Raw genomic sequence first — 56,891 nt, 5'->3', positions numbered from 1 at the left:
ATCAGATCCAGAAGAGTTCCAATACTCTGATGAATTTTAGCATACAGATTGAAGAAGCGGTCCAAGAGCAGAAAAATGCGACGAATGAGATCACTAAGACAATCATCAGTATCTCGGAAGGAACCCAAGAGATCGCAAGTGGAGCCGATGATTTGACTTCGTTCTCGGAAGAAGTGAAATCGCAGGCGGAACAATTAGGGAAATTGATCGAGAGATTTCAAGTAGAAGGATAGGCGAGAACGCAGATTCGGGCGGCCCCCACCCTCATCGGGTGGTGGAGGTGGGTCCCCAGTGGGAGAAACCTGCGTTTCCTCTATCATAAAATCCTGATCTTTGCAATCGAAAAAAAATCCTCATTTTTATGTGGGAACTGTTTGCAAATCTAGAATTTAGATTTTCTATTCCGTTTGAGCTAAGTCCAAGATCTCAGAATCCAAAAAAAGCACTGCGTCTTTTTTCCATTGGAAAATATTTCCTTCGAGTTCGCATTTTCCTTCGGAAGATTTAATTTTAAGTTTTTCTAATAGATCTTCTCGATAGTTCGGGATCAGATCTAAGAAGCCGCTCAGATCGATCGGCAAGAAGATTCTGAATAAGGAAATTAAAAGCTCTTCGAAAACCTCAGGTGTCTCGTAGGAATCATATTGCATTTTCTTTAAATACGCATTCGTGTTGCGTGGATTAGAATATCTACCGCTCGGCAAGAATCCGTGAGCGCCTGGACCAATTCCCAAATAATGTTCGTAAGTCCAATACTTCATATTATGGCGAGAATAGAGACCTGGCTTCGAATAATTGGAGACCTCGTATTGCGAAAAACCCATCTCTTCTAAAAAAATAGGAAGATGCTTTAAAATATTCTCTTGTACTTCTTCGGTAGGAGGAGGCGCAATGCCGGCAGAAACTCTTCTACTATACTCGGTGCCTTTTTCGACAGTGAGTGCATAAATGCTGATATGAGAGACATTTGCTTTCAGAACCGAATCTGCATCCGAATAAAACTCTTCTTCGGTTTGATTTGGAACTCCGAACATGAGGTCCGCACCGAAATTTTGGATGGGAGAAGAGGCCAGAGTATCTAAGATCTTAGGATAAGTCTCCGGATCATAGTATCTATCTAAAAACTTCAGGTTCTTGGGCAAGAATGACTGGATCCCGACGTGGATTCGATTGATCCCAGCTTCATAGAGTCCTCTCAGATAATCCGGGCTGATGTCTTCCGGATTGCATTCTAGAGTAATCTCTGAACTTTCCGAAAGTTGAATATTCTCTTTTACGAATTTTATAAAATCAGCATATCTTTCTGGCGAGGCTTTGGAGGGAGTTCCTCCTCCGAAAAATATGGTATCAAAGATCAGATTTTCACGATTCGGAAATTCCTGGATCCGAGTCAGAAATTCTTCCTTGTATTTGGAAAATAGATCTCCTTCTAAAGGAGAAGGTTCTAAGCCTATTCCTTCCGAGAAGAAATCACAATAACTACATTTGTGAACACAGAATGGATAATGGACATAGATCCCCGGCCTATTTACTTTTTGAATGACCGGAGATCTATCTTTCAATTAAGGATTCGCCTTTGCAGTTTCTTGTTCTGTTTCCGAAACAGGAGATTTTATACTAGGCTTCAAGATCAGATCTACTACAGGAATATCATCCTTCCGTTCCAAAACGGAATACAATAGCGCTTTCTTTGATTCAGGAGTAGGAGAGAAGGAAAATAGTATTTTTAAATTTTGGATCTCGGGCAATTCCAAGAAAGGAGTTCCATAGTGAAGCACTACAAATTCCAGGTTCGAATATTTCTTGGCTAAAGAAGAAGCTAAATCCAATTCTAGTTGGGTGAAAGAAGTCAAGACCACTCTTTTTCCTTCCTTCTTCTCTAATTTCTTTTTTAAACCGGCGAGATCCAGATTTGTTAAAGAACGAGACTTCAGATCAGAAGAAAAATCCTCTCCTTTTAAGGAGAATAACGTATCAGAAGAAGGAACCTTCTCCGGAGAAAATCCTTTGGCGAAAGATACGATGGATTTTCTGCTTACATCTCGGTTCAAAAATTCAGAGTTATATTCAGAAAAAGAAAGGTCTCTCTTCTTTTCCTGTTCTAAGAAATGCTTCTGTAGGTTTTCGGAAAAATCTTTCGGGAAAGCTGTAGCTGCCCTTCCTTGTTTTTCTTGTTTATAAAATTCCCAAACGATTCCGTACTTTAACTTGTGTAGAATCTGACGTTTGACTGCTTCTTTTAGTAAGTCTTTGCCTTCTCTAGTTAAAGTACCTTTATTATAAGCCTTTAATATTTGGTTTCTCATTGCTTCGGTTGTTTTTCCCCAGCTGGTCATGAGAATGATATCTGCTCCTGCAAGAAGTGCTAAAACACCTGGATCTTCTTTTTGGTAATGCTCGTCGATCGCATCCATCTCCATAGCGTCGGTGATGATAAGTCCTTTGTATTCAAATTCCTTTCTAAGAATATCCTGTAAGATCTTAGAAGAGAGAGTGGCAGGAAAATTCGGATCTATCTTAGGATATACGATATGCGCGCTCATCACAGCATCGGCACCGTTTTGGATCGCCGTCTTAAAAGGAATCAATTCGAAAGCTCTCAATTCTTCTAAAGTCTTTTCTATTTTAGGAAGTCCTAAATGACTGTCGACGTTCGTATCCCCATGTCCCGGAAAATGTTTGATGACCGGGATGGATCCGCCGGATCTTGCTCCTTCTTCGAATGCGATCCCAGCTTTCAAGACTGTCTCTAAATTGCTTCCGAGAGATCTGGTATTGATTACCGGATTAAAAGGATTATTATTGATATCTAGATCAGGCGCGAATAAAAAATTGAGACCTAGTTTTCTGAGTTGATACGAAGTAACAAAGCCGACTTTCTTTGCCAAGTCCGCATCCTTGGTCTGGCCTAAAGCCATGGCTCCCGGAAATTGTGTGACCCCGTCCTTCACTCGGATCACTCTTCCGCCTTCTTGGTCTACGGAGATAAGAAGGGGAAGCCCAGTATTCTCCAATGCGCTTGCTTGTAATCCTGAGTTTAAGCTTTTGATCTCGGATTGAGAGCCTAGATTTCTTCCGAATAGAATGACTCCTCCGGGCTTAATCGTTTCAATTTCCTTTTTGGCGATTGGGTCCAATGTAGTTGCGGGAATTGCAACATGGATGACTTGTCCTACTAATTCCTCCGGACTTAGCTTTTCAGTAATCTCCTCGGCTTGACGCAACATTCCATCTTGGATTTCCTGGGCTTGTAGTTCGCTTCTATACTGGCTGATCCAATGGAAGAGAAAGAAAACGAGTACGGCAATGAGGCCGGTTAGTAAGATACGCTTGAGCATACATACTAGATCCTAGTCGTATGCAGTTTCGTAAAGCAGAACTTACTCTTGAATTTTCGGGACCGATCCTCAAGTAAGAAGGTCCGATGGATAGGAGAAACAATGAGTCGTTCGTTAATATTCCATTCTATTTGCGTTTTATTATTCTTATTCTTCCTTTCCGAATGCAAACAAGAGTCATCCGAGAAGGAAAAGGGAGCCACTCCTAAGATGGAACAAAAAACTTCCGGCAAAAGGATCTTGTTTTTCGGAGATAGTTTGACTGCGGGTTATGGCTTGAATGGTCCAGAGGAATCCTTCGTTCACTTAGCCTCTGTAGAATTACAAAAGAAATATCCGGATCTAGAATATGTAAACGCTGGAGTGAGCGGAGACACTACTTCTGGCGGACTCGCTCGATTGGATTGGGTATTGAATTCTAAATTCGACGTGTTTGTCTTAGAGCTGGGTGCAAACGATTCCTTGCGAGGAGTTTCTCCTAAGACAACCGAATCGAACTTGCGAGAGATCATACGAAAGACTAGGGAAAAATTCCCTTCTATTAAGATTTTATTAATTGGTATGAGGACCCTTCCGAATATGGGCCCGCAATACGCAAAAGAATTTGCCGCAGTCTTTCCTAAAATTGCCAAAGAGGAGAAGGTGACCCTCATGCCGTTTCTACTACAAGGGGTTGCCGGAACGAGAAGCCTCAACCAGAACGATGGGATCCATCCTACTGCAGAGGGTCATAAGATCTTAGCTAAGGATGTACTACCTTACCTGACGAAACTTTTGAAATAGACCCTTGCATGAAAAAAGGATATAAATTCTTAATTCATTTCTACGATCTTCAAGAGAGCGAAAGAAATGAGAAGACTTCCGAGTTTATTCGCCTCGGTTATAACGTATCTCCGATCATTAAGCCTTCCGATTGGGGTTTTATAGTCGATCTTTTCGATGATGATCCTGATTACAAAACGAAACTTGCATATTTGCTCGATCAAGGCAAGCCCGATAAACCAAAACCGATAGTCGAATATTCAAAAAACGAAATGGAGGGTGCTGACTTTTTCCGCATTTGTCTTTATCCTTCCTTTGGATTGAATTGGCCTGAACCACGTCCGAATTATTTCTATTGGTGGGATCAGCTATTACATTATAATAGAAAACTTTTCGGGTTCAGGAACTTACCGGAAGAAAGAAAAGACTACGATAAAATCTTTTACGATCAGGAATTAAGAAGCGAAGAGAATTCTTTTCAATTAGTGCAAGTTGCAGAACTTTCGGTGAATAAGGTTTCTAAAAAATTAAAGGGAATTTTTGGCTTAAGCCAAGGAAATACCGCAGAGCATATTCTAGTAAATCGAGATCTATATGAAAAACATATAAAGCCTTTAGGCATTGGTTCCCGTCCGATTCTGGATAGAAAGAGACAGAAAAAAATCGAGCATGCGGTTCAACTTCTTCCTCAGGGAATTTCTCCGAAATCCTTACAGAGCGGTTTCGAGTTTCAGGCTATCGGAAAAAATAAGGTCTATATGCAGCATCCGCATATTCCGTTTTCAGGATATTCTAAAGAGATTGGCATGCATTATTTCGAGACTTCCGAATTGTTCGAAGATCGGATTTATGGGGTTTCTTATCGGTTGCCGATTATTTCCAAAAAGCTCTATGATATATTACTTTCTCACGCAAATCTAGAAAATGTATCTTGCATTCCATTCTTGTAAGAATGCTCGAATGGCTCCTGAATTAGTTCGGATCTCAAATTAGATATTCAGAGTTTCCTCGGAAATGCTTGCTTTGTGATCCCAAATCGAGGATAACAACTCCGCAAAGGGAAGGCAATCATGGTTCGGCAACATTATAGATCCTGTACTCTATGTGAGGCAATGTGCGGTCTCCGAATGGAGATCGAAGGGGATACAATCACAGCAATCCGAGGGGATAAGGACGATAAATTTAGCCGGGGACATCTTTGTGCCAAGGGACCGGAGCTTAAAAATCTGTATGAGGATCCGGATCGATTAAAGTTTCCTTTAAAAAGAACTGCAAACGGTTGGGAGACTGTGGACTGGGTTGACGCTCTCAGCGACATCGCGTCGCGACTTGTGCAGATCCAAGAAAAATATGGGAACGATTCGGTTGCAGTTTATAGCGGAAATCCAAGTGTTCATAATTACGGGTCCATGCTTTTCGGACAGAGATTTATCGGACGTTTAAGAACGAAGAATAATTATTCTGCTACTTCTGTAGATCAGCTGCCTCATCAATTATTATCCTTTTGGATGTTCGGACACCAGCTCATGGTTCCGATCCCGGACATAGATAGAACGAATTTCTTTCTGATCTTGGGAGGTAATCCTTTTGCATCTAATGGAAGCTTGATGACTGTTCCAGATGTAAAGAAGAGACTCAAGGAGATCCAAGAAAGAGGCGGAAAATACGTAGTCATCGATCCCAGAAAAACGGAAACCGCAGTTCACGCGGATGAGCATCATTTTATTCGTCCAGGAACAGATGCTTTCTTTCTATTTTCTATTATAGATATCTTATTTAAGAAAAGGTTAACTAAACCTTCTTCTTTTGCACATGAAAAGGATCTAAAGGAATTGGAGTCGTTAGCCGCCAGATATCCTGCACAAGAGACCGAGAAACTGACTGGGATCCCTGCGGAAACAGTCGAGAGGATCGCATTAGAATTTTCGAAAGCTAACGGTGCTGTTTGTTACGGAAGAGTAGGTGTATCTACCCAAGCCTTTGGAGCTATTTGCCAATGGCTGATCAATTCCATCAATGTTATCACCGGAAATATCGACTCGGAAGGAGGTGCCATGTTCACTCTTCCTGCAGTGGATATGATCGATCCGAAAGGAGTCATGAAAAGTTCTCCAGGAAGTTTTCATGAGTACGGCTCTAGGGTAAGAGATCTTCCTGAATTCAATGAAGAATTGCCCGTCGCCGCCTTAGCCGAAGAGATCCTAACTCCAGGAGAAGGTCAGGTAAAAGCATTTGTAAGTTCTGCAGGAAATCCTGTTTTATCGACTCCGAACGGGGCTCAGCTGGAAAAGGCGCTTTCCGGTTTGGAATTCATGGTGAGCGTTGATTTCTATCTGAATGAAACGACTAAGCATGCTCACTATATTCTGCCTCCTAGTTCTGCGTTAGAACATGATCATTATGATTTAGTATTCAATATATTCGCTGTTCGTAATACTGCTAGATACAATCAACCTGCATTCGAACCTCAGGAAGGAATGTTGCATGATTGGGAAATCTTCTCCGACCTTACGAAACGGATCGAGTTATTGAAATCCGGAAAGCCATTGCCGAAGGAATTGATCCGTACTAAGCTGAGCCCTTCCGCCATTATCGATCATGCGTTGAAGTCTGGACCGTATGGAGAGAAATCGGGATCTCCAATCGGAATGAGCTTGGAATTATTGAAGAACAGTCCTCACGGAGTGGATCTAGGAGCGTTGAAGCCTTGCTTCCCGAATCGTCTTTGGACAGAGGATAAGATGATCCATTTAGTTCCTAAGGAAGTGGTTGGAGATTTGAGTCGCTTGCAGAATTACAAAGAGAAGCTGATTGCCGACCAAATGCTTCAGGAAAAATTCCTCCTGATAGGGAGACGACATTTAAGAAATAATAATTCATGGATGCATAATCTACCTAAGCTCATGACAGGAAAGGATCGATGCACTATCATGATCCACCCGGAAGATGCGAACGCATTGGGCATAAAAGAAGAAGAGTTAGTCGTCATAGAATCCAGAGTAGGTAAGATCCAACTTCCTGCAGAAGTAACGGATGAAATAATGAAGGGAGTGGTGAGCATTCCTCATGGATTCGGCCACGGAAAGGAAGGTACCTCATTGAACGTTGCTGCTCAATTTGCCGGATCGAGTATCAACGATCTTACGGATGACCAGGCCCTGGATGAATTATCAGGCAATGCAGCCTTTAGCGGGATCCCAGTCTCCGTAAGAAAGAAGACAGCTTAAGATTCGTACGCTTTCTTCAGAGCGGCGATGTCGATCTTACTCATCTGCATCATCGCTTGCATTACTTTTTGGGACTTACCTTTGTCCTTATCTCTAAGCAATTCTCCCAGGATATTGGGGATGACCTGCCAAGAGACACCGAATTTATCTTTTAGCCAACCGCATTGGGATTTTTCCCCACCTGCGGAAAGCTTTTCCCAGTATTCGTCCACTTCTTCTTGCGTATTGCAATGGACGAAAATAGAGAAAGCTTCCGAAAACTTGAAATGTGGGCCTCCGTTAATGGCATAGAATTCCTGGCCTTCGATCTCAAAGGTTGCGGAGAAGATTCCGGAATTCTCTCCAATATGCGTAACCTCGCTTACTTTCATGTTCTTGAAAATAGAAGAATAGAAATCCACTACTTCTTTCAGATCGTTGTTATAGGCTAAAAATGGGGTTATTTTAGACATGGGAGCCTCAGGATGAGTAAATTATTATATAACCAATAGGTTATATTTTAAAAAGAGCAAGCTTTTTTCGGTTCGAGTAAGAGTATTAAAGCGATTTTTTAGAGAAAGATCGACCGAAATTTGTGGAATGGGTTACCTTTAGGACATTTGGTTTAGTCCTATCTCTCATCCTGACCCATGATCTTTCTCCCTCCTTGGAGAGAATAAGAAGAAAATCCTTTTTCTTGCAATGTCCTTGTTACTTTCTTGGAGCGCATTCCGGATTCGCAAATTGTAATATAGAGTTTGTCTCTTGAAAATTGAGAGAAGTCGGCAAACTGGATTTTGGATAAGGGGAAGTGGACCGTTTCCGCAATTGGAAATTCTGAGACCTCTTCGGATTCACGGACATCTAAAAGAATCGAATTTGGATCCTTTCTCAACTTGATCCATTCTGAAAAAATAATTTCTTCTTTTTGAATATTCGATTTTCTATTTCCTTCTCCGCAGACAGTGCAATGGCGATCCGCTTGGATCTCTACTTCGTATAAAAGAGGAGATTCCCATTCTAATTGAAAGGAAGACCTTGTAGGAGATTTTTCCGGAAACAAGAGATACTGGATAGCGAGAGAAGCCTGGTACATTCCCGCGATGGCAGTTTGCACTCCTAAAACTCCTCCTTCTGCACAAGAAACTAGTTCCGAATCTTCTAGGTCTGGATACATACATTTATAGCAGGGTTTGCCTTCCGGAGAGAAAATAGAAATCTGAGCGCTTGTTCTAAACACAGACCCAGTTACGAAAGGCTTTTTGTTTTTATATGAGAGACGATTGATCGCGTATTTTGCGGGAACTTGGTCTGTGCAATCGAGTATGATATCCCATTCCTTGAATCTATCCTCGTCTACTGTATCTCCAAAGATTTCATTTATGATCTCGGTTTGCAATCCGGGAACTCTTGCCGCTAAGAATTCGGAAGTAACCTCCGTTTTTTTTCTACCTATATCAGAAAGAGTGAATGCAGTCTGTCTGTGAAGGTTGCTGAGTTCTACAGTATCAAAATCCCAGAGACCGATTCTTCCTACACCTGCCGTGGCTAGGTGTAGACTTGCAGGAGAGCCTAGTCCCCCTAAGCCGATCACTAAAGCGGATTTTTGCCGGAGACTTTCTTGCCCGGCTTCTCCTAAAAAAGGAAGCTTGATTTGTCTTGCAAAATACTTTCTTTCTTCCGGAGTCATAGAAATATCATTGGATCGATTTTAGATCCGAATACAAGAAATTTTGCGAAAGCTCTTTCAAGCTTTCTTAGAAAAGAAGGAAGGAATAAATTCGCTTTCTTTGCAAACGGATTGTGATAATCTGGGGCTTATCGTGGATGCATACGGTCGAAAATTTGAAGTGCTTAGAGTAAGTGTAACTTCTCTCTGCGGATTCGGTTGTATGTATTGTGCTCCCGGAACAGCGCAGGATCCGGAAGTATCGCTTCCTTCTTCTTTTTTGAGCCCTCGACTTTTTGAGAAGAATCTAGGCTTATTATCCAAGAAGTTAGAGATCAAAGAAATCCATTTAACCGGAGGAGAGCCTACTCTTCATAAGGAATTGCCGGAGCTTGTTCGCATCTCTAAAAAGGAAGGAATAGAGAATGTTGCCGTGACTTCCAACGGTTTCTTTCGAGAAGGGTTGATCGAAGACCTAAAAGGTGCGGGCTTGACTCGAATGAATTTTTCCTTGGATGCAATGGAACAGAATTCTTTTTCTAAGATCTCCGGCAAAAATCTTCCCTTGCCCAGGCTTTTACATCGGATCGAAGAGGCTTCTTCTTTGGGATTAGAAGTAAAAGTAAATTGCACAGTATTAAGAAATTATAATGCGGATCAGATCCTTCCCTTATTGCATTGGGCAGGCGAGAGAAAAATCCCGATTCGATATCTGGAACTCATGAAAATGGGGCCATTACATGAAAAACATTCCGAATTATTTTACTCCGCTGAAGAAATCCGAAATAATCTAGGCTCCGAATTCGATTTTATTTCCGTGGATACTCCTTTGGAATCTACGGCTCGGTATTATGAAACTACGGAGCATTATAGTTTCGGGATCATCGCAAATCATACGGAGCCTTTTTGCGAGGGCTGCAATCGACTTCGTATGGATTCGAGAGGCAGGATCTACGGTTGTCTGAGCGATTTTCGTTCCTTTCCGGTCTCGGAGGAAGGATCCGAGTTGGATGCTTCTTTAGAGGCAGCTATGCAAACCAAGAAAAACGTGTTTACCGGAAGCGAGCTTTCCATGAAATATATAGGCGGATAAGATGTTCGTTCAAGTTTTATTCTTTGCTGCTATGAAGGATCATTTCTCTTCCCAAGAGAGATTAGAGCTCACCGAAGAAAGTAATGTAAGAGGCTTGCGAGACTTTCTTTTGGAAAGAAAGCCGGAGGCTTCTTCTCTATTGCAAGTCAGTCGATTTGCAGTGAACCAGGTGGTAGTTGGTGACGAGTTTATTTTGCAAGAAGGTGCAATCGTGGCCGTACTACCTCCTTCGAGTGGAGGGTGAGATGTCTGTTTTAGAAACATTCGCTCATATTACCTTCGAATCCATTCTTCTTCCTTCAAAATTGCCGGACATTCCCGAAATGGGAGGATATGTTTTCTTTTCCGGGATTGTGCGTAACGTAAACGAAGGAAAGAAGGTGACTCACCTGGAATACGAAGCTTACGTTCCCATGGCAAATGATACCATCCGCAAGATCCTCTTGGACGCGAAAGAGAAATGGGATTTATTGCATGCGGATTGCATTCATAGATTAGGAAAATTGAATATATCTGAGATTGCAGTTATCGTTGAGACCGGCTCGATGCATAGGGCAGAGGCATACGCGGCAAATCGTTATATTATAGATAGAGTGAAACACGAAGTCCCGATCTGGAAGAGGGAATTCTACCTAGACGGATCTTCCGAATGGTCGCAAGGCTGTTCTCATGAGACCCAGCACTGATACTTCAGGCATTCTTCTTGCCGGAGGCTTAAGCTCTCGGATGGGAAGAGATAAGGCACTTCTTTCCTTGCGAGACGAGACGAATTTTCTGCAGAAGTCCTATCATAAACTTAGGAGTCTCTGTGAAACCGTATACGTTTCCGTTAGAGAAGAACAAAAAGAAGTCTATTCAAACTATATCTCGCGAGAGTTTTTAATCTCCGACTCTATATCTAAAGTCCAGGGCCCTCTTTGCGGGATCTTAAGTGCATTTTCTGCGGCGACGAAAGACTTTCATCCTTCTTCTTTCTTAGTTTTGGCGGTGGATATGCCATTACTGAAGACTAAGACCCTTCTTAGGCTAATGATGTCGGGAAAAGATTCTAAGGACGGAGCCTTCTACCGAACGGAAGCGGGAATAGAACCGTTATGCGGTCTTTATAAATCCGAATTTTTGTCTTCTCTCTTGGAAAGAACTCGAAAAGAGGAGAAGATTTCCTTCTCTCCTAAAGACCTACTGGAGGATGCGGATCTGAGTTTATTCGAAATACCTGTTCGAGAAAAAAGGGGATTTTCCAATCTGAATACACCTAAGGATCTGTTGGGTTTTTAGGCAAAAACCGATTTACAGGGGGTCCTAAAGAGAAATTATGGCTCTACCAACCAATGCGGGAATAGCTCAGTGGTAGAGCACCTCCTTGCCAAGGAGGGGGTCGCGGGTTCGAATCCCGTTTCCCGCTTACAGAGGAAAGTCTGTCCGCCCTCTGTCTTCTGAAACCATGGAATTCAAGACAAAAAAAAATCAAAACGCATCCGTAGAATTAAAACTTACCTTTGATAAGAACGACCTAGAAAAGGCGTTCGAAAAGGCTTATAAAGAAAAGCAAAAGGAACTGAAGGTCCCAGGCTTCCGCCCAGGCAAGGCTCCTCTCGACATGGTCAAGCGTCATCTCGGGGACTCCGTTGCAAACGACGCAATCAACCTTCTTCTTGCAGAAACCGTGAGTGATCTTTCCGGAAAGCTGGAACACAAGATGGTCCGATTCCCGAAATTCACCGTTGAGGATTATATTCCCGGCAAGAGCTTACTTGCGACCGCAGTATATGATTCCGAGCCTGAAGTCACTCTAGGAAAATATAAAAAGATCAAGATCAAACTTCCTGAAGTCCAAGTCACAGACGAGGATGTTGTGGAAGAATTGCAGTTCGTGCGTAAGCAACTCGCTCGCAAGCTTTTAAGAGAGCCGCAAGAAGGCGCGGAAGCAAATGATATCGTAGATATGGAATTCGAAGTGAAGGAAGAGGGCAAAGAGCCTACCAACGCTAAGAATGGTTCCTCCGATTATAAATTAGGAGAAGCGAATAATCTTCCAGGCTTCGACGATCACCTGTACGGAATGAAGACCGGAGAACTTAAAAACTTCTCTTATACCTATCCTGCGGATTACGGAAGAGAAGACCTCGCGAACAAGACTGTAGAGTTTGCTATGACTCTCAAGGCAATTTATAAAGAAGTATTACCCGAGTTAGACGACGATCTAGCAAGCGAGTATGACGGATCCACTTCTCTTCAGGCATTAAAGGATAAATTCAAGGAAGATCTTACCAAGAATTATACCGAAGGCGTGAAGTCCAAAAAGATGGAGGAGATCTATAAGGAACTCGTCGAAGATTCCAAATTCGTCTTCCCGGATTCTTATGTGAACGAAGAGTCCGAGCATGTATACCAAGGTATGATGCAAGATGTCCTTGGCAGAGGCCAGGGGGGAAGGATCCCTAAGGAACATATTCCGAGCATTGAGAAATACGCGGAGATGGTCGGAAAGCCTTTGGAGGAGATCAGAAGCTCCTTCAAGGACATTGCAGAGAATAGACTCAAGGGATACTTCGCGAGACAAAAATTGGCTGCGGCCGAGAATATCTCCCTCAGCGACGAGGAATTCGATAAGGAAATCTCTTCTCTTGCCTCAAGATACGGTATGCCGGACGCCGATTTTAAAAAAGAGTTGGAAAAAGGTAAACTAATCGAGACTTACCGGGACAATTTTTTAGCAAAAAAGATAGACGATACCCTCTTCCAGCTTGTAGAAAAGAAATACAACGAGAAGATGAGTATCCGTCAGCTAAAGGAATTCCTTTCTAACAAGGAAACTGGAGGAGTATGAGCGTAATTCCTGTCGTTATCGAGCAAACGGGTAGGAGTGAAAGATCCTATGATATATATTCTCGTCTTTTAAAAGACCGGATTATTTTCCTTGGGAATGCAATTTCTGACGAATACGCGAACGTTGTGATCGCGCAACTTCTGTTTCTAGACGCGGAAAACCCCGACCGAGACATCTATTTATATATTAACTCTCCCGGAGGATATGTATCTTCCGGGCTTGCCATTTACGACACTATGCAGTATATTAAGGCCGATGTTCGGACTCTCTGTGTAGGTCAAGCTTCCTCTATGGCTGCATTATTATTGGCTGGTGGAGCAAAGGGCAAACGTTCGGCTCTTCCTCATTCCAGGATCATGATGCACCAACCGACTGGAGGTGCTACCGGCCAAGCTTCCGATATCGCGATCCAAGCTAAGGAAGTGTTGAAACTGAAAGAAGTTCTGAATGGACTCTACGCGAAACATACGGATAAGACCGTAGAGATGATCCAGAAAGATACGGAGAGAGATCTTTATATGACTGCCGAAGAGGCGCAAGCCTACGGGATCATAGACTCCGTCATTTCAATCGAGCGCCAGAAGAATTAATAGGGGGATCCCGTGGCAAAGAAACCTACCGGAACCAATAGTAAGCAAAAATTGTTTTGTTCGTTTTGCGGAAAAGAACAGGATTCCGTCAAACGGTTGGTCGCCGGTCCCGGTGTTTATATTTGCGACGAGTGTATTTCTCTCTGTAACGAGATCATCGCCGAAGAGCCTGAGCAAGAAAAAGAACGCACTGAGCTTTTAGGCGAGGTCCCAAATCCTGCGGCTATCAAGGCAATCTTGGATCAGTATGTAATCGGACAAGACCATGCAAAGAAGGCATTGTCTGTCGCGGTTTACAATCATTACAAAAGAATTTATCTCAAAGACAAGAAAGCGGATATCGAATTAGAAAAATCGAATATTCTTCTGATCGGACCTACAGGATCCGGAAAAACCCTTCTTGCACAAACTCTTGCTAAGATCATCAAAGTTCCTTTTGCGATCGTAGATGCAACCGCTCTAACTGAAGCAGGTTATGTAGGGGAAGATGTCGAGAATATCATCCTCAAACTGATCCAAAACGCGGACAACGATATCAAGAAAGCTGAGATCGGTATCATCTATATAGACGAAGTAGATAAGATTGCACGCAAATCCGACAGCGCTTCCATCACTCGTGATGTGAGCGGAGAAGGAGTACAGCAGGCTCTCTTAAAGATTATCGAAGGGACTGTGGCAAATGTTCCTCCTCAAGGCGGAAGAAAGCATCCTCACCAAGAATATCTGCAAGTGGATACTAAGAATATCCTCTTCATTCTGGGTGGAGCCTTCGTGGATCTGGATAATATCATCAAGACTAGAACAGGTGTGAAAACCATCGGTTTCGGTAGCGATGAGAAAGAAGGAAAGGTAGTCCGAGACGAGTCCAAAGGAGAGATCCTTGCTCGAGTGATCCCGGACGATTTGATGAAGTTCGGATTGATTCCTGAGTTTATCGGGCGTATGCCGGTGATTGCAACCTTGCAAGACCTGAGCATTGAAATGCTGAAACGCATTTTCAAAGAGCCTAAGAACGCAATTTTACGTCAGTACACTAAGATTCTAGAAATGGAGAATGTAAAACTCTCCTTCGAAGAATCTGCAATAGATAAGATCGCACAACTTGCGATTGAAAGAGAGTCCGGAGCTCGTGGCCTAAGAGCCATCGTCGAGAATTTGATGTTGGATTTGATGTATGAGATTCCTTCCCGCAAAGATGTGGAAGAAGTAATCATCACAGAAGATGCGGTTACCGGAACCAAGCCACCTAAGCTAGTACTGAAGAAAGAACCTAAGATCGCTTAAAGTAAGCAATTCGAATACTGCGAGTTTTGCGATTCGCAGAGATTCTCTACGATCTATGAAGCTCGGTTTCTATCAGCGTGCAATTGCTGCGCTTAATCCCAAACCCTGCCTACAGTTAGAATTGCAGCATTAGAAAGTCCCTTCTTGCCTGCTTCTGTTTCGAGGAAACGACCGAAATCCAGAGTGAGATCCCGGGAATTCTTATACTCTTTATTGGAGCTCCAATTCTGCAGCTTAGAGTGAAATTGGGTCTCCGTAGTTCCATTGGAAAGTTCTAAGAGGCGATCGCTTAAGACTACGAAAAATTCTCCCGGCTTTAGAGAGATCTTTCTTACATCCCTTTGAGTGCTTCGAAAATCATAAAATACTTGTTTAGAATTTGGTAATACATTTGTTTTTCCGTTCCGATGAACGAATGCGGGAAGCTTTTGGTATTGTAGGATGCCAGCTTCTCCGTTCCTTGTTTCCAAATAAAATAAGGTAAGATTCAAATAAGAAATCGGAGTGGAGCGAATAGCTCTATCGATTTTGTACAATAGATCCTCTCCTCGGAGACCTGTAGTCTCTTGGGCGAGAGAGATCATTCCTTCTAATCTGGTCTTTAATGCGGATTCTAAGGCTCCGTAATTCGGAAAGCCTGCCAATATTCCTAAGCAACCGTCGGCGGTTGGGATAATACTTGCATAATCGCTTTCCGCTTTTTCCGAGCTGCGTGGAAATACAGTGATGTCCAAATTCTTGATCTTGTGTAAACGGACTTTATGAAAGAATTTCTGGATCTTATCCGAGAGTTCTCTTTCCTTCTTGCTCAATGCTTCTTGGGAAACATTCTCTTCCTTGGCCTTTCTCTGGTAGAGTGCGATCCTGAAATGTCTCGCTAGTTCTCCTAACTCGTCTTCTCTTTCTATTTCGCCGGAATCTTCGTACACATCCTGGGTCCAGTTTTGTAATAGCTGGGATAAGGAGCGCAAGGATCTAAAATTAAATTGCAAAAGATAGAAGGTTAGGGTGCCTAAGATCCCGGAAAAGAAAAATCCTATCAGTAACCGGAGCCAAACAAAATGCCTGAGTTCTTTTCGAATCTCTTCCCCGAAAAGAAAATCATCCAAAAGTAAATATAATAAGAATAGAATGAAGGAAGCGGTGAATGATGCAAAAGCCAATCGATGCTTGGATTGAATCTGGGGGAACATCCTACTTCCTTTCAATAATTGCGATCAAAACGAGTGAGATCGCGAAGAGTCCTAATAGAGGAATAAATAGCATGAGCATGGACATGATATCCGGTCCGGGAGAAAGCACTGCAGCGGCCACCGCCAGTCCTAAGATTGCTTCTCTCCAATGAGAAAGTAGGAAAGAAAGTTTTAATATACCCAATGCAGCGAGCAATACCATTAGAACCGGCAATTGAAAGGCGAGACCGAAGATCAGATGTATATTAAAGAATACGTCGTAGTATTCGTCGATAGGGAGCTTTGTTTCTATATCTAGAGGACGAAAGGTAACTAAAAAGATTCTGAGGAAATTCTCGAAGGCTTGGGTCCAGCAAAGCCAAACTCCCAACCAGAAAAGAACAGTTGAAAATGCGATGAGCGCCTTCCCAAGTCTTGCTGTTTTCGGTTCGAGGGCAGGGGCAACGAATCCCCAGAGAAAGACAAGGGTAAACGGAAAACTCACGAGCACAGAAACCATGAATCCGGTTCTAAGATACACCATGAACGGAGCCATGAGTTTGATCTGGTAGAAGGTGGCACCTTCCCCCAATACGTTCTTGTAGGGTCTTGTGAAAACCTTATGGATCTCTTCTCCGAAAAACAAAGAAGCAACGAAGAAGAATGAGAATACGAATATAGTCCGAAGGAGTACCGAGCGTAATTCTTCCAAATGCTCGCCCAGGGTCATGAACTTCTCCCTCTCCGTTACGAGGGCATCTGGATCCGGGGTTAATTTCGGAGATTCTAGAGTTTTTTGTTTTGGGGGCTTTGTTTTTGAGGACATAGAATAAGAATGCAAATCATCCGCGAAGATCTGCCCGAAGCGATTCGGGCATCAATTACGTCAATTAAGCGGATTTTTTGGATTTCTTAGTGCTGGTTGCCGGCTTCTCTTCCGGTTCTTGGATCTTAGCGGATTCTCCCTCGGAATCTCCCGATAGAGATTTCCTGAAAGAACGAATTCCGTCTCCTAAATCTTTTGCCAAGGAGGGAAGTCGCTTGCCTCCGAAGAGGAGAAGAGCTAAAAACAGGATAATGAGGATTTCCGGCCAACCTAAGTTTCCTATGAATGCAAGGGGTGAATACATGGATCTTCCTCCTTTGTTAGGATTTCGCGTCTGCAATATATGTCAAATAGTTAGTAGTAAAGATCCGATAATTCTATTAGGACTAAGGTCCTGATGAAAGGGCGAAAGAAGCGAATCGGTATGAGAATAGAAACGTCTGCAATAGATTCGATCACAGTTCCTCTTCCTATCCAACAACCAGGTAGCGAGGAGTCTAGAGAAGAAGATCGGAAAAAAGAGGAGAATACTCCCAATTCTGATTATCTCTATGCCCTTTCTGTAGGTAGCTTGATTAATGTGCAGGTATAAATAATGGCTCTGACAAAGGAACAAAAGCAGGAATTCCAGGAGAAACTGGTAGATTTTCGAGCCTTTTTGGAGGATTTGAAGAAGGAAGGAAACCTTCTCAAAGCTCAATCTAGAAAGGATCCGAAGATGGAGGGCTACTTTAACGTGGCGCTTTCCTTGAATTCTATCAAGAACATCAATACCTGTCTTTTGATAAACGAAATCTCCGTAGCTGTTCTAGATCTGAAATCGGATACCTACCTAAACCAGGGTAGGAAAGAAATTTATAGCGCTATTTCTTTCATGGAGAAGGTGGTGGGCGTCGACTTTGAGTCGGGTCTTGCGGAAAACAAGGACATGCTCGCAAAGATCGAGGAATTTAATCCAGTCCAAAGGCTCAATTACGTAAAGGGCCTACGCATGTGTACCACAAATACGATAGAGGCCTTTGGTTCGAACTCCAAGTGGAAATGGAGCTTTCCGGAGATCCATTTTAAAATCGCCATTCTTAGTAAGAATCTTTTTGACTTCCGGGCTTTTGAGAAGGAAAGAGACTTAGAGAATCCCTATTATTATCCTAGACAAGAACATTATAATTTGATTCTCGAACTCTGTAACTTCGCCGCTCAGGAGTACCGTGCCAAATTCGATCTTTCTACCCAGGACGCGGGAGACTTGAAAAAGTCCATCGTCCTACTGGAAGTAAACCGCAAAATCTTACAAACTACGGGAGAAACCGAGGATCTGGGAAAGACAAAAACCCTGATAGAATCCTTAAAAGAAAAGGTAGAGGCCATAGAAGCGGAGAAGGAAAAGAAGAAAAAGAAGAAATAGACCCGTCCAATTTGTTATAAAGAGTGGGAAAAAAAAGGAGAAAATCTAGCTCATGGCATTGACCGAAATAAACGACTCTACTTTCACTTCCGAGATCACTGAAGGTATGGTCCTTGTAGATTGCTGGGCCGAATGGTGCGGACCTTGCAGAATGGTTTCCCCGGTTTTGGAAGAACTTTCCTCGGAGTTGAACGGAACCTTAAAGATAAAAAAACTAAACGTGGATGATAATCAGGATACGGCCCAGAAATTAAACATACAATCCTTGCCGACCCTTTTGCTTTTTAAAGACGGCCAATTGGTGGATAAAATTATCGGAGCCCTTCCTAAGGCGCAAATCAAGAGCTTCATCGAAAGACATAAATAAGCTTTTTCTAAAAAACGAAAACTGCGGCAGAAATCTCATGCTAAAAGAACAAACCAGGGGATATATAGAACTTCCTAGAGGAGGGTATCTCGTAGATACGAGTGAGGGATACTTTCAAATCGGCTCTCCTCCCGAAACCATCAAGGACACGATGGCGGAAAAGAAAACTCCCCTGGTATTCATTCTTCCGAACAAATTCTTTCACGTAGAAAAGGGGATTAGCACCGCAGAGCTAGAATTTCCCATATACTTCAACTTCTTCTTAAGACAAAAGAAAACCACCATTATCTGTACTTCCGAACAGAAGGATCAGCTCATTACAGTACTTAAAGAATCCTTAATGGGTCCTGAAGAGATCAATTTAGAATCTGAATATCTGAACGGCGCTGAGTCTTATGGCTTTCCGGATATGAAAGCGGAGATGGCATATTTCAGAGGGTATAAGGGACTAGACGATGTGGTCGAGTTCCTAGTATTCGATACGGATAATATGGTGAACCTCGGAAAGGTCTTGGTTCGCAAACTTCCATCAGGCGATTTTAGGATCACCGACGGTTCCAAAGAGACTGAGATCCCAGGCGAGGTCGGTTTTAATATCAAGTATGAGATCGGTCATAGATTAGAGGAACCTTTCCAAGCACCTATATTAGGAATTACTTGTTTAGGACCTTCTCATGGATTCGATCCTGAGGACAACACTTCGGGATTCATTATCTGGCTGAATCACCAGGGGATTATGGTGGATCCTCCGGTAAATTCTACCGAATGGCTTCGCATGTCCAATGTGAATCCTAAGCTCATCAACCATGTGATTCTCACTCACTGCCATGCCGACCATGACGCAGGAACCTTCCAAAAGATTATGGAAGAGACTAAGATCACCATTCATGCGACTGCGACTGTGATGGAGAGCTTTATTCGCAAGTATTCTGCTCTCACTAAAATTCCCCGCAAAGAATTATTAGAATTATTTAATTTTCAACCGATCATCATCGGGCGACCCGCAATGATCAACGGGGGAGAATTCAATTTTCATTATGCACTTCATTCTATTCCTTCTGTAGGATTCGAGTTCTTCTTCCAAGACCAATCCTTCGTATATACTTCTGATCATTTGAACGAACCGGATGTACATGAGAAGATGTTCGAAAAGGGGGTTCTTCCGGAATCTCGCTGGAAATTCCTGAAAGAGTTTCCTTGGGACAGAAGGATTATCTATCATGAAGCAGGAATTCCCCCTCTTCATACTAGGGTGAGTTATTTGGCTAGCCTTCCTCCCGACATCCAAGAAAAGATCACAGTCTATCATATCGCTAGATCGGATATGCCGGAAGGCACCAAGTTGAAGCTGGCTCGTTTTGGGATAGAGAACACTGTTTATCCAGAGATCACTCCTCCAAAGCATATGGAGGCTTATAACTTACTAGATATCTTAAGCCAGATCGATATTTTCAGCGGTTTTCCGATAGAGAAGGCGAAGGAGTTCCTTCTTATCGTCCAGGAAGAAAGATACAAGCGCGGAGATCAGATTATTAAGAAGGGAACTCCTGGTGATAAGTTCTATATCATCGCTTCCGGAAATGTGAAATTCGAAGGCTTACTCGCAAATTCAGATATCGGACCGATCAAGCGCTACGGACAATATGAATATTTCGGAGAGGCTTCTCTCGTTTTAGATTTGCCTAGGGCAGCAGACGTATATGCGGAGACAGATGTAGTAGCTCTTACTATAGATAAGAACAAGTTCTTACAATTTATTCGAAATACGGACCTAAGACAGAACTTGATTCGACTGAACAGCATTCGCGATAGCAATTCTTGGAAGACACTTATAGATTCCAGACATTTCAAAGGACTTACTAGTCATCAGGTCACTCAACTTGAGATGATTATGCGACTTTCCAAGGTGAACAGGGGTTCAGTGCTTATCTCGGAAAAAGCGTTTTACCACGAAGCATATATCATTCGTCATGGAAAAGTAAGCGTATATCAGGCAGGCAAAAAATTAGCCGAACTGAGCGACGGAGACTTCGTGGGAGAGATCTACGCGATATCCAAAAAACTGGTATCCAGTTATACGTTCCAAGCGGAGTCGGAAACGGAATTGTTTTCTATTTCACAGAACGAACTGATACAGTACATTAAACGGAATCCCGGCGTTTACATGAGAATGAATACCGTCTACTAAAGCGGGGGGATAGAAATGGATAGAGTCCTACAATTTACCGAAGAGCACGAAGCTTTTCGCGACATGGCGCGCAAATTCTTTGAAGCAGAAGTTACTCCTCATCACCACGAGTGGGAAAAAGTGGGAATGGTCCCGAAAGAGCTTTGGAAAAAAGCCGGAGCAAGCGGACTTCTCTGTCCAGATGTTCCTGAAGAATACGGTGGATCCGGTGCAGACTTCCTATATAACGTTGTTGTAATAGAAGAATCGTCTAGATCAGGAAATAGCGGATTTTTTGTTTCCCTTCACAACGATGTGATCGCTCCATATATCTCCGCGTACGGAAACGAGGAGCAGAAAAAAAGATGGCTGCCTGGTTGCTGCAGCGGTGACAGCATTTTAGCGGTCGCTATGACGGAACCTGGAGCGGGTTCGGATTTAAAAAATATCCGTACCACTGCCGTTGACAAAGGCGACCATTACTTAGTGAATGGTCAGAAAACATTTATTTCCAACGGTCAGCTTGCAAATCTGGTAATTACCGCCGTTAAACATGAAAACGGAACGATTTCACTTGTTATGATAGAAGAGGGAATGAAAGGTTTCGAAAGAGGCCGTAACCTCGAGAAGATCGGGCTCAAGGCTCAGGACACCTCGGAGTTATACTTCAACGATGTCAAAGTTCCTAAGGAGAACGTCATCGGAAAAGGCGGACAAGGTTTCCGTTATCTGATGATGAAACTCGCTCAAGAGCGTCTTGTATTGGCGATCGCAGCGGTGGAAGCTACTGCTCTCGTTCACAGGATGACTCTAAAATATATCAAAGAAAGGATGGCTTTCGGGAAGAAGATCGGGTCTTTCCAACACATCAAATTTCAAATGGCGGAGATGACTACGGAGCTCGAAATGTGCCGTACCTTCGTCGATAAAGTGGTTTCGGAGCATATGGCTGGAAAGAAATTAACCGTAGAGGCTTCTATGGCTAAATATTATTCCACTGAGATGCAAAAACGTCATACTGATCTTTGCCTCCAGTTCTTCGGAGGATACGGTTATATGATGGAATACCCGATTGCAAGAGCGTATCTGGACGCAAGAATCCAGACGATCTACGCGGGAACTACCGAGATCATGAAAGAAATTATTGGTGGTAGTTTAGGACTCTGAAAGAATCTCGAAATTGCCCTCGTCCAAGGTAAAGATGGTACGAATGGCTCTGATAACGAGTTTAGTAAGGCGGTGCGTAAGAGGTACCGCCTTAATTATTTTAGGCGCTAATCTATATTTATTCGATTTTTCATCCCTGCAGGCCCAGGTGACCTGTACTCCTCCTCCTTCCGGCAACAACGTCTGTACTTTTATTCCACCTGCTACCGTTGCTGAATTTAACGGCTTGGAGCAAAAGATCAGAACGGACTATTTGAACGAAGTCACTAAGTCCATGGCGGATTCTGCGGTTCTCTCGAATCTCAACGCTTCTATGATGGGACCTGGAACAGTGAATCGTTTCCAAGTGGGTGGCGGTGTTACTTTGGCCGGAGTGAAGAGGAATGATATCAATATCCAATACCAGGATATTAATATTCCAACACTTCCGAACGCAGGGGCTTCTTTGAATATGGGAGCCATGGCAGCAGTGAACTTAGGATGGTTATTGGGTAAGGGACCGGCAGACCAACCGGATGCTCCTTCCGATTCTGGGCAAGGCAGATCCTTTTTGCATAGGATCAATATCTATGGTCATGGTTTCCAAGGCAAGATAGGACAAGGGGATCTAAGATCTGTTGCTAGCTCTGTTTCTAATGACTTAACTGTAAATGGTAGCATTAACAGCTTTGGAGCAACTGTAAGATTCCAACTCTTGAGAGAGAGATATACTAGGCTCGACTTCTTCGGATTTACTGGATTAAGCCTCGGGATCGGATTCCATAGAACTTCGGAAGATATGAATTTGAACTATCATCCAGGAGCCTCCAATGCGGTGAAAGTCGCCTTTGGACCTGCTACAGGTAAATGGGATGGAGATGTAAACTTTGGTTATCAATCCAGAGTGCAGTCCGTACCGATAGATGTTCGCACAGGCGTGCGCTTATTCTACTTTTTGACAGTGTTCGGAGGAGCTGGTATTTCGAGTAACTCAGGAAATACGAGACTGAACCTGAATATTTCAGGACCAGTTTATTTGGCCTTGGACCCGAATGCTTCCGGTCTGCCTCCTCAAGTAATCCAACAGATGAACGGAAATGCTTCCGGAACATTGGGCTTAAGGACTAGTGGCTCCGCGAATGTAAAAAGCCAGACGAATTATCTGATTGCCGGTTTTGAGATTAATATCCTTATGTTGAAGGTCCTTGCAGAAGGTATTGTGACCGACGATAAGGTGTATTCTGCAAACATAGGCCTTAAGTTCGCCCTCTAAGCTTTAGCGAATTCGGTTTTTTATTCGATTTTTATAAAAAGGGCACGCCTTTTGCATTAAGTATAATAGAATGCAAAAGGCGTTGAAGTTTCTGGATATATTGTTTAGGAATTCAGCAAATAGCATCCAAGGTACGAAATGATCACTACTCCTGGAAAACCTCTACACCTTTCCTGTATCCCTAGAGGGGAGGCGTATGCTTTAAAGGTTAATATTTCCAAGAATGAAATAGGAATCATTTATCGAGTAACAGCAGTTCTATATGTCCATGGATGGAATATAGAAGAAGCCATTGCAGAGACCTCAACCGACGGATATATCCAAGATATATTTATCGTTAAGCGAATTGATGGAAGTCCTATGACGGACGAGCATTTAAATGCGATCCATGCCGATTTAAAGGAATTATTCTACGGTGGGATGTCCGTTATGAATTATCTTGCTCTCCACCCTGAAAAGATGGAGACCCTTCGAGCTAAATTGGAAACTTCTCCGGAGATCTTTTTATTTAACTCGGAGATCAGTGATTCAACAGTAATGGATCTTAGGATGGAAGATAGACCCGGAATATTATTCGAGATCTCTCAGATCTTATTTTTGTTCGGTGTGGATATTCTTTCGTTTAAAGCGGTAACCGATTCCGGACAAGTGCGGGATACCTTTCTTCTGAGATTAGAAAACGGTTCTAAGCTGGATGAGAATCTTCACTTCTTCCGATTGAAAGAAGCATTAAGTGCAGTTCTTTAATCTATTTCTTCTTCTAAACTGCAGATCTTTTTTCGGATAAAATCTTTTTCTACTTCATTCTGAGTCAGCTCGAGAGCATCTCTATAAGATTCTTTCGCTTCTTGTATTTTACTCATTCTGAATAAAATATCCGCTTTTGCTAAATAGAAGGGAGCAAAGGCCTCTAAGTCAGCATGGACAGAATCCAGGATCGACAGTCCTTCTTGCAAATCACCAACCATGGAGACTGCAACAGCATAGTTCAATCGAATGACTGGAGTATCCATAAAGCTCAAAAGAATTTTGTAGAAGTGTATGATTTCCTTCCAGCTTGTATATTCGGGACCAGGAGACTTGGAATGCAGAGCACTGATCGCGGCTTGGATCTGGTACGGACCAAGATGTCCGATATGGAATGCTTTTTCGACTAGGGTTAAGCCTTCTTGGATTTCATCTTGGACCCAAAGAGAACGATTTTGTTCATTCAATAATTTTAATTCTCCATTCTTGCCGAGTCTTGCATTCCTTCTGGAATGATTGAGCAGCATAAGAGAAAGCAAACCTAAGATCTCAGAATATTGGATTTGTGGAATTTCGATCTTTGTCGGTATATTACGAACAAGTAATTCTAAGACTCTGCAAAGTCGGATCGCTTCTTCGCAGAGATTTCCTCGCATTAGTTTATCACCAGCAGTAGAAGCGTATCCTTCCGTAAAAATTAAATAGAGTACTGTAAGTACTGAATTCATTCTTTCAGCCAATTGTTCGGTGGAAGGAACGGAGTAGGGGATCTTTTCCTCTCTGATCTTTCTTTTTGCCCGCACTAGTCTTTGTGCGATTGTAGGAATGGGAACTAAAAAGGCGGAGGCGATTTCAGCCGTACTCAATCCACCTAATGTGTGCAATGTGATTGCGATTTGTTGTTCCGTAGACAAAGAAGGATGACAGCAGGTAAAGATTAGCTTTAATCTTTCATCCGGGATCTCTTGATCATCCTCTATGGATTGTTCTTCCATTTTGATTAATTCTTCTAAAATGCTTGGATCGACGGAGTCGGGTCTTTTTTTACGAAATCGATCTATAAGTTTATTTCTTGCGACAGTGGTCAGCCACGCTCCCGGTTTTCTAGGGATTCCTTTTTTTGTCCAATTTTCCAGAGCGATCAGAAAAGCATCCTGTAGTATCTCCTCTGCGATGCCCAGATCTCCCGCCATTACGACTAACACGGAAAGGATCTGGCCGTACTCTCTACGGTGCAGTTCGTCTATCAGAGAATGTACTTCGTTCATTTCAGGGAATTGCGTAAGGATGATCGGCCCGCCGAAGACGATTCTTTGGGCGGGCCTTTCCTTTATTTCATTAACACGATTGGACGGACTTCTACTGCGCAACGCTTGGCAGCGGGGCATTGTGAAGCCCACTCGATTGCTTCTTCCAAACTCTTACAGTTTATGATATAGAATCCTCCGAGTTGTTCCTTGGTTTCTGCAAACGGACCGTGTGTAGAGACGATTTTTCCGTCCTTGCTTCTAACAGTTGCAGCGGAAGAACTCAAGTGAAGTCTTTCTCCAGATACGAATACGGAAGCCTTGATCAGATTCTCCGTAAAGATCCGATAATCCTCCGATGTTTGCGCAAATTGACTTTGGGGAATATCCGCGAAATCCTTTTCATCCACGTAAATAAGCAGTTGGTATTGCATTTTTGGCTCCTTGGAGGTTCTCTCACCTCTGAAAGACCGACGCAATCGGTATCTCGAAATCGACATACTTCAAAAAAAGTAGAATCTCTTTCGGAAAAGATCGAGGTTTTAATTCTTAGGATTTGGCTGTTTTACAAAGATAAACAAGCCTAAAAATACCAGGCTCAACAACCAGGAAATTAAAAAGGAGAATTGAGGTCCTTTCTGGGAGTATAAGATACTAAATATAATAGGAGAAAGTCCTCTGCCAAGAGAACCAAGACTTCTTAAAATCCCCAAATTCTTTCCTTGTTCCGATGCAGAAGAGAATAAGGATACGATCGCAGAAATGGAAGGATTTAAGAATGCGCTTCCCATCGCAAGGAATGTCAATGCAGCAAATAGTATGTATTTGGATTCTTCGGGTGTTAAGACGGATGCGGAATATAAAAGAAAGAACCCGATCACTAAAAAGATGGAAGCGAGTATGCCCACTTTCTTTTCGGGGACCTTGCCACTTATCCTACGGATCACTCCGCCTTGGATGAATACTATGATCATCCCTATATAAACGAAAGTGTATCCGATGCTAATCGGCTTGAATCCCAAGAATTGATCCAAATAGAAGTTGAGAGAGAATTCGAATCCGGAAAAGAATAATAGAAAAAACAGATTTAGAAATGCGATATATAAGATCTCTTTGGAGCCTAGATCTAATACTCCCAATACTGGATGCACTCTTCCTTCTCTTGCTTTTCTCAAATTATGAGGAAGTGTTTCTCTAAATCTAAAAAGCACCAGAAGAAGATTCAATAAGGAAGCAGAAGTCGCCATGAGCGCGACAGACGGAAAGATGGTCATCTTTTCCCAAGGAATAAATGGAAGAAGATAAGAAGGATCCGTATGAGCTAGTATTCCCCCGAGAGAAGGTCCCGCAATGAATCCAAGGCCGATACCGGCTCCGATCATTCCCATTCCTTTGCTTCTGTCCTGCTCGGTGGTAGAATCTGCGATTGCAGCAGTCGCAACGGAAATGTTTCCTCCCATCAATCCGGTGATTAGCCTCGAAAGAACGAAGAGAGAAAAGCTGCCCGAGAAAAGCCAAACTAGATAACCTAGAAAACTTCCGGTGCAGGTAAGTACTAAGACTGGTCTTCTGCCTGTGGAATCGGAGAGCTTTCCCCAAATCGGAGAGAATAGGAATTGAAGAATAGAATAAAGACTAGCGACGATCCCACCAAAAAGAGCCACGAACAATTTCCAGTCAGCGATCCTTCCATCAAGGATCTTGGAAGTGAGTCCTGCCAAAAGATCTAAGACAGGATCTCCTGCTTGCGCTAGAAAATGATTTAGGGTTTCAGGAAATACAGGAAAGATGAGAGAGAATCCCATCATATCGATGAAGACTGTGAGAACTAGGATAAGGGATTGTTTCCTCATGGGCGGGTTCGGATGTATTACCTAATATCCGGAACCCTGTTTCTTTGTCCCGAATTTTTCTCCGCCCTTGAGAACTGCTATTTACTTCTTCGTTAGTTTTTTCAATTCCTCGATTGCTGCCTTGGCCTTAGTCTTCACATCCTCAGGTAGCATCTCGTCTATTTGCGAGGAGATCTTTGCGAAGTTTTCTTTGAGTTGATTTACAACTGCGACGGAGCTATCGTTCGCGCTCTTCAATTTTTCCTGAGCGTCCCAAACGGTTTTTTGGACCAGGTCTCTGAGGCGATTTGCCTGCTCGGATTGGTCTTGAGCTCCCTTGATTTTTAGCTCTTGGTATACCTTATCCAGGTCGGAAAGACTCTGTTTGAGCTTGTCTTCTCCGGATTGAAAGAGTGCGATTCCGGCGTTTAGAACGTCCATAAGTGCTTTTTCCATAATAGATCCTCCGATGACAGGGAACCAAGATTATAATAAAGAGGCGGATCGGTCCAGCGACTTGCGAATCCTCCTCGGAAAAAGCCTAAATTTCCGAAAGAGAAGGAAGCATTTTGGATGAGTAAAAAGGAAAAGAATTAGGAAGGATTTTCCAGAAGCTTACGAATCTGGTCTCGGATCTTAGCGGCGGTCTCGTAATCTTCTGCCTTGAGCGCGTTATCTAGGGAATCTTGTAGGATCTCCAACTGAGATTTAGGAAGTTGGGAGATCTTTTCTTTGCCAATGGTCTCGCCAGGGATCTCATCATCCTTCATTACAATTCCTGCCTCTTCGATCACTTTTTTGGCAAGGTAAATAGGAGCATTTGCGCGAAGAGCGAGAGCAATGGAATCACTCGGACGTGCGTCTAGAACGATTAGTTCCTCGTCTTTACGAAGAGTGATCTTGGCGTAGAAGGTATTATCGATAATTTCTTCGATAGCGATCTTGACAATTTGCACTCCCAGAGTTGTGAGAAGAATTGTCATTAGATCGTGGGTCATTGGTCTAGGAGGTTTTGTCCCTTCTAGAACCGAAGTGATGGAATGAGTTTCTAAAGGACCGATAAAAATCGGGACCACTCTCTGATCGGAATCGTCTTTGGCCTTTAAAAAAACGGCAAATCCGACATTTGTCAGAGAGATATTATATATGGTCGCTTCCAAAAGATCCATTTCCTAATATTTGAACCTATCTTTGATTCCCGAAATGTCAAGCCTTCTAAACCTGGGGCTCAAGTCGAGTTTAATCCTTTAATCCAAGTGTCGATTTCAGAGCACATTTCCTTTACGACTGGCATGTGGAAAACGATACCTAAGTGACCCTGTTCGTAGGTGATTATCTTATTTTTTTTATGAGGAAGTGCAGCTAAATCATTTTCGATGGTCTCGCTTGGAACAACTTTATCTACAGAACCTAGAACGGAGAAAAGAGGGATCTGTAAATTTTTCTGAAGAGCAGTATAATCTAAAGTGCCATCATACGAAAGAAAGGAACGATCTTGGCTGAGCTGAGATCGCAGAAATTGCAAGACCACTTTCGTAGATTCTTCACAGAAAATATCTTCGATTAAAAAGTACCATTCTGGAGGAGAGATTTGTTTATATCCAACGAAGTCTCTCAGATTTACCACCTTCGCATGTAAGTCGAAGGACACTGCTCTCAGGGAAGAGTGAAGTCCGAGTAGGAATTTAAAGAACTTATTCAAGTCAACTGTAGGCAATGTAGTCTGCAGAGAAAAAGAAGTCAGATCGAATAGAAAATCGGAGATTGTTTTAGAAGGAACAAGTTTCAATCCCATCTTCAGAATATCTAAACCGGGGATCTGCGCTTGCAGACGAATGAAATTCGGAGAAGTAATAGATACGATCCCTGCAATGGAATCTTCCGGATTCGGAAGTGCTACAGGAGAATTAGATTTACGTTTCACAATCTCATCATAAGCGGAGGAGTAGAATCGAGGGATCATTCCCCCCATACTATGACCTACCACTACAAGTTTCTCATTCGGGAAATTGTCTCGAATCCAAGCTAAGACTGCTGGAAAATCCTCTTGGATAAAATCGTCCACCGTCCAGCCTTCTCGGATTCCGAAAAGTGGAAGGGTCCTTCTGGATCTTCCCCGCATATCCATAGAGAAAACCCTATATCCATGACGAAGACAGAGCTCTCTCGCCACCTTATCCATAACGGATCTTCTGCAAAAGAATCCAGGTATGAGTAGAAGGTTCTTTCCGCTATCATTTCGATCCTTTGGCTCGAACCTTTTCAAACTGACCGAGTATCCATCTCCGGAAGGAATGATATAACTCGCATCTAAGCGATAGGATCTCTGGTAGGTATGAGAATCAAAAACGATCGTGGTTACAGGTTCTTCCTGACCGAAGCCTCGAGTATAAAAGAGATGCTTGGCTCTAGAGTGAAGATCCGACTTTTCTATGTTCTTTCTGGCGTAGTAGGGGTCGCCCTTGATCCCCATTTCCTTGGAGATCACAAAGTCGACGATATCATATAGGCTGTAGAGTTGTTGGCGAACCTCTTCTTCCTGCTCGGGAGTCATATTGTCCCGACGAATTCCCCAAAGCATGCCGATCGGAAAGCCTTTGATGAATAAAGGGATCCCTGCGGCATAGTTCATTGTCTTAGTAAGAAGTTGTTTTAGGTTAGGGTGGACTCTCTCATCATCCAAGCTATGAAAGTAAACTTCCGGTCTTGCCTTCTTCTCCACGGAAAGGATTGCTTCTCGTAAATATCTAGCGGAGAGATTGCCCGAATCCTGGATCGAAATTGGGATCGTGTTCTTGATGAATTCTTCAATGGTCTGCACCCCGATCCGATCCGTGACCTGCTTCATTTTGAAGTGAGTCGCGGAGGCTACTATTTTGAGATTCTTGTCTTGGATCGCTTCAAAGATAGAATACTGAAAGACCGGCTTTCCGTTAGGAAGGGTCATGGAGACCATCTTATTCACGAAGGCGGTCCAAACTTTCTGGATAAATAAGTTCGTACTCTCGGAAAGAGGAAAAATATAAATGTCCTCTGCTCCGACGGAATAAGTTCCCCCTTTTCTGCGGGGCTTGGGGTTGACCTTTCGGGCTAGGGTCTGGTCCATTGTTTAAGTTTCCAATCCGCCCTTTTGTCTGGCAATCTGGAATTCCTAGGGAATTTGCCTCTAAAACGCTGATTTAAGAGGGATTCGCCTAATTTTCTTGGATCGAAATTTAGAAATCTTGGATGGACTACTTGCCTGTGCAAAGACGTATTTGCGCTTTCTTCTCTCCGCTGAATTTCCAATCTAGATTTCCTTTCATCTGGGTTACTAGTAATTTCACGAGTTTAAGCCCTAAACCTTCCGAGGATTCCATATCGAAATCTTTCGGAAAGGGAACACCATTGTCGGAGACTTCTAAGTTCACTACTGTCCCTTCTTTTTTAAGAAGGATCCGAACTGTTCCTTCTCTGTTCCCTGGAAATGCATATTTAAGAGTGTTTGTGAGAAGTTCGTTGACTACCAATCCGAATGGAATCGCAGTTTTAGCATCCATTTCCAAGGGTTCTAAATCCTGCTGAAGAGAGATTCGATTCTCGTCCTTATGAAAGGCTTCTAACAATGTCCTTGTGATTCTATGGATATATTTATCCAAACGAACTATATGAGAACCATTAGAAGTATAGAGTATATCATATAGATTTCCTACGGATTGGATGCGGTTCACTATGTTTGCGAGTGAATTCTTTACGCTCTCATCAGAAGAACTGTCCGCTTCAATCTCTATGATACTGCTTATCATGTTCAGGCTATTCTTCGCTCTATGCTGCAATTCTTGGAAGAGATACTCTCTTTCTTCCAAATCCTTGGAAAGGGATTCCATTGCGATCTTGGCTTCTGTGATATCCACTGAGGAACCTATATAGCCTTTAAATATTCCGGACGCATCCGTGATCGGGATGCCATTGTCTTGGATCCATCTCCATTCTCCTTGTTTATTGCGAAGCCTATAGCTCATGGAGAATGATTTTCTTTCTTCGAAATGAGTGCTGTATGTATTATAACAATTTACTATATCATCCGGATGGATTCCATCGGCCCATCCGAAGCCGAGCTCGTCTTCCATTGTCTTTCCGGTGAAATCCAACCAGGTTTGATTGAACCAGCTAAATTTCTTATCTGTTCCTGCGATCCAGATCATAACCGGAGCAACATTTGCGAGATTGCGGAATCTGGACTCGCTTTCCTTTAAATTTTCTAGAAGGTCGTATTCTTTAGTAATATCACGAAAAACTAATACAGAACCTATGATATAACCTCTTTCGGAACGAATCGGAGCAGAAGTCTCGGAGATACGATATTCCAATCCGTTTTTGGAAACGAGTAGAACTTCATTCTCGAGGCCCATGATCTTGCCTTTGGGAATTACATGATCGATCGGATTCCTGATCCGACGTCTTGTCCTCGCATTTACGATTCTAAATACTTTTTCGATCGGTTCTCGGATAGCATCTTCTACGCGCCAACCGGTTAGAACCTCGGCAACATAGTTCATGTCCGTGATATTTCCTAATTCATCTGTGGAGATTACTCCATCTCCTATGGATCTAAGGGTAGCTTCTAGTAGCTCTTGGTTTTCTTTTAGAGATTCTTCGCTTCTTTTTAATCGAAGATGAGATTCGTAAAGTTTGAAAGCCATCTTGATGGAGGCGAGTAGAACTGTTTCTCCTGAATTCTTTACCACGTATCCGTAAGAGGTGATTTTTTCGGTTTTGGCAACTACTTCAGGTTCGGTGTGGCTGGATAAGAATACGATGGGAATATCTCGTAATTTAAGGATCTTTAATGCAGCGTCGGCGCCGTCCTCTTCTTCTCTTAGATCTATGTCCATTAGGATGAGGTCTATCGTGTAGTCGTTCGTCGCAAATCGGATGGCTTCATCCGCAGAGTAGGCTGGAATAACCTTGTATCCATTTTTTTCTAATCTCTGGGTTTCGGAGAAGGCGATGATCGCTTCGTCCTCCACGAGAAGGATTGTTTTCTTTCTCTCCGCCTGGGGCAAAAAGTTTTGCTTAAAGATCTCTGCAACTGTCTGGATCATTCCATTTCTCCTAACGTAGTCTGTGTCAACGGCTGATATATTTTCTTTATTTTGACACAATTTCCCTCGGAAGGAATTTTGAAGCAAGCAAAACCGAGGAAATTCGATTTTTATAATATAGTCCGAAAGGTTGAGAAGAAGGTAGGTAGAAAGTATTATAGAGACATAATGGAAGAATTTTGTCTCATGCTGGTTATGTAGTGTAAGATATCTTTGTTAGGTGAATTGAGTGCGTGTGTGATTGAAGGATTTGCACCTGCAACCCGGAGATTCTGAATCTGATGTATGAACTATGAGAAATGAAATTTTGGGCCCAGAAGGACTTGAACCTTCGACCCGCAGATTATGAGTCTGCCGCTCTAACCAACTGAGCTATAGGCCCGAGAGCCTCCAGTTTTTTGGAAGCTCGGTGTGTATCAAGTCGATTTTGCGGAAAGTCACTTTGTTTTCAGGTAACGAGCAGGATTTCCAAACCATTCCTTTAGATCGGACCTTTCTCGATAGAAAGTGATGTAAACTGTATAAGCCTCATCTCTTTTTCGGATGAGATAGAAAAGGATCTGCAAGGGATTTCCTCCGGAGATATCTTCCTTGGTCCATTGTAGGATCTCCGCATTCTCTAGTTTGATCTTTTCTGGGGGAATATTCGGAAATACAGCTTCTAAGACTTGGATGCCGGTTTGTTCGTCTCCAGTCCGATCCAATTTTCTCCAGATCGCCAACCAGGCTCTGTCTTTGAGAGGAACGGCTCTCCATCTTTTCCTGGATTCGGTTCGGACCAGGGCTTTTTCCGGAAAATCAATTTGCAGGAAGTTTTCCTGAAATTTCTCTCCTGGCTGATAGACTTTCTGATCCGGGTCGAGAGGTACGGAAAAAACAGGAATGGAAATTAAGAGTACGATTGAGAAGCATACAGAACGAACTGCATTTGATAAGAGAGGGGAATAGAAAATAGCAATTGGTCGACGGAGGAACTGTTCTAAAGAACGAGCAAAGATCAAAAGATGATCTCCTCTAAGATAAGTTCTCTATATTTCGTAAGTTGAAAGACTGGGATGGATTGCTTTTCCTTTCGATCCGCTATGGTATCCTCTCCCTTCTTCTTGAATCTGGAAATGGTCTTGTTCTCGAAGACGATGACTCCTTGGTATTCTCCGCTTACCTCGTACGGAGCTCCTCCTGCGAGTCTAGAAACATATTTTCGTAATCTTCTATCGAATTTATTGTCCCTGTATTTGTAATACACCGTATGTCCATTCCAGTCATAGAAGACCGCATAGTTTCCTTGCAGTCCCTGAAAAAATAGTTTCAGATCTACCGGAAAATCCGGAGAGGAGTCGCTGAGCTTGTCTTTTATATCCAAGGCACGAGGTTCTTGGAGGGGAATCGTGCCTCTATAGGTATTTCCTGCAGGTTCTGCGAGTATATTAGCGATGCTGAATGTACTCAGAGAAATCCAGGTCAGACCGAATGTAAGAACAGAAAAACGCACTATTCATTCTCTAGATCTTCTGATTCGGGAGGTTTTCCCCCGCCACCACCACCGCCAGAAGGAGGTGGGCTGCCGCCATCACTTGGAGGAGCGCCTCCACTACCTCCTCCGCCGGAAGGAGCACCTCCGCCATCTCCGCTCAGTGGAACAGGATTGGGGCCTTCTCCACTTGGACGAGATTTTCGGGAGCCTCCTGTCCTACGGGTTCCTGCGCCGGTTCTGGATGTATCCTTCTTCTCAACAGCAGGAGGAGTATAAGTCGGGTCCAATTTTTTTCGCAGTTGGTCCAGAGCAGTTTGGGCAGCTCTTTTGACCTTTTCACTCGGATCTCTTTGTGCCTTGTATTCTAGGATTTCTATAACAGAAGGATCTTCCGTTTCGGCCAAGTGCTTGATCGCTCTCAATCGAACTGTGGCATCGTCATCTCTGGCGAAAGAATATAATTCTTCTATAATATCCTTATCTCCTAGAGAGACGAGTGCTGTAATCGTATGTATTTTTAAAGCTTGGTAATCCTGAATATCATTCTTGGATTTTAAACTTCTGATCTTATCTAAAAGTTCTCTGAGAGGCGCGATTGCTGCGCTGGATTTGATCTTTCCGAGAGCATTCACCGAATACGCGCGAATCGTGATCGGTTCCTTCTCGTCCTTAACCGTATTGATCAGCACATTCTCTATGGAAGATTTCTTTACCTTTCCGAAGTATAATGCGATCTGAGCACGAACTTCGGGATCGTTGAATTTTTCCTGAAATCTGGCTTCTAATACGGAGAATGCGTCGCTTGCTTCCGGAAATTCCCCCAATGCGTCAATGAGTGCGATGAGAAAATTGGAATTCTTCGTGAAATCCTGAGCCTTCAATAGCTCGGTCATCGTGGAAATCCCGGAACTAAGTTTAAGCTTTTTCACCACATAGACCGCTTCTTTCTGAACGTCCTGCTGGTCGTGTTTGAGTAAGGCGATGATCTTATCTTCGAATTGAGTGAGTCCGAGTATTCCGGAAATCCTGAGAGCATAGATCCTCATGGACCAATCCGGATCCTTTGCCAGGATCACTCCGACTTGATCGTACAATTCTCCGGCGTCTTCTTTTGGAAAATCTTCTAGTTCACGTAGGGCAGAGGCTCTTTCTTTAGTGGTTCCGTATTTCAGAACTTTAGAAAGTACCTCTCTCTTTTTTCGGATCTGCTCTTCCGTATATTTTGGCTTAGGCGGAGCTTCTTTAGAGAATAAGAGTCCAGTCTGAGCGGTGAGGCAGAGAGTTAGGCAAAGTATCCAGAGGAATTTGGGAGAAATTTCGAATCTATTCTCCCGATTGTTGCAATTTGCGGTTTTCTTCTTCAAGGTCCTTGATTCGTCTATTGAGTTCATTGATTAAGTGTTGGTTCTCCAGATTCTGCCGGAACTTTTCTATCAAAGATCTGATATCTCTGGTTAGATCCTCTATATTCCAAGGTTTTTCCACGTATCTGCTTAATCCGCCGAAATTAATCGCATGAATGGCCGAATCCAGACCCGCTTGTCCGGTAAGCAGAATTTTGATCGAATCAGGAGACCGTTTGTGGACGGATTCTAAGAAATCCGCTCCCTTCATGCCCGGCATGACCTGATCCGTAATAATGACTTCGATTACAAAGCCGGAAGATTGGATCTCATCCAAAAGAGCCAAGGCCTCTTCGGCGCTTCTGGCAGTCTCGATCTCATGAGTCTTACCGAACTCGTTATGAAGTTGTTCCTGGAGAGTTTCCAGAACCGACACTTCATCATCGACACAAATAATATAACCTTTATTCATAATCCTGACCGAAATAGGACCGGCTTCCCGGAACTATAGAGTCTTTGAGATGAATTCGAGAATGTCAAGTAGGAAGAATTCTTGGCACGTTACAGCTTCGAGCCCATTTTAGAAGTTTTAGTCCAAGACCTTACTTGCTCTAGGGATGAGTCTCTTGATTTCTGGGGGAAGGCTCGGCACCTCATTGCAAAAGGATCTCCAGTTCTTTCCCGAGCCTGGAAAACTAGAATGAAATTCTGTTAAGGCATTTTCCCAATCAGCAAAAGAAGAAGTTTCAGAATCGAGTTCTGCTAGGATCCGGATCGGACTCCACTTATTTAAGGAATCTAGTACGATCGTTCTTGCTTTCCATCGAGATTCAGGCGAATACCTCGCGGAATATAGACTTCTTTTTCTTTCTAGAAAAAAACGATCGTATCTCTCGTATCCGCTCGCTCTGCAATGTGTCTTTCCTGATTCTCTAGAAAAACCGAATCCTTTCAGTAGAACTGCTGTAGCTCCTACACTCTGGAAGAAGGATACAGCCAGTCCGGAAACATTTAAGGTAGGATTTTCTAATATAGGAGCATTCGGAAAGAATCTGGCTCCCAGGATCTGATCCAATGGGTGAGTAGAAAGATAAATGATCTTAGGATTTTCCAATTCGAATATCTTGGAAGAACCTCCAAACCAAGTCAGGATGGGAATGTCTTTCGGGAAATTCTCCGGAAAATGATAGGAAGTTCCAAGTCCGCTATCTATCGAAAGTACAGCATGAGGTCGGATTCCACTTTCTAATAAAAATCCAAGAGCAGTATCCGAGGAGAGTAGAAAGACATTTTCTCGATTCTCTCGGATCCAACCGACTTCCTTCTCCAAATTGGGAGATGCTCCTAAGAAGCATCCGATCCGTTTTGGGTTTGGGGGAAGGGTGCGCGTGAGAATTTTGTAGGCACTTCGACATTCTTCCGACTCTTTCAGATGCTTGAAGAAGTTCCGGACCCAGAGTCTTCCGTATTCCGCCTTGGCCGCTTCATTTTGAGAGACAGGTTTCTTTGTTTGAAAGAAGGAGAGGATCTCTTTGCAAATTTCGGGATAACGTCTTTGGTAGGCGGGATGAACGAAGACTCGTATGGAGCGGATCTTAGGATCCAGCCAGGATTTTTGTTCCGCTTGGATAAACTTCTTCCAATCGAAGAAGACTTTCGGAGTTTCGATCTCGGATTTCTGAGAGAGAAGAGCATTTAGCTCAGGCATCCATTCCGGGCCGGCTATAGATTCCAGTTCACCAAACGGTTCTAATAGAAGAAGGGTAGGGTTTGAGTTTTCTTTTAAATAAGAAAGTAAGTGATAGCCGCAGCCAATCCCAACTAGGACAAGTAGCTCTTCTTTTTTTAGGTTGGAAGGAATTTGGCGAGAGATTCTCTCGCCTTCTTTTTGTGGATCGTGGGTGGAATGTAGATAAAAGGAGGAGGATTCCTCCTTTAGATTCATAGAACTGTCAGATTGACGAACTAACTGAAAGATAGATCAGTCCTCGTCTGCTTCCTCTTCAGAATCCTCTTCTTCGTCTTCGTCTTCATCCTGATCATCGTCATCGTCTTCATCATCGTCGTCGTCAGAATCCTCTTCCTCATCGTCATAGGATTCTCCCTCTTCTCCATCTTCCATATCCATAAGAGGTTTCGCAGCTTCTTCTGGAATGAAATCTTCTTCCATATCTTCTTCTGCGATAGGAGCTTGAGGCGCTTCGAATAGTCCGTTAAATTGAGAATAAGTGGCTCCGCCTGCTTGCGCAGCTTCTTGCTCGATGGCAGCTCTTTCTTCTTTCGTTACGTATTTGTATTGTACTTCGTCGTTAGCAAGTGCGAACATCGCTTGGACTGCGAGTTTACGGCCTTTTATTTTTTTAGGAAGTTCGAGTCTATCGATTCGATCCAGAACTTGGAAGCCAGCAACGGCTCTTTCATACTTGTTTTTTTTGGCCAGTTCAATTAATGTAACAATATCGAATTCTGAATTCTGATTCTGGGTCATTTTTCGTTCCTGTGGGGAGATAGAGGCCTTGGAATCTACCATAATTCTCGATTTCCCTTCTCTGTCAATCCCTTATATCTTTCGTTTATTCCTTGAATTTCAGGAGGAATCTCGGATTTTGGTAAACGCCCATGGATTCTCAGGCCAACTCCGATTCCAGGCTTAGTTACCCTCGATCCCGAGGGATTTTCTTCCGCCTAAATATTCTTTTTCTACTGGCTGCCCTAGCAGTCTGCGCGCCTTCCGAACAATCCAATCTAGGAGTGCAATCCTTCGAAGGAATTACCTTGGAAGGAAAAGCGATCCGGATCGCGGATATTCCCGCCGAAAGAGTCGCTTTGAATGTGTATGGTCCGAACTGCATCCCTTGCGTAAAAGAAGTTCCTGTTTTGAATCATCTGCATGCTGAATTGCAAAAGGATCCTCATATTAAACTGTACATGGTCGTAGATCCTACAGTATTCTTTGATAATCCTGAAAAGCTTTCTGAAGAAGAGCTCTTGAAGCAAGCTTCCGTCTTGATGAAGGAAGAAGTGAGGAAGTTCGGAATTAAGCTTCCAGTAATCATCATGAAATCTCCTTTTCGTATTTCTCGCAATGAAGGTCTTGTGACGGGAACTCCGGAGACTCTTCTATTCAAAACGAAACCATTAGTACTTTATTATAATTTTATAGGCCCCATTAGTGAAGAGTCCGATGCGGTCAAGATTCCGAAAGACATGAAAGTGATCTTTTTCAAGAGAATGGCCGGTCAATCATGAGATGCCTTATTGTGCGATTCAAGGATTGCGAGGGTCCAGGCACCCTACTCGAGGCAATCGAATCTAGAAATTATAAAATTACTTATCTGAATGCGTATGATCCCAGAGTGCATTTGATGCCCGGGGCTCATCAGATGTTCGACCTTGTTGTTTTACTCGGTGGACCTCAGACGGTTCATGATTCATCTCAGGCACATTTCTTTCGTCCTTGGTTGGACCTCGCTTCGAATCTGATTTCTATGAAGGACAAGAAGGTAATCGGGATCTGTCTAGGCTCTCAGATTCTTGCCTCCGCATTAGGTGCGAAAGTGTATGCGGGTGATAAGGGCCCGGAAGTCGGTTTCTCGGATGTAAAAATAAGCAATCCTTCTCATCCTGCTTTTAAAAAATTGCAGAGCCAGACTTCTTTTCCGGCATTCCATCTGCATGAGGATGTATTCGATCTTCCCAAAGGTGCGAACCTTCTCTTGCAAGGAAGCTTTTATCCGAACCAGATGTTCGAGTTTGAGAATCGGATCTTTGGGATCCAATGTCATTTAGAAGTGACCGAGTCTATGCTCAAGACCTGGAAAAAGGTCCATTCCGAGTTTATCAGAAAAGCCGGATGGATTCCTGGACCGGAAACGGAAGATCTGAGGTCTCAAATGGAAGACGCAGGCAAAGCCCTATTCGAAGGGATTTTGGATTTATAATTTTCTTTGGCCGAAAAGGTTTCGGTGAAATTCCGAAACAAGATACATTGAATTGAAACGATTGATGGTGCATACATGATACAGAAAATTTTAAGGGTCCTATTCGGTAGCAAATACGAAAGAGACCTGAAACGACTTACTCCGATAGTTCTTCAGATCAATTCCTTAGAGGAATCCATTCGCGCGTTAAGCGATACGGACTTAGCTTCTCAAACTAGAAAGTTTAAGGAGAGATTAGCAAAGGGCGAGACCCTGGACGATATTCTTCCCGAAGCATTCGCTACTGTAAGAGAAGCAGCTCTTAGAAAACTGGGGATGCGCCATTTCGACGTGCAGCTTATGGGAGGGATCGCTCTTCATTGGGGAAACATCGCAGAGATGAAGACCGGTGAAGGTAAGACCCTGACTTCTACATTGGCAGTGTATCTGAATGCGCTTGCTGGCAAGGGAGTGCATGTCGTTACCGTAAACGATTATCTGGCCAGAAGGGATGCCAACTGGATGAAACCGATTTACGATTTCTTGGAATTGCAGGTAGGGATCATCCAACATGATATGGAGCATGATGATCGTAAGGCAGCATACTCCGCAGATATCACATACGGAACCAATAACGAATATGGTTTCGATTATCTAAGGGACAATATGGTCTCTCATATCGATCATAAGGTGCAAAGAGCACATTTCTTTGCGATTGTGGACGAGGTGGACTCCATCCTAATCGATGAGGCGAGAACTCCTCTGATTATTTCCGGTCCTTCCGATGAGTCTACGGACAAATATGTTCGTATCGATAGGATCATTCCTAAATTGATCGAGGGCGAGGATTACGAAAAGGATGAGAAGGCGAAAAACACCCTTCTTACAGAGAGAGGGGTTGCTCACGTAGAAGAGATCCTTCAGATCGATAACCTATACGCTCCTCAGAACGTGGACCTAGTCCATCACGTGCACCAAGCTTTGAAAGCACATAAGATCTTTCAGAGAGATGTGGATTACGTGGTGCAAAACGGAGAAGTGATCATCGTAGACGAATTCACTGGACGTTTGATGTCAGGAAGAAGATATTCAGACGGACTTCACCAGGCTTTAGAAGCAAAAGAAGGCGTAACGATCGCAAGAGAATCCCAGACTCTCGCGAGCATCACTTTCCAAAATTATTTCCGCTTGTATGAGAAACTTTCCGGTATGACAGGAACTGCAGATACCGAGGCAGAAGAGTTTCATAAGATTTATAATCTGGATGTTATCGTAATTCCGCCTAACGTTCCTGTCCAAAGAAAGGATGCAGCGGATCGAGTTTATAGAACGGAGAAGGAAAAGTTCACTGCGATCTTAAATGAGATCACGGATTGCCAATCTAGAAAACAGCCGGTCTTAGTAGGAACTATTTCCATCGAGAAGTCAGAAGTATTGTCTAGACTTCTTTCCCAAGCAGGGATTTCGCATAATGTATTGAACGCCAAGTTTCACGAGAAGGAAGCGGAGATCATTGCGAACGCAGGAAAACCGGGAGCTGTTACGATCGCAACAAATATGGCGGGTCGTGGAACGGATATCGTGCTCGGAGGCGCTCAACTCTTCAAGGAGAGTTTGGAGTCCTGGATCGAATCGGATATCGTGATCAGCGAATTCAAAGAGGCAACCGTACGAGCCGATTTTGATCGGGCAAGTGAGATCTCTCAGAAGCTGGATTCCCAAACTAAAAGATCCAGAGCCAATGATATTTTAACTAGTGCTAAAATCTGGAGAAAGAACCACGAGGAAGTGCTCGAAGCCGGTGGCTTGCATATTCTCGGAACGGAAAGACATGAGGCGAGAAGGATAGACAACCAGCTTAGAGGTAGATCCGGACGCCAAGGGGATCCAGGTTCGAGTAGATTCTATCTTTCTCTCCAAGATGATCTGATGAGGATCTTCGGATCGGATCGGATTGCAGGCATCATGGAAAGATTGAAGATGCCGGAAGGCCAAGAGATCGAACATCCGATGGTCTCGAATGCAATTGCTCGTGCTCAGAAAAGAGTAGAAGGTCATAACTTCGATATACGTAAACACCTTCTGGAATATGACGATGTGATGAACCGCCAAAGGATCGTTATCTATAAGATGAGAAACGAGGTGTTGGAAGGCGGAGATGTTACTGTTCTTGTAAAAGATTTCTTAGACGAGATCATCGAAGCGCAAGTGGTAATGACTTGTGAAGGCGGAAATCCTAATAATTGGGAATGGGACGCATTAAAGGAATGGTTCACTGGTTTGGGACTTCCATGGGAAGTGAATCAAGACGAGATCAAGAAATCGAAGAACGCACAACTTGCTATATTCGATTCTTTGAATCATACTGCTCAGAAATTTTATCAAGATAAAGCGGACGGAATCGGTCCGGATGTTTGGAAATTACTAGAGAGAAATATCTTCTTGGATATTTTGGATCATCGTTGGAAAGAACATCTCTATTCCATGGACCATCTTCGTGAAGGGATTTGGACCGTAGGATATGGAGAGAAGAATCCTTTGGTAGAATATAAACTACAAGGATTCAGGATCTTTGACCAAGCCATAGAGAACATGAAGAACGAGATCGTAAGCTTCTTGATCCGAGTGGAAGTCACAGAGAAGACCCAAATGCCTGAAGAGAAAAAAGAATATAAAAAGGTTGGTCAGGAAGTAACGGGTGGCTTCCAGGAATTGACTGATTCAAAACCTAGAAACAAAGCTTCCGAAGCCTTGCCGGTAGCTTCCGGTGGTGGTGGCTCGGAAAGAAAAACCAGTCGGAGAAAACGAAAATGAAAGCAAAGTCTCTAGTAATCTTCTCTTTCGTATTCCTCTCTCAATGTGCTTATTTCTTTGGGGATACAAGCGGTAGAGAGGCAAAAACCCCTAAGCAATTGTACGCGGAATGTATGGCTACATTCCAAGACGATGCTAAATGTAAAGAATTCGTATTGAAGTCTATCCCAGACGCAGACGTTACGATCCTTGGACAGAATGCAGTAGCAGGTCCAGTGGATCCTTCTTCTCTTAAGATCCGTGCGGATCTGATTAAGTCTCTTTTGTACCAGAATAAGATCTTTGTGAAAGAATTGATCGGAGAACCGGACGAAAAGAGAACGATCAACAATTGGGCTCCCGGCATGGAGGAATGGGTGTATACAAGACCTATTTCTAAATATGCAGAAGGATCTAGGCCTGATAGAGAATTACGTCTGCATTTTCAAAAAGGAACAGTAGTGAGAGTGCTTCATACACCTCCCTCTGCTGCTCGTTGATAGAGATTCCAATTTCGTAAAATAGGAATTTTTTTAACGCACCAGATCCTTTTGTTTTCGGCGTACCGAATTGTTGACGAAATAAACGTCTATATTCTTGTGGCATAATAGTGCGGCGCATATCTTACATTCTGTTGGTTTTTCTTCAGATAGCTCTCGTTCTATTTTCATCCTCTTTGGAATGGATGAATAAGGAAGAAGAGAGCCATAAGATCGCCTTATCTCAAAATAAGAAAACCGCTCCCGTCTTTATTGAAGCCGACCTAAAAGATTCAGAAGGCTTAATTTATACTCAAGCTCGCGAGAGAGATACCAAACCGGTAGAGTTCATCGCAGAGACCATTGCTGATTCTCCTTGGACTCCTTATTCTTTTATCTCTAAGATCGTTTTTATAGACGGGCATAACAGACCGAAAGAATTCCTTTCTCTCTTACTCACGAATCTACCACCCCCAAGCGTTATCTAATTTCTTTTCAATTTGAGGGAGAGCTATGCCTTTCTAGGGGCAAACTCTATCTCCAGGAGTATTACAGCAAAAGACCATCTTTTGGGATAATTTCGTATATATATGATTAAAAAGGTGCTAGCATTTCTAATCTTGGTTTGGGCAACAGGCCAAACTGTTTCTCAGCAGCCGGAACCTTCTCCTAAACCGGAGAACGAGGCTCAGGGAAGCGGAGAGATCTTGCAGGTAGAGAACAGAGCTACCTCCAATCTCTCGAATGAAGATAAGGAAAGAACACAAATCCGTATAGAATTGGCGAAGGCAGAGGAACTTCTTTGGAAGAATAACCTCCTCTTGCTCGCTTCTAAGTTCAATATTGACGCTAAGAAGGCCGGAATAGAGCAAGCGGGACTCTACGCGAATCCGAATATCTTCATCGATCAGAGTATTTTCGCAGAGCCGACCCAACGTTATTTCGACTTTAGCAGGTCCGGACAAACGGTCGTTCAGATCCAACAAGTATTCCTACTTGGAGGAAAGATCGATAAAAGAGTTCGCGTTGCAGAGCTCACTGCAAAGATGAGCGAGCAAGAGTTTTATGATCTTGCGAGAGCCCTGATCACTAAACTTAGAAGGACTTTCTACTTCATTCATTATTATAGAGAAGCAATCGCTTTCTATGACGGAAGTTTAGCCGCTCTGGAAAAGACGGTATCTTCTGCGGATCTTGCTTATAAGAGAAGGGCAGTGCTTCAGTCGGAAGTTCTACGTCTTAAGGCTCTTCTATTCTTCCTAAGGAAGGAAAGAGAAGATCTTAGGATCAAGGTTTTGGAGAAGGAAGCTGATCTAAGAGTTCTCTTGAACGAAGACGCGTATAAAGCACCCGATGTCGCTATAGTTCCTGTTCTGGATGTGGACTTCGTAGAGAAGCTCACTCTAGACGAATTGAAGCTGGAAAATATTCTAAGTAAGGCAAGAGAATACAGGCCCGATCTGAAAAAGGCAGTGCAAGCCTTAAGATACGAAGAAGCCAACCTGGAATTGCAACATGCGAATGCGATTCCGGACCTTGCCTTCGGTCCTATGTACAATAGAGGGGGAACGGCGTTCCAGAACTATTGGGGGGTCACCGCTCAGTTGAATATCCCGATCTTTGATAGAAACCAAGGAAATATCAAGGCAGCAGAAAGATCCATTCTCGTCAGAAAGCAGGAATTGAAAAACCTCATCTTAGAAGTGGAAAATGACGTGAATGTTGCTCTAGCAACCGCTAAGGCCAAAGACGGCCTGTATCGTAGGTTCAGGAACACTTACACTAAAGATTACTCTGACTTAGCGCAGGATATGATCCTTAGTTACGAAAAACGTTATATATCGATTTTGGAATTTGCAGACTTCTTCGAAACGTATCGATCCAGCATTGTAGAGATGCTTCGCCTCCAAACCGACAGAATGGAAGCGATAGAGGGAGTGAATTACTCCGTCGGAACAGGTTTGCTAATACCAGGCTCGAAAAATACCGGGGCGTCCGGTAATACCCAAGGGGGCTCGAAATGATACCATCCTCAAACAAATTCAGAATCCTACTCATCGTTATAGTTGCGGCTCTATCGATCTCGATCGTGATCTTCGGTTTTAATAAACATTCGAAGAAGACCCCAGCTCATCCTCAGAAAGCGATCGTTCACGACAAGGGAGATCGGATCGAGTTCAAAGAAAATAGCCCAGGTCTGAATATAATTAGAACGGCTCAGATCGGTAAGCAGGATGATTTCGTAAATGTGGAGGCGCCTGCGAGATTGATCGCTACCACTGCTCCTTCCGTTTCGGAAGGAGAGCATATCGTTCTATTCGAATCGGCTGAATTAAACGATCTGTATGTAGGTTATATTCATTCCAAGAATAGTTTAAACCGATCTCGCAAGAACTTGGATCGTATCAAGGACATGTTCAAGCATAGAGTGGCTACTGAGAAGGATCTGGTCGAAGCAGAGACCAACGCAGGGAATGACGAGGCAGAACTTGCGGAATTTGAAGGAAAACTGAGAGCTGTCGGTTTAAACCCAGCACTTCTCGGCAAAGCCAACGGAAGGAAAGGTTGGATCATCTCCGACGTTCCTGAGTCCCAATTGACTAGTTTAAGAAAGGGTAAAAGAGTAATTGTTACCTTCTCCTCTTTCCCGAACCAACAGTGGAATGGAACCGCCGAAGCACTCGGAGATAACGTAGATCCTATGACAAGGACCGTAAAAGTTCGTATCGCGATCGAGAACGAAGGTTATAAATTGAAGCCGGGAATGTTCGCCACTGTCAAATTTCCAGAAGAGACTGGCGGAGATACTGTGGTCATTCCTTTCAACTCGGTTGTCACAGTAGAAGGAAAGAATTATGTTTTCGTGGAAGAGGTTCCGAATGAATTCTTCCGAAGAGAAGTTGTTCTCGGGATTTCCACTAGGGAACGAGTAAATGTTTTAGAAGGCCTAACTAGAGGAGACAAAGTCGTAATCGAAGGCGCGATCCTTTTGAAAGGTCTTAGTTTCGGATTTTAAGTTTTATGCAGAAAAGATTACTCAGCATAATCTTCGCGGCCTTACTTGTTTCGTTTTCTTCTCTGTATTCTCAAGAGAAGTACGATTCAAATCAGTCGGACGTGACTCCTGAATGGAGTCCGGAGCCGGATAGAAAGAGCCGATTCGGAGATGATAAGAAAGTAAAAGACGAGGACGCAGCTAAGCCTCTTCCTAAATCTACGAACTTTCTAGTATATGGAGCGACCGTTGGTTCTCCGGGAAGTATCAACTTCAACGTAGGTTACTATTATAAAGATATCGTAGTCAGAGCTTCCGGAGGTCGTTGGAACCCGAACTGGTGGGGATGGCAAGCGGATCTAGGTTATAGCTTCTGGAAGACTCCGATGATCGCGCACAGCGTTTCAGTGGTGATTGGACAATTCGAAGTGGATCCTTTTTCTCCAGATCTGGGACATGGTGGACAGAACCAATATCCTACTAACGTGAATGTTCCGGGATATGAACATAAGAATCCTACATATGAAGATACGATCATTCGTTCTTATATAGCTCAGCAGAATCCGAATCTTGCAGCTGTTTTGGAATATGAAAGCAGAGACAATCGTAAACTTCATTTAACCCAAAGATATATAGGCTTAACCTATGATATTCTGATGGGAAACTTTTTTCTGCAGTTAGGTGGGGGAATCGGAGCAGGCGATTATAAGAATCCGCAACTTCTGATTCAGCTCGGATACCTATTCGATACCAGATAAGGATTTAAAAACGGAATTGACTTAAAAGATTTCCAGAGTATGCAATAGCCCCGAAAAACGAACGGGTGGTGACTCATGAATCTTTCCGAAAAAATCCTGATCATTGCAGGTGTATTGAATCTAGCGTATGGAAGCTTAACCGGTTTTCCATACGCGCTCGCACGAAAGAAGGCGGAATTTCCTTCTAGATATTTACAAGCAGCTCATATCGGTTCCCTGATGCAAGGAGCAATGCTTCTTGGGCTTGCGATCGCATTTAGATACGCGATTGCTCTGACGGATACTCTTGCCTTGACTGGGGCTTGGGCACTAGCGGTTTCTTCTGCGTTTCTGGCCTTAAAGGATACTGCAAACTGGCTCCAAGGAGTTAAGGATGAATTTCAAGACAATCCTCCGCTTGGCAAGGCCTTAGGCGGGATCGGGGTGCTCAGCAATTTGGTTGGGATAGGTGTTATCGTTTACGGAGTACTTGCTTCTTAAGCGTTTCTCTTACTCATCAGAATGATCGTTCGAGAAGGGCTTGGTCGAAGGATCTGCTCTTTTCGAGCATCGTTCTTTCGGATTAGTTTATTTCGACGAATTCTTCTTCTTAAATTCTTCTTTCTCCCTTAAAAATCCGATTTCCTTTTTTAAAAAAGGAGATCGGAAACTGGTCTTCTTAAAGGCTCCTGTTTGCAATGGAGGAGCATTTTTCTCGTCTTTTAATTTTAGAGGGCGAAGGGAAATGAGCGAGAATCTAAAGTCCAAACTGAAGAAAGCAGAGAGCAAAAGTCTCTGGAGCAGAGGCTTTAAAGCTTGTTGGAACCTTCTTCCGCATCGCCTCAGAATGAGCCTTGTCGCAATGTCAGGCCAATCCGATTTGGATTTCTGAGTTTCGTTTTTCGGGGTTAAAGAAAGAAAAAAAAGAGCGCTCTTTCGAGCGCTCTTTCCATATCCAAAGAAATCTTTACCAGTTCGATTAGAACTTAGCAACGATACCTAAAGTCAGACCAAGTTGGTCTTTTCTCTTGTCTCCGTGGATGTCGATGAATTGATAACCGGTCGCCCAGTCTCTTCTCATATCCAACTTGATCAAGAGGTTCTCAGTAAAGTTCCAAACCGGGGTAACGGTGAAGGTTCTGTACTGTCCGTAGTTAGCTGCTGCTCCGGAGTAGTTCTTGTAGTTCTTAGGATCGATAGCTGCAAGAATTTGGTTATCCGTTAAACCTGCTAAGATCGGGTTAGCTGCTTTGATAGCTTCTGCAAGAGCAGTGTTGATCTGCTGTTGGTATGCTCCCAAGTAACCGTTTCCACCGTTCACGCCGGTATAAGTAGGATCTCCGCTGCTTGCGTTCGGTCCGTGAAGAATACTGAAGGTGTTCAACTGACCGTTGTTCGCCTTGTCGTTCAAATACTCAATACGAACGTTAACTCCCCAAGTTTCAGTAATTTTGAATTTGGAGAATACACCGTAAGATTGGTAGCTACTCTTGTTGTGAGAAGTGTTTACTTGTCCGCCAAGAACAGTTTCTGCAGTATAAACGTTCGCAGAGTTGTACTGTTGTTGAGCCAGGTTCGCGTTAGCCATAGCTCCGGATTTTTCACTCCAGGTATAGTCTAAGTCGATTTGGATTCTGTCGGTTGGAGTAATGGACAAGATTGCATGGTTCATGAACCAATAATCCTTGTTGTACTTCATTCTTTGACCGGTAGGAAGAACAGTTCCAGCTCCGTTTACGCTTCCAGTTTCCAAATAGTTAGCGATTAACATTTGGCTAGGATCTACGACTCCGGTGTATCCAGAAGCGAAACCATCGCTGGAATACAAGGTGTTCCAGGTAAGAGATAGTTTATCTTCGATCAGAGTTCCTTTCAACTGAGTACCGACCGCTTTGTGTTCGTTCGAAGACTCGAAGAAGGAGTTCGTAGTCGTGCTAGTCAAGTTGCCCGCAGTTGGGCTGGTATAACCGGTACCACCACCACTGTTGTACAGATAAAAGGTTCCAGCCCATTTATCGGTAAATTGAGTAGTTAAGCGAGCACCGGTGTGAATGAATGGGATTGTGTTTTGGAAGATGGCCCCTATCGTGTAGTTAGGGTTGTTCATCGACTCAAGCACCTCGTAGCCGATATGTGTTGCCATCTTTCCGATATCCAATGTCATCCCTTTTAAAACCGGGAAATACATACTCACGTATGCTTGTTTCAGCATGTTGTAGTTGTATACCTGGTTAGAAGTTGTATAGGGAGCTTCCTGATACGCGTTGTTCTGACCGTTTTGGAAGTCTACTCGGAATCCCCAAGGACTGCCTTTCTCAGCGGTTTTTTGAATTGCAAGAGCTGCGGCGTTTACTCCGAAGTTTTTGTTGCTAGTTTCGAAAGCGTGAGTTCCGTCGATTGCGTTTCCTTGCAGTGGGTTGTTGTTGTACATGTAGTACACGTCCACGAATCCGGAAAAATCGACAGCTTCAAACCATTTCTTTTCTTCAGGCTCGGGTTCTGCAGCCTTAGCAGGCGCCGCTGTTACCTTTTGATCTGGAACCTCTTTCTTAGCTTGGGCAAAAACCGAAGAGGCGGTCACCAGAGTAAAGGTAGCAATGAGGCTTAATGTCTTTTTTCTCATCATTCTCCTAAATCTCCTATGCCCATCTATATGCAACTAGCGTGCCAAGAGAATAAAAATGAGCAAAGAGACTAAATTCGGCTTAAAAACGATTCTAAATCGCTAATAGAGTGCTCAAAAAATATGAAGCTTAGCGGCATAATTTCAATATGGGACAATATGCTTATATTTTGAGCACGAGGTGCCCTGTATAATTTCTGAGCAGGGGAAGGGGATTTGTAGTATCTTCTACAAGAGGAACTAGTCCAAACGCAATACGACTCGGAGCTCTCGCTCCCTTTTATAGGAAATGATTCTTCTGGACTGGTTTTCTAAAGAGAGGAATGAATGAGTTCGTATAACTTTTCTTGTGAGTTATCGCTTGGTTCGATTAGAACCTTCTCTAAACAGATGCGCAATGCTTCTCCCAGTTTCTGTGGGGGAAGGCTTGGAAATTTCTCTCTCACCCAGTTTCCATCGACGGCCAGATCGGAAAGTAGCAGGGCAGGTTCCTTCTTCCATTCTTCTTCTGCCAAGGAGAGCCAATCTGCGTTTCCATATTGGGCCTTGCTTAAGGACGCCAATTCTTCGCACCAGCTGAGGAGTTCCTTCTTTGCGGAATACTGGGCGATCGGATGAAGCACCCATTTTCGGATCCCGGCCGGGGTTTTCAATTCTAGGGAATTCTCCCAAATAGATAGAAGGGTCTTCGTTAAGAATTGAGAGTCTTTGGACCTTTGGTTGGAAAAGCGAAGATCCTTGAAGAACCGAATGGATTCCGTTATGAGATCTTCCTTTTTGAAGTGGGTGAGTAGGAAATAAGAAAGTCTGATCCGATCCGGCTCCGATAGAAGGTTGGCAAATTTGGATAGACTTTCTTTCCATTCTGCTTGCGTCAAAAGTCCGAGGCCAGGGTTCTCAGGATTATTTTTAGGAGAAGCGTTCTTTCCACTTTCTCTGGAAGCAATATTCGAATATAATTTTGCCTGAGTGAATAATCCTAGGATCTCATATTCTTTTAAGAGCAGAAGGGAAGGGATTGGATTTGGACTCTTTAGTATCTTTAAGAATTCATCATGTATTCTTTCCGGAGAGACTTTCTGAGTAATGGATTTGCATTCTTGGATGGCGTTTTGGGTTTCTTTATGAATACTAAATCCTAATGTAGAAGCGAATCGTATGGCTCGCACCGGGCGAAGCCCATCTTCCGTAAAACGGGAAATCGGGTTTCCGATCGTGCGGATCAGTGAATTTTGTATGTCCTGAATGCCTTCGTGCTCATCTACAAGCTTTTGCTCCTGTAGATCTAAAGCGATTGCGTTCATTGTGAAGTCTCTTCTCTTTAGGTCTTCGCTTAGACTCACTCCGAAGGTGACTGTTTCTGGCCTTCTCCCATCCACATAGTCTTCATCTTTTCGAAAGGTGGTTAGTTCGTAGGATCTATCTTGGATGAGCACCGTGATTGTGCCGTGCTTGATCCCGGTAGGAACTGTTCTTCGGAATATCTTTTGGACATCTTGTGGAGGCAAAGAAACTGCCATATCGTATTCATGAGGAATTTTTCCGAGGAGTAGATCTCGAACACTTCCTCCTACAAGATAGACCTCTCCTTTTGAGTTACGCACTGTCGAGGTAATCTCTAATAGATCCTGTAAGTACGGAGAGGGGATCTTGCCTATCAGTTCCTTGGGATCAGAATTCATCATTCCTGGACGAATCTTTTCCAAAGAGGAAGGTATCTTTCTTTCATTTGAGGATTTTTTGCGAGTAGATCTTCTACCTGCTTTTTCGTTTTTGCATCCACTGAAACTCGGAGAAACGGAAGGTCTGCCTGTTGAGAAAGGATCAGATCGATATTTTTTTCGGCCTCTTGCCAGGCTAGATCACAGATTTCCTTGTATTCGGATTCTTTGTGTTCGTTGCAAAGAAGTGCGAGTTCTAAATATTTTCCTTCCTTCTTGAGTTGCAGCATTCGGTTCAATATATCTCCCTTGCAGTTGAAAACCCAGAATGCAAATACGCAGAGTAAGGTGAGAAGTTTACGTGGATCTCGAAAAGGCATCGAAGGAACTGTCTTCGAGAATCCTTCTTTAGGAAACCTTTTTTTAGAATTTAGGATTCAAAGGCGAGGTTAGCTAGTTTGTCTGCTCTTTTGTTCTTTTCTCTCGGAACATGATAAATGGAGAAGCTGGCAAATTTGGAACTGACTGACTTAACCTTCTCCTTTGCTTCTTGCAGATGAGGAGATTTTACCTTGTATTCTCCCCGAAATTGTTTCACTACAAGTTCGGAATCCAGATAGGCTACGACTTCCTCCGCCCCTTGTTCCAGACAATAACGAAGGCCCGCTTCTAAGGCGGCCCATTCTGCCGTATTATTTGTGCCGTCGGAGATCCTACGAGAGATGGAATGGACCTCTTCTTTTTGAGAATATACTGCGACTCCTATTGAAGAAGGCCCAGGATTTCCCTTAGAGGCACCATCGCAATAAATCTCTAGTTTTTTCAAGGTTTAGCCTTTCTTCTCTTTGCTTGGAAGAAGAAAAGAAAAGGGTCTCCAAACTAAAAGGTAACCGAGAAGGATCAGGCAGGACACGAAAAATGAAACGATCCCTAAGAGTAAGGATTGCGTGTTTCGATACCAACGATCGAATTGTAAGGGGAAGAAGAGTCCTCCGAGCAGGCAAAGGAATCCTGCAAATATACTTGCGAATTGGATCCATGGTTGGGAGAGAAAATAAAAAATATAACTCAAACCGGCAAAGCCGAATGCAAGTTTGTATGCGCTCCAACGTACGAATTGATCCATAAACAATCTGAATACCATTGTTAGTCCTATCCTTCGGAGGCTTTTGTTTGGCAATGGAAAAATCTAAGGGAAGAGCTTATTCTAATGCATATCGATTATTTTGAATTTTTGGATTCTCTTCCGAGTTCTGACGACTCTGCATGTTCTTATTATCCGGAGAGGATTTCCAGGATCAAGGGTTTCGCCTGGAGAGAGGTAATTTCTCCTTCGGTTTTGGATTTTCTGTTTCGCTTCGGGTTTAGAAGATCCGGTGCTTTCTATTATAGAACTTCTTGTCCGAGCTGTTCTCATTGCTTGAGTTATAGGATTCCCTTGCTCTCTTTTTCTCCGAATGCAAAACACAAAAGGATCTTCAAAAAGAATCAGGATCTTAGAGTCACTGTTTCTTCTCCCGAAATGGATCCTGAAAAGAAAGATCTGTATTTGAAGTACCAAAGATCTAGGCATGAGGGAAGTTACGGAAATTCGGATGAGGAGCTTTTGCAAACGATGCAAATTCAAATGTATGACGGCTCAGATAATTCGAAGGAGATCCGGATCTATAAAGAGGAAAGACTTCTAGGTTGGATGTTATTGGATTTAGGAAGAGAAACTGTCTCCGCAGTATATTCTGTATTCGATCCTGAGGAAGAGAAAAGAAGTCTCGGAAATTTTCTCATCCTTTCTTCGATTCTTTGGGCAAGAGGAAATCAATTCAAAGAATTTCATCTAGGTCTTTTTCTTCCAGGTCATCCTAAGATGGATTATAAAAGTAAATGGAAGCCTGCGGAGATATTAGAAAAGAAGAGTGGACTCTGGGAAAATGCCGAGACCTTCCTTCCGAAATATTTTGACTTGTTTGGAAGAGAAGGAAGCGGTTCGACCGAAGGATGATTTGTAACGTCTTAGAGGCTTAAATCAGACTTGTCATACTAGGTCCCGATCCGAAAAAGGTAGGTATGGCTAAAAAGATCATCGTTGTAGGCGCCTCTAGCGGCATTGGAAAAGAAATCGCGGCCCAATTAATCGAAGAAGGACACCAAGTCGCTGCCTTCGCTCGTAGAGAAAAGGAATTGAAGAAGATCGCTCCTTCTTCTAAGAGCAAAAATCTTTTCGTGAAGCATGACGTAACCGAATACTCCAAGGTTCCAGGTGAATTTTCCAAAGCAGTCAAAGCATTAGGCGGTTTGGACGAGATCTACTATGCTTCCGGAGTCATGCATAGAGTGGGTCCTGAAGAATTTCCTGTAAAGAAAGACTTAGAGATGTTAGAAGTCAATCTTCTTGGTTGCGTGGCTTGGTTGGATTCTGCTGCTGCATACTTCCAAGAGAAGAAGGCAGGAAAGATCATTGGAATTTCTTCCATCGCAGGCGATAGAGGAAGAAGAGGAAATCCAGTATATAACGCGTCTAAGGCTGGGATGTCCACTTATTTAGAAGCATTGCGCAATCGTTTGGCCGTGCAGGGTGTGCAGGTCGTTACAGTAAAACCTGGTATGATCCAGACACCAATGACCGAAGGTCTTCCTGGTTTAATGTGGTTGATCACAGCTAAGGAAGCCGCACAGGTTATATTAGCAAAAGTGAATGCAGGAAAAGAGGTCTTCTACGTTCCAGCTCGTTGGGCTCTCGTTTCTCTGATCATTCGTCTCATTCCTTCCTTCATTTTTAGAAGGCTTTCTATTTAAGGAATATTAGGTATTTTGAATGGCCACTGCCGTTAAGAAGAAAACCGCTAAACCGGTAGCTAAGAAAAAATCCGGATCTAAATTCGATATAAAAGCATTCGAAGCTCGTTTGAGCCCGATCCAAAAAGTGGAAGCCTGGGGAATGAATCATTTCTCAGAAAGCCATGTATTCCAACCGGAATCGATACAAGACTTTAAATCCTTATTCTCGTATGCAAAAGAGACTGGCGCCAAGGTAACTTTCCGAGGCGGAGGTTGTAGCTATGGGGACGCCGCCACGAATGTTAAAGGGGTGGTCGTAGATATTCGAAACTTCAACAAGATCCTTTCCTTCAATCCGAAGACAGGGATCCTAGTTGCAGAATCCGGAGTGACTATTAAACAACTTTGGGAATTCGGAATAGAGAAGGGATTCTGGCCTCCTGTAGTAAGCGGCACCATGTTCCCTACCTTAGGGGGAGCTCTTTCCATGAATATTCATGGAAAGAATAATTTTGCCGTGGGTCCGATCGGAGATCATATCCAAGAATTTACTTTCTTAAGTCCAGATGGGAAAGAGTTCGTTTGTTCTCCTAATAAGAATTCAGATATTTTCTACTCCGCAATTTCAGGTTTTGGAATGCTCGGAGCCTTTCTTACCGTTACCATTAAATTAAAGAAAATTTATGCAGGTAAGATGAGAGTTTGGCCGGTCAATACTTCCAACCTGCAAGAGATGTACGATTATTTCGAAAAGGAATACAAACAGTCTGATTATCTAGTTGGCTGGGTGGATTCTTTCGGCTCTGGAAAAGGTTTAGGAAGAGGGCAGATCCACAAGGCAGTTCATTTGAAAGAAGGAGAGGATCCTGATTTTCCTGAAAATTGCAAGGTAGAGAAGCAAATCCTTCCTAGTACATTCTTAGGAATTATTCCTAAGTCTTGGATGTGGATCTTCATGTATCCTTTTAGCAATAACTTAGGAATGAGATTCGTAAATCTGGGAAAATGGATCTCAGGATTTTTAGGAAATAATAAACCTTACTTACAAGGACATGCAGAGTATGCTTTCCTCTTGGATTACGTTCCGAATTGGAAGTTTATGTACAAGCCTGGAGCGATGATCCAGTACCAGAGTTTTATTCCGAAGGCGAATGCGGTAAAAGGCTTCGAAGAAATTCTAAGTCTTTGCCAAAAACGAGGGATCGTAAACTGGTTGGCTGTTTTCAAGAAGCATAGACCGGATAAATTCCTATTAACTCATGCAGTGGACGGATACTCTATGGCTATGGATTTTCCGGTGACCAAGAGAAATAAGGAAAAGCTCTGGGAGCTCGCTAAAGAAATGGATGAGATCGTTTTAAAGAGCGGGGGAAGGTTCTATTTCGCGAAAGATAGCACTCTCAGACCTGAAGTCTACAGAAGGTCCATGCCGAAGCAAAACTTGGATAAGTTCAAGGCTATGAAAAAGAAGCTGGATCCTAAGAATATACTCGAATCCGATCTATTTAGAAGGGTTTGGGGCAAATAAGAATTTCAATATAAACTTCGAAGCGAGTCCTTCGCTTCGAAGCATGAATTCATCTCTTCTCATTTTCTAAATTTACGTTTTTCTATATTCTATATGGTCGCAATTTTTATAATATAATTGCGATCTTTTTCCGATCGTGCGGAAGGCGTTTTTACTATTCTTTCCTTTTGATCTCTATCGTTTCCATATTGATAGAGGGACTTTGCTTAAACTCTCTGTGTGTAAATTCGAATTTCTGAGAAGGTGGAACTAATTTTTCTCTCGGATAAGAATCCTTAAAGCCGATCACAGTAAATCTTTTGGTCCCATTTTCATATAGTTTTTCTAATAATGAGTCAAACTGATCCGGTCCATTGATCTCGAAAACCGCTCGATGCGTGCTGAAAGAGTCCGAAGGAAGGAAAACGGATCCTTTTCTATACACTACCGTCTCTGAAGAAAAATTACTTAACTCTGCCTGTTCCATTACGACGGACTTTGTGAATTTATAATAGAGCCGATCAAAGATGATTCCACCCGCGATGGAGTAGATTAAAAGAAGGATCGCAATCCATCGAAAAGGTTTAGAGATGCTTTTCCAGTTACTATCTAACACACTCATCAGATAAATCAAAACGAATGGAAGAACTGTCATTAAGAATCTAGGCCCGAAGAGAACTCCCTGCCAGAATCGAGTAGAAGTCAGTAATCCGGAGAGAAGGATGAATACTAAGATTCCTAAAAGGATTTGGGTCAGAGAATTGATTGTTCTTGGTCGAAAGCGGATCGCAAACAAAAGAGCAGGGTAGGCACCTAATAATCCTAAAGAACCTTTTCCTAAGAATACGAGTTGGCTAAGGTAAATCAATTGAGCCGTTATATCATAATTAGAAGAAGATTGAAGATGACCTCTAGAGCCGAGAGGATGCCCTACCACCGCGAAATTAATCCCCGCTTGGGCCAAAAGAAGAATGCCGAAGGTTATTGAAAATACAAGTGCAGTCGGCTTTTTGAATATTCTAAAAACTTGAATAATGGAAATACTCGCCGAGAGAAGGATCACTTCCTGACGAAAGAAAGAGGCAAACCCGAATAGAAGTCCTGCAAAAAGATAATCTTTTATCTTTGGCGAGTCCTCTTCTCTTAAAAGGAAATAGATTCCCTCTGTGACTCCGAATACTGCAAGAACAGTCTCGGAAAGATCCGTAGCAAATAAACTAAATGCAGAACCGAGAAGTAAGACTGCAAGAAAAGATGCTCTAGCCTTCTCGCCCAAATTTAGTAGGATTGAAATTTTAAATAGAGAATATAAGGTTAAGACCCCAAAGACCAAGGAGAGAAAATAGCTCCCGAACCTTCCCAGAAGCAACGCGAAAGGATACTGGATTGCAGTATAATAAAAAGGAAATACATAGTAACATTTTCCATTGTAAACATGGGTCATGGTAGAACCCTTCTTCAGATCCAATGGAAGGAATTGAAAATCAGGATCGAACTTTGCTCCAGAATAACGACAGGAAAAATCAGGAAATCCGTTTTGCAGAAGATCGGCTAATTGCTGCTGCTTGATTGCTCCATCTCCAACCCTAAATCCAGTTTGGTACTGCCAAGATAGAAAACCGGAAAGAAAAATAGCGCCTATCAGAACGAATCCGTATGATTTGTTCGAGAAAGATAAGGCTCTATAGAATAGATTGGAAAGCATTCTGATAGAAAGATTTAGAAAAGTCTTGGGTCAAGTATAAATCCGGATAAAGGATTTGATCGGATCTTTCAGAGATCTGAATTCTGAATGACAAACCTAAGAACCCTGGCCAATTGGAGGAAGCTTGTAAAGAAGAGAACTCCGTGTCTTCTAAAATTGAAACCCTCTTGCATTTCTTACGTCGTCCCCTTCCGAAACTCCTATTTCCTATCACTGTATTGGGATTTATTTATGTTATCCTGGTAAACTCTTGGGTTTGCGATGATGCCTATATTACATTTCGCACCATAGATAATTTCCTGAACGGGTATGGACTCAGATGGAATGTGCATGAAAGAGTGCAAGGATACACACATCCTCTTTGGTTATTCGGGATCTCTTTTTTCTCTTTCTTCCGAATTCCTATATATTATTCTTCTTTAATCTTATCTTGGCTTTGCGTTTTTGCTTCCGCAGCTCTTCTTATGCGCCGTATCTGGCAAAAAGGAAGGCCGATCCAGGAAACCTATTGGATCTTATTTCTTTTGTTAAGTTCTCGTTGCTTTGTAGATTATTCCACTTCCGGTTTGGAGAATCCTCTTTCCTTTCTTCTTGTTTTACTTTTGGTGCAGACTGGTTTGGAATTGGAAAAGGATTTTAATAGAAAGTCCTTCTATCTGTTTTGTTTCCTTCTTTCGCTTATGTATCTGAACAGACAGGATTCTATTTTATTCGGAATTCCATTTTTCTTATACTTGCTCTTCAAATACGGCATCCTTTCCGAATCTTTGAAAAGGACTGGGATCGCTTTTTTAGGATTTCTGCCTGCGATCCTTTGGAGCCTTTTTTCTCTTCTCTATTA

Annotated in this window: 58 protein-coding genes and 2 tRNA genes (2 of these 60 running past the window's edge); 33 read left to right on the top strand and 27 right to left on the bottom strand. The window is 43.0% G+C overall.

Features of this window, described 5'->3' with window-relative positions; all coding sequences use genetic code 11:
* Window positions 1–233, top strand: the end of a protein-coding gene (locus EHO59_RS12290; RefSeq protein WP_135588405.1) for a methyl-accepting chemotaxis protein. Its footprint begins 1,846 nt before the window's first position; the window shows 233 of its 2,079 coding nt (coding positions 1,847–2,079); its start codon lies off the left edge, out of view; its stop codon occupies window positions 231–233.
* 165 nt (window positions 234–398) lie between these two features.
* On the opposite strand, the gene hemW is transcribed toward EHO59_RS12290, so the two are convergent.
* The gene (gene hemW / locus EHO59_RS12285) at window positions 399–1,562 is read right to left on the bottom strand and encodes a radical SAM family heme chaperone HemW (RefSeq protein ID WP_135588403.1); all 1,164 of its coding nucleotides are present in this window, start codon (window positions 1,560–1,562) and stop codon (window positions 399–401) included.
* Window positions 1,563–3,338, bottom strand: a complete 1,776-nt coding sequence (locus EHO59_RS12280; RefSeq protein WP_135588401.1) for a glycoside hydrolase family 3 protein — start codon at window positions 3,336–3,338, stop codon at window positions 1,563–1,565. It abuts the gene before it with no gap.
* A 102-nt stretch (window positions 3,339–3,440) separates the two neighbouring features.
* Here EHO59_RS12280 and EHO59_RS12275 point away from each other — a divergent pair, with 102 nt between their 5' ends.
* The 3 genes from EHO59_RS12275 to EHO59_RS12265 all read left to right on the top strand — a co-directional run bounded on the left by EHO59_RS12275 (window position 3,441) and on the right by EHO59_RS12265 (window position 7,327).
* Window positions 3,441–4,121, top strand: a complete 681-nt coding sequence (locus EHO59_RS12275) for an arylesterase (RefSeq protein WP_135588399.1) — start codon at window positions 3,441–3,443, stop codon at window positions 4,119–4,121.
* Between the two features lie 8 nt (window positions 4,122–4,129).
* Entirely contained in the window at window positions 4,130–5,050 is a 921-nt protein-coding gene (locus EHO59_RS12270; protein ID WP_135588397.1) for a hypothetical protein, read from the top strand.
* Between the two features lie 120 nt (window positions 5,051–5,170).
* A complete protein-coding gene (locus EHO59_RS12265; protein WP_135588395.1) occupies window positions 5,171–7,327 on the top strand; it encodes a molybdopterin oxidoreductase family protein in 2,157 nt (718 codons plus the stop codon).
* Here EHO59_RS12265 and EHO59_RS12260 read toward each other — a convergent pair.
* On the bottom strand, window positions 7,324–7,779 hold the full coding sequence (locus tag EHO59_RS12260) for a VOC family protein (protein ID WP_135588393.1): 456 nt from the start codon (window positions 7,777–7,779) through the stop codon (window positions 7,324–7,326). The genes EHO59_RS12265 and EHO59_RS12260 overlap by 4 nt on opposite strands.
* 158 nt (window positions 7,780–7,937) lie before the next feature.
* On the bottom strand, window positions 7,938–8,996 hold the full coding sequence (locus EHO59_RS12255; RefSeq protein WP_135588391.1) for a HesA/MoeB/ThiF family protein: 1,059 nt from the start codon (window positions 8,994–8,996) through the stop codon (window positions 7,938–7,940).
* 160 nt (window positions 8,997–9,156) lie between these two features.
* Between EHO59_RS12255 and EHO59_RS12250 the strand changes: the two genes are divergently transcribed.
* From EHO59_RS12250 to clpX, 8 genes are all read left to right on the top strand, one after another.
* Window positions 9,157–10,068 carry a radical SAM protein gene (locus EHO59_RS12250; RefSeq protein ID WP_281275719.1) on the top strand — a complete coding sequence of 304 codons (912 nt, stop codon included), beginning with the start codon at window positions 9,157–9,159 and terminating at the stop codon, window positions 10,066–10,068.
* Between the two features lies 1 nt (window position 10,069).
* Window positions 10,070–10,312, top strand: coding sequence for a MoaD/ThiS family protein (locus EHO59_RS12245; protein WP_135588389.1), 243 nt, complete (start codon window positions 10,070–10,072; stop codon window positions 10,310–10,312).
* Between the two features lies 1 nt (window position 10,313).
* Window positions 10,314–10,754 carry a molybdenum cofactor biosynthesis protein MoaE gene (locus EHO59_RS12240; RefSeq protein ID WP_135588387.1) on the top strand — a complete coding sequence of 147 codons (441 nt, stop codon included), beginning with the start codon at window positions 10,314–10,316 and terminating at the stop codon, window positions 10,752–10,754.
* Window positions 10,738–11,346, top strand: coding sequence for a molybdenum cofactor guanylyltransferase (mobA, locus tag EHO59_RS12235; RefSeq protein WP_135588385.1), 609 nt, complete (start codon window positions 10,738–10,740; stop codon window positions 11,344–11,346). Before EHO59_RS12240 ends, mobA begins: the two co-directional genes overlap by 17 nt.
* Before the next feature lie 55 nt (window positions 11,347–11,401).
* Window positions 11,402–11,473 (top strand) — tRNA-Gly (locus EHO59_RS12230).
* Window positions 11,474–11,512: 39 nt separating this feature from the next.
* On the top strand, window positions 11,513–12,898 hold the full coding sequence (gene tig / locus EHO59_RS12225; RefSeq protein ID WP_135588383.1) for a trigger factor: 1,386 nt from the start codon (window positions 11,513–11,515) through the stop codon (window positions 12,896–12,898).
* A complete protein-coding gene (gene clpP / locus EHO59_RS12220) occupies window positions 12,895–13,488 on the top strand; it encodes an ATP-dependent Clp endopeptidase proteolytic subunit ClpP (protein ID WP_135588381.1) in 594 nt (197 codons plus the stop codon). Before tig ends, clpP begins: the two co-directional genes overlap by 4 nt.
* Window positions 13,489–13,500: 12 nt before the next feature.
* Complete coding sequence (gene clpX / locus EHO59_RS12215; protein WP_135588379.1) at window positions 13,501–14,772, top strand: ATP-dependent Clp protease ATP-binding subunit ClpX; 1,272 nt, start codon at window positions 13,501–13,503, stop codon at window positions 14,770–14,772.
* Window positions 14,773–14,864: 92 nt separating this feature from the next.
* Here the strand turns inward: clpX and rktP are convergent, their stop codons facing one another.
* The 3 genes from rktP to EHO59_RS12200 form a co-directional block, all read right to left on the bottom strand.
* Complete coding sequence (rktP, locus tag EHO59_RS12210; protein WP_135588377.1) at window positions 14,865–15,965, bottom strand: Arg-Lys translocation region protein phosphatase RktP; 1,101 nt, start codon at window positions 15,963–15,965, stop codon at window positions 14,865–14,867.
* A gap of 1 nt (window position 15,966) precedes the next feature.
* Complete coding sequence (tatC, locus tag EHO59_RS12205; protein WP_135588375.1) at window positions 15,967–16,770, bottom strand: twin-arginine translocase subunit TatC; 804 nt, start codon at window positions 16,768–16,770, stop codon at window positions 15,967–15,969.
* Window positions 16,771–16,834: 64 nt separating this feature from the next.
* Window positions 16,835–17,074 carry a Sec-independent protein translocase subunit TatA/TatB gene (locus EHO59_RS12200; RefSeq protein WP_135588373.1) on the bottom strand — a complete coding sequence of 80 codons (240 nt, stop codon included), beginning with the start codon at window positions 17,072–17,074 and terminating at the stop codon, window positions 16,835–16,837.
* 120 nt (window positions 17,075–17,194) lie between these two features.
* Between EHO59_RS12200 and EHO59_RS18205 the strand changes: the two genes are divergently transcribed.
* The 7 genes from EHO59_RS18205 (at window position 17,195) to EHO59_RS12170 (ending at window position 23,875) form a co-directional block, all read left to right on the top strand.
* Window positions 17,195–17,362, top strand: coding sequence for a hypothetical protein (locus EHO59_RS18205; RefSeq protein ID WP_167882110.1), 168 nt, complete (start codon window positions 17,195–17,197; stop codon window positions 17,360–17,362).
* A gap of 3 nt (window positions 17,363–17,365) precedes the next feature.
* Window positions 17,366–18,175: a hypothetical protein gene (locus EHO59_RS12195; RefSeq protein ID WP_135588371.1), complete on the top strand. Its 810-nt coding sequence runs from the start codon at window positions 17,366–17,368 to the stop codon at window positions 18,173–18,175.
* A gap of 52 nt (window positions 18,176–18,227) precedes the next feature.
* Window positions 18,228–18,542 carry a thioredoxin gene (gene trxA, locus EHO59_RS12190; RefSeq protein ID WP_135588369.1) on the top strand — a complete coding sequence of 105 codons (315 nt, stop codon included), beginning with the start codon at window positions 18,228–18,230 and terminating at the stop codon, window positions 18,540–18,542.
* A 37-nt stretch (window positions 18,543–18,579) separates the two neighbouring features.
* Entirely contained in the window at window positions 18,580–20,730 is a 2,151-nt protein-coding gene (locus EHO59_RS12185) for a cAMP/cGMP-dependent 3',5'-cyclic-AMP/GMP phosphodiesterase (RefSeq protein WP_135588367.1), read from the top strand.
* Window positions 20,731–20,745: 15 nt separating this feature from the next.
* Entirely contained in the window at window positions 20,746–21,876 is a 1,131-nt protein-coding gene (locus tag EHO59_RS12180) for an acyl-CoA dehydrogenase family protein (RefSeq protein WP_135588365.1), read from the top strand.
* 34 nt (window positions 21,877–21,910) lie between these two features.
* Entirely contained in the window at window positions 21,911–23,128 is a 1,218-nt protein-coding gene (locus EHO59_RS12175) for an Lsa36 family surface (lipo)protein (protein WP_135589126.1), read from the top strand.
* 138 nt (window positions 23,129–23,266) lie between these two features.
* The gene (locus EHO59_RS12170) at window positions 23,267–23,875 is read left to right on the top strand and encodes a hypothetical protein (RefSeq protein WP_135588363.1); all 609 of its coding nucleotides are present in this window, start codon (window positions 23,267–23,269) and stop codon (window positions 23,873–23,875) included.
* On the opposite strand, the gene EHO59_RS12165 is transcribed toward EHO59_RS12170, so the two are convergent.
* From EHO59_RS12165 to EHO59_RS12100, 14 genes are all read right to left on the bottom strand, one after another.
* The gene (locus EHO59_RS12165) at window positions 23,872–25,143 is read right to left on the bottom strand and encodes an RNA polymerase sigma factor (protein ID WP_135588361.1); all 1,272 of its coding nucleotides are present in this window, start codon (window positions 25,141–25,143) and stop codon (window positions 23,872–23,874) included. The two genes, EHO59_RS12170 and EHO59_RS12165, sit on opposite strands and share 4 nt — an antisense overlap.
* A gap of 62 nt (window positions 25,144–25,205) precedes the next feature.
* Entirely contained in the window at window positions 25,206–25,556 is a 351-nt protein-coding gene (locus EHO59_RS12160; protein WP_135588359.1) for a YciI family protein, read from the bottom strand.
* 108 nt (window positions 25,557–25,664) lie between these two features.
* On the bottom strand, window positions 25,665–26,975 hold the full coding sequence (locus EHO59_RS12155; RefSeq protein WP_135588357.1) for an MFS transporter: 1,311 nt from the start codon (window positions 26,973–26,975) through the stop codon (window positions 25,665–25,667).
* Between the two features lie 81 nt (window positions 26,976–27,056).
* Window positions 27,057–27,410: a phasin-related domain-containing protein gene (locus EHO59_RS12150; protein ID WP_135588355.1), complete on the bottom strand. Its 354-nt coding sequence runs from the start codon at window positions 27,408–27,410 to the stop codon at window positions 27,057–27,059.
* A 137-nt stretch (window positions 27,411–27,547) separates the two neighbouring features.
* Window positions 27,548–28,123, bottom strand: a complete 576-nt coding sequence (locus tag EHO59_RS12145; protein WP_008592198.1) for a bifunctional nuclease domain-containing protein — start codon at window positions 28,121–28,123, stop codon at window positions 27,548–27,550.
* Between the two features lie 59 nt (window positions 28,124–28,182).
* Complete coding sequence (locus EHO59_RS12140; protein WP_135588353.1) at window positions 28,183–30,060, bottom strand: alpha/beta fold hydrolase; 1,878 nt, start codon at window positions 30,058–30,060, stop codon at window positions 28,183–28,185.
* A 127-nt stretch (window positions 30,061–30,187) separates the two neighbouring features.
* The gene (locus EHO59_RS12135; protein ID WP_135588351.1) at window positions 30,188–32,038 is read right to left on the bottom strand and encodes a PAS domain S-box protein; all 1,851 of its coding nucleotides are present in this window, start codon (window positions 32,036–32,038) and stop codon (window positions 30,188–30,190) included.
* Window positions 32,039–32,346: 308 nt separating this feature from the next.
* Window positions 32,347–32,420 (bottom strand) — tRNA-Ile (locus EHO59_RS12130).
* A 55-nt stretch (window positions 32,421–32,475) separates the two neighbouring features.
* On the bottom strand, window positions 32,476–33,039 hold the full coding sequence (locus tag EHO59_RS12125) for a hypothetical protein (RefSeq protein WP_246052882.1): 564 nt from the start codon (window positions 33,037–33,039) through the stop codon (window positions 32,476–32,478).
* Window positions 33,036–33,533, bottom strand: coding sequence for an LIC_11959 family protein (locus tag EHO59_RS12120; RefSeq protein WP_135588349.1), 498 nt, complete (start codon window positions 33,531–33,533; stop codon window positions 33,036–33,038). The genes EHO59_RS12125 and EHO59_RS12120 overlap by 4 nt, the downstream gene beginning before the upstream one ends.
* Window positions 33,530–34,903 (bottom strand): HEAT repeat domain-containing protein, encoded by a 1,374-nt coding sequence (locus tag EHO59_RS12115; protein ID WP_135588347.1) that lies wholly within the window; start codon window positions 34,901–34,903, stop codon window positions 33,530–33,532. Before EHO59_RS12115 ends, EHO59_RS12120 begins: the two co-directional genes overlap by 4 nt.
* Complete coding sequence (locus EHO59_RS12110; protein WP_135588345.1) at window positions 34,836–35,327, bottom strand: response regulator; 492 nt, start codon at window positions 35,325–35,327, stop codon at window positions 34,836–34,838. The genes EHO59_RS12115 and EHO59_RS12110 overlap by 68 nt, the downstream gene beginning before the upstream one ends.
* A gap of 117 nt (window positions 35,328–35,444) precedes the next feature.
* Window positions 35,445–36,800, bottom strand: coding sequence for a 6-hydroxymethylpterin diphosphokinase MptE-like protein (locus EHO59_RS12105; protein WP_135588343.1), 1,356 nt, complete (start codon window positions 36,798–36,800; stop codon window positions 35,445–35,447).
* A 36-nt stretch (window positions 36,801–36,836) separates the two neighbouring features.
* Complete coding sequence (locus EHO59_RS12100; protein WP_210413072.1) at window positions 36,837–37,343, bottom strand: DNA primase; 507 nt, start codon at window positions 37,341–37,343, stop codon at window positions 36,837–36,839.
* A 131-nt stretch (window positions 37,344–37,474) separates the two neighbouring features.
* Here EHO59_RS12100 and EHO59_RS12095 point away from each other — a divergent pair, with 131 nt between their 5' ends.
* From EHO59_RS12095 to EHO59_RS18200, 10 genes are all read left to right on the top strand, one after another.
* Window positions 37,475–38,104 carry a TlpA family protein disulfide reductase gene (locus EHO59_RS12095; protein WP_135588339.1) on the top strand — a complete coding sequence of 210 codons (630 nt, stop codon included), beginning with the start codon at window positions 37,475–37,477 and terminating at the stop codon, window positions 38,102–38,104.
* Window positions 38,101–38,796: a type 1 glutamine amidotransferase gene (locus tag EHO59_RS12090; RefSeq protein ID WP_135588337.1), complete on the top strand. Its 696-nt coding sequence runs from the start codon at window positions 38,101–38,103 to the stop codon at window positions 38,794–38,796. Before EHO59_RS12095 ends, EHO59_RS12090 begins: the two co-directional genes overlap by 4 nt.
* A 75-nt stretch (window positions 38,797–38,871) precedes the next feature.
* Window positions 38,872–41,589: a preprotein translocase subunit SecA gene (gene secA / locus EHO59_RS12085; RefSeq protein ID WP_135588335.1), complete on the top strand. Its 2,718-nt coding sequence runs from the start codon at window positions 38,872–38,874 to the stop codon at window positions 41,587–41,589.
* A complete protein-coding gene (locus tag EHO59_RS12080; RefSeq protein WP_135588333.1) occupies window positions 41,586–42,068 on the top strand; it encodes a hypothetical protein in 483 nt (160 codons plus the stop codon). The genes secA and EHO59_RS12080 overlap by 4 nt, the downstream gene beginning before the upstream one ends.
* 185 nt (window positions 42,069–42,253) lie before the next feature.
* On the top strand, window positions 42,254–42,535 hold the full coding sequence (locus EHO59_RS12075; protein ID WP_135588331.1) for a hypothetical protein: 282 nt from the start codon (window positions 42,254–42,256) through the stop codon (window positions 42,533–42,535).
* A gap of 105 nt (window positions 42,536–42,640) precedes the next feature.
* Window positions 42,641–44,071 (top strand): TolC family protein, encoded by a 1,431-nt coding sequence (locus EHO59_RS12070; RefSeq protein WP_425460239.1) that lies wholly within the window; start codon window positions 42,641–42,643, stop codon window positions 44,069–44,071.
* The gene (locus tag EHO59_RS12065) at window positions 44,068–45,063 is read left to right on the top strand and encodes an efflux RND transporter periplasmic adaptor subunit (protein ID WP_135588327.1); all 996 of its coding nucleotides are present in this window, start codon (window positions 44,068–44,070) and stop codon (window positions 45,061–45,063) included. Before EHO59_RS12070 ends, EHO59_RS12065 begins: the two co-directional genes overlap by 4 nt.
* A gap of 5 nt (window positions 45,064–45,068) precedes the next feature.
* Window positions 45,069–45,800 (top strand): hypothetical protein, encoded by a 732-nt coding sequence (locus EHO59_RS12060; RefSeq protein WP_135588325.1) that lies wholly within the window; start codon window positions 45,069–45,071, stop codon window positions 45,798–45,800.
* Window positions 45,801–45,875: 75 nt separating this feature from the next.
* On the top strand, window positions 45,876–46,280 hold the full coding sequence (locus tag EHO59_RS12055; RefSeq protein ID WP_135588323.1) for a hypothetical protein: 405 nt from the start codon (window positions 45,876–45,878) through the stop codon (window positions 46,278–46,280).
* 244 nt (window positions 46,281–46,524) lie between these two features.
* Window positions 46,525–46,671 (top strand): hypothetical protein, encoded by a 147-nt coding sequence (locus tag EHO59_RS18200; RefSeq protein WP_167882109.1) that lies wholly within the window; start codon window positions 46,525–46,527, stop codon window positions 46,669–46,671.
* A gap of 87 nt (window positions 46,672–46,758) precedes the next feature.
* Here the strand turns inward: EHO59_RS18200 and EHO59_RS12050 are convergent, their stop codons facing one another.
* From EHO59_RS12050 to EHO59_RS12030, 5 genes are all read right to left on the bottom strand, one after another.
* Entirely contained in the window at window positions 46,759–48,405 is a 1,647-nt protein-coding gene (locus EHO59_RS12050; protein WP_210413071.1) for an outer membrane beta-barrel protein, read from the bottom strand.
* 308 nt (window positions 48,406–48,713) lie between these two features.
* Entirely contained in the window at window positions 48,714–50,087 is a 1,374-nt protein-coding gene (locus EHO59_RS12045) for a CCA tRNA nucleotidyltransferase (RefSeq protein WP_135588321.1), read from the bottom strand.
* Entirely contained in the window at window positions 50,084–50,443 is a 360-nt protein-coding gene (locus tag EHO59_RS12040) for a hypothetical protein (protein WP_246052881.1), read from the bottom strand. Before EHO59_RS12040 ends, EHO59_RS12045 begins: the two co-directional genes overlap by 4 nt.
* A 50-nt stretch (window positions 50,444–50,493) precedes the next feature.
* A complete protein-coding gene (locus EHO59_RS12035) occupies window positions 50,494–50,889 on the bottom strand; it encodes a ribonuclease HI family protein (protein WP_135588319.1) in 396 nt (131 codons plus the stop codon).
* Between the two features lie 3 nt (window positions 50,890–50,892).
* Window positions 50,893–51,207 (bottom strand): hypothetical protein, encoded by a 315-nt coding sequence (locus EHO59_RS12030; RefSeq protein ID WP_135588317.1) that lies wholly within the window; start codon window positions 51,205–51,207, stop codon window positions 50,893–50,895.
* Window positions 51,208–51,273: 66 nt separating this feature from the next.
* On the opposite strand from EHO59_RS12030, the gene EHO59_RS12025 reads away from it, so the two are divergent.
* The 3 genes from EHO59_RS12025 (at window position 51,274) to EHO59_RS12015 (ending at window position 54,366) form a co-directional block, all read left to right on the top strand.
* Window positions 51,274–52,062 (top strand): arginyltransferase, encoded by a 789-nt coding sequence (locus EHO59_RS12025; protein ID WP_135588315.1) that lies wholly within the window; start codon window positions 51,274–51,276, stop codon window positions 52,060–52,062.
* A 65-nt stretch (window positions 52,063–52,127) separates the two neighbouring features.
* Entirely contained in the window at window positions 52,128–52,856 is a 729-nt protein-coding gene (locus EHO59_RS12020; RefSeq protein ID WP_135588313.1) for an SDR family NAD(P)-dependent oxidoreductase, read from the top strand.
* A 19-nt stretch (window positions 52,857–52,875) separates the two neighbouring features.
* Window positions 52,876–54,366 carry an FAD-binding oxidoreductase gene (locus tag EHO59_RS12015; RefSeq protein WP_135588311.1) on the top strand — a complete coding sequence of 497 codons (1,491 nt, stop codon included), beginning with the start codon at window positions 52,876–52,878 and terminating at the stop codon, window positions 54,364–54,366.
* Between the two features lie 154 nt (window positions 54,367–54,520).
* Here the strand turns inward: EHO59_RS12015 and EHO59_RS12010 are convergent, their stop codons facing one another.
* The gene (locus EHO59_RS12010) at window positions 54,521–56,050 is read right to left on the bottom strand and encodes an LA_3751/LA_3752 family putative glycosyltransferase (RefSeq protein ID WP_135588309.1); all 1,530 of its coding nucleotides are present in this window, start codon (window positions 56,048–56,050) and stop codon (window positions 54,521–54,523) included.
* Between the two features lie 143 nt (window positions 56,051–56,193).
* Here EHO59_RS12010 and EHO59_RS12005 point away from each other — a divergent pair, with 143 nt between their 5' ends.
* Window positions 56,194–56,891 carry the 5' end (the start) of a hypothetical protein gene (locus EHO59_RS12005; RefSeq protein ID WP_135588307.1) on the top strand. It continues 952 nt past the right edge of the window, so 698 of the gene's 1,650 nt are visible here — the first part of the coding sequence; it begins with the start codon at window positions 56,194–56,196; the stop codon falls past the right edge of the window.

Source organism: Leptospira semungkisensis (genome assembly GCF_004770055.1).
GTDB lineage: Bacteria > Spirochaetota > Leptospiria > Leptospirales > Leptospiraceae > Leptospira_B > Leptospira_B semungkisensis.
The sequence above is the reverse complement of the archived record's forward strand: the minus strand, read 5'-3'. Positions and strand labels throughout refer to the sequence as shown.

What these genes read in the sequence shown, in the direction of transcription:
- EHO59_RS12280 (WP_135588401.1), bottom strand. Translation starts at nt 3,338, where the DNA reads ATGCTCAAGCGTATCTTACTAACCGGCCTCATTGCCGTACTCGTTTTC.
- EHO59_RS12275 (WP_135588399.1), top strand. Translation starts at nt 3,441, where the DNA reads ATGAGTCGTTCGTTAATATTCCATTCTATTTGCGTTTTATTATTCTTA.
- EHO59_RS12270 (WP_135588397.1), top strand. Translation starts at nt 4,130, where the DNA reads ATGAAAAAAGGATATAAATTCTTAATTCATTTCTACGATCTTCAAGAG.
- EHO59_RS12265 (WP_135588395.1), top strand. Translation starts at nt 5,171, where the DNA reads ATGGTTCGGCAACATTATAGATCCTGTACTCTATGTGAGGCAATGTGC.
- EHO59_RS12260 (WP_135588393.1), bottom strand. Translation starts at nt 7,779, where the DNA reads ATGTCTAAAATAACCCCATTTTTAGCCTATAACAACGATCTGAAAGAA.
- EHO59_RS12255 (WP_135588391.1), bottom strand. Translation starts at nt 8,996, where the DNA reads ATGACTCCGGAAGAAAGAAAGTATTTTGCAAGACAAATCAAGCTTCCT.
- EHO59_RS12245 (WP_135588389.1), top strand. Translation starts at nt 10,070, where the DNA reads ATGTTCGTTCAAGTTTTATTCTTTGCTGCTATGAAGGATCATTTCTCT.
- EHO59_RS12240 (WP_135588387.1), top strand. Translation starts at nt 10,314, where the DNA reads ATGTCTGTTTTAGAAACATTCGCTCATATTACCTTCGAATCCATTCTT.
- mobA (WP_135588385.1), top strand. Translation starts at nt 10,738, where the DNA reads ATGAGACCCAGCACTGATACTTCAGGCATTCTTCTTGCCGGAGGCTTA.
- tig (WP_135588383.1), top strand. Translation starts at nt 11,513, where the DNA reads ATGGAATTCAAGACAAAAAAAAATCAAAACGCATCCGTAGAATTAAAA.
- clpP (WP_135588381.1), top strand. Translation starts at nt 12,895, where the DNA reads ATGAGCGTAATTCCTGTCGTTATCGAGCAAACGGGTAGGAGTGAAAGA.
- rktP (WP_135588377.1), bottom strand. Translation starts at nt 15,965, where the DNA reads ATGTTCCCCCAGATTCAATCCAAGCATCGATTGGCTTTTGCATCATTC.
- tatC (WP_135588375.1), bottom strand. Translation starts at nt 16,770, where the DNA reads ATGTCCTCAAAAACAAAGCCCCCAAAACAAAAAACTCTAGAATCTCCG.
- EHO59_RS12200 (WP_135588373.1), bottom strand. Translation starts at nt 17,074, where the DNA reads ATGTATTCACCCCTTGCATTCATAGGAAACTTAGGTTGGCCGGAAATC.
- EHO59_RS18205 (WP_167882110.1), top strand. Translation starts at nt 17,195, where the DNA reads ATGAGAATAGAAACGTCTGCAATAGATTCGATCACAGTTCCTCTTCCT.
- EHO59_RS12195 (WP_135588371.1), top strand. Translation starts at nt 17,366, where the DNA reads ATGGCTCTGACAAAGGAACAAAAGCAGGAATTCCAGGAGAAACTGGTA.
- trxA (WP_135588369.1), top strand. Translation starts at nt 18,228, where the DNA reads ATGGCATTGACCGAAATAAACGACTCTACTTTCACTTCCGAGATCACT.
- EHO59_RS12185 (WP_135588367.1), top strand. Translation starts at nt 18,580, where the DNA reads ATGCTAAAAGAACAAACCAGGGGATATATAGAACTTCCTAGAGGAGGG.
- EHO59_RS12180 (WP_135588365.1), top strand. Translation starts at nt 20,746, where the DNA reads ATGGATAGAGTCCTACAATTTACCGAAGAGCACGAAGCTTTTCGCGAC.
- EHO59_RS12175 (WP_135589126.1), top strand. Translation starts at nt 21,911, where the DNA reads ATGGTACGAATGGCTCTGATAACGAGTTTAGTAAGGCGGTGCGTAAGA.
- EHO59_RS12170 (WP_135588363.1), top strand. Translation starts at nt 23,267, where the DNA reads ATGATCACTACTCCTGGAAAACCTCTACACCTTTCCTGTATCCCTAGA.
- EHO59_RS12165 (WP_135588361.1), bottom strand. Translation starts at nt 25,143, where the DNA reads ATGAACGAAGTACATTCTCTGATAGACGAACTGCACCGTAGAGAGTAC.
- EHO59_RS12160 (WP_135588359.1), bottom strand. Translation starts at nt 25,556, where the DNA reads ATGCAATACCAACTGCTTATTTACGTGGATGAAAAGGATTTCGCGGAT.
- EHO59_RS12155 (WP_135588357.1), bottom strand. Translation starts at nt 26,975, where the DNA reads ATGAGGAAACAATCCCTTATCCTAGTTCTCACAGTCTTCATCGATATG.
- EHO59_RS12150 (WP_135588355.1), bottom strand. Translation starts at nt 27,410, where the DNA reads ATGGAAAAAGCACTTATGGACGTTCTAAACGCCGGAATCGCACTCTTT.
- EHO59_RS12145 (WP_008592198.1), bottom strand. Translation starts at nt 28,123, where the DNA reads ATGGATCTTTTGGAAGCGACCATATATAATATCTCTCTGACAAATGTC.
- EHO59_RS12140 (WP_135588353.1), bottom strand. Translation starts at nt 30,060, where the DNA reads ATGGACCAGACCCTAGCCCGAAAGGTCAACCCCAAGCCCCGCAGAAAA.
- EHO59_RS12135 (WP_135588351.1), bottom strand. Translation starts at nt 32,038, where the DNA reads ATGATCCAGACAGTTGCAGAGATCTTTAAGCAAAACTTTTTGCCCCAG.
- EHO59_RS12115 (WP_135588347.1), bottom strand. Translation starts at nt 34,903, where the DNA reads ATGAACTCAATAGACGAATCAAGGACCTTGAAGAAGAAAACCGCAAAT.
- EHO59_RS12110 (WP_135588345.1), bottom strand. Translation starts at nt 35,327, where the DNA reads ATGAATAAAGGTTATATTATTTGTGTCGATGATGAAGTGTCGGTTCTG.
- EHO59_RS12105 (WP_135588343.1), bottom strand. Translation starts at nt 36,800, where the DNA reads ATGAATCTAAAGGAGGAATCCTCCTCCTTTTATCTACATTCCACCCAC.
- EHO59_RS12100 (WP_210413072.1), bottom strand. Translation starts at nt 37,343, where the DNA reads ATGACCCAGAATCAGAATTCAGAATTCGATATTGTTACATTAATTGAA.
- EHO59_RS12095 (WP_135588339.1), top strand. Translation starts at nt 37,475, where the DNA reads ATGGATTCTCAGGCCAACTCCGATTCCAGGCTTAGTTACCCTCGATCC.
- EHO59_RS12090 (WP_135588337.1), top strand. Translation starts at nt 38,101, where the DNA reads ATGAGATGCCTTATTGTGCGATTCAAGGATTGCGAGGGTCCAGGCACC.
- secA (WP_135588335.1), top strand. Translation starts at nt 38,872, where the DNA reads ATGATACAGAAAATTTTAAGGGTCCTATTCGGTAGCAAATACGAAAGA.
- EHO59_RS12080 (WP_135588333.1), top strand. Translation starts at nt 41,586, where the DNA reads ATGAAAGCAAAGTCTCTAGTAATCTTCTCTTTCGTATTCCTCTCTCAA.
- EHO59_RS12075 (WP_135588331.1), top strand. Translation starts at nt 42,254, where the DNA reads ATGAATAAGGAAGAAGAGAGCCATAAGATCGCCTTATCTCAAAATAAG.
- EHO59_RS12065 (WP_135588327.1), top strand. Translation starts at nt 44,068, where the DNA reads ATGATACCATCCTCAAACAAATTCAGAATCCTACTCATCGTTATAGTT.
- EHO59_RS12060 (WP_135588325.1), top strand. Translation starts at nt 45,069, where the DNA reads ATGCAGAAAAGATTACTCAGCATAATCTTCGCGGCCTTACTTGTTTCG.
- EHO59_RS12055 (WP_135588323.1), top strand. Translation starts at nt 45,876, where the DNA reads ATGAATCTTTCCGAAAAAATCCTGATCATTGCAGGTGTATTGAATCTA.
- EHO59_RS18200 (WP_167882109.1), top strand. Translation starts at nt 46,525, where the DNA reads ATGAGCGAGAATCTAAAGTCCAAACTGAAGAAAGCAGAGAGCAAAAGT.
- EHO59_RS12050 (WP_210413071.1), bottom strand. Translation starts at nt 48,405, where the DNA reads ATGATGAGAAAAAAGACATTAAGCCTCATTGCTACCTTTACTCTGGTG.
- EHO59_RS12045 (WP_135588321.1), bottom strand. Translation starts at nt 50,087, where the DNA reads ATGATGAATTCTGATCCCAAGGAACTGATAGGCAAGATCCCCTCTCCG.
- EHO59_RS12040 (WP_246052881.1), bottom strand. Translation starts at nt 50,443, where the DNA reads ATGCCTTTTCGAGATCCACGTAAACTTCTCACCTTACTCTGCGTATTT.
- EHO59_RS12030 (WP_135588317.1), bottom strand. Translation starts at nt 51,207, where the DNA reads ATGGTATTCAGATTGTTTATGGATCAATTCGTACGTTGGAGCGCATAC.
- EHO59_RS12025 (WP_135588315.1), top strand. Translation starts at nt 51,274, where the DNA reads ATGCATATCGATTATTTTGAATTTTTGGATTCTCTTCCGAGTTCTGAC.
- EHO59_RS12020 (WP_135588313.1), top strand. Translation starts at nt 52,128, where the DNA reads ATGGCTAAAAAGATCATCGTTGTAGGCGCCTCTAGCGGCATTGGAAAA.
- EHO59_RS12015 (WP_135588311.1), top strand. Translation starts at nt 52,876, where the DNA reads ATGGCCACTGCCGTTAAGAAGAAAACCGCTAAACCGGTAGCTAAGAAA.
- EHO59_RS12010 (WP_135588309.1), bottom strand. Translation starts at nt 56,050, where the DNA reads ATGCTTTCCAATCTATTCTATAGAGCCTTATCTTTCTCGAACAAATCA.